Source organism: Harryflintia acetispora (assembly GCA_004340125.1).
Classification (GTDB): Bacteria; Bacillota; Clostridia; order Oscillospirales; family Ruminococcaceae; genus Harryflintia; species Harryflintia acetispora.
The window spans coordinates 1-56,228 of record SLUK01000005.1 but is presented as its reverse complement, the minus strand read 5'-3'; the positions used below and the strand labels follow the sequence as shown (position 1 = coordinate 56,228).

Below are 56,228 nucleotides of genomic sequence, written 5' to 3'. Positions count from 1 at the left end.
ATGGATGCCTGCGGGAAGCTGGCCAGGGCCTGCGCCGGCGCGGGGATATGCGTCGTGGGGATCCCCAAGACCATCGACAACGACCTTGCCGTGACCGACCATGCCCCCGGCTTCGGCAGCGCGGCGCGCTACCTGGCGGCGACGGTGCGGGAGGTGTCCGAGGACGTGCGTTCCCTGCCGATCCATGCCTGTGTGATCGAGGCGATGGGGAGAAACGCCGGCTGGCTGGCTGCCGCCTCCGCCCTGGCGCGAAGCGGGGAGGGGGACGGCCCCCACATGATCCTCTGCCCGGAGGCGCCATTCGAGGAGGAGGCGTTCTTAAGCGAAGTTGAAAGGCTGGCACGGCGGCACGGCGGAATTGTGATTGTGGCCAGCGAAGGGCTGTGTCATAAGGATAAAAAACCGGTCGTCGAGCCGGTATTCCGGTCGGGCCGCTCGGTCTACTATGGCGACGTCAGCGCACACCTCTGCTCTCTGATCATTCGGAACCTGGGGATCAAGGCGCGCGGCGAGAAGCCGGGGATCTGCGGGAGGGCATCGATCGCCTGGCAGTCCGGCGTCGACAGGCTTGAGGCCGAATTGGCCGGGCGGGAAGCGGCCAAGGCCGCGCTAAGCGGGCATACCGAGGTCATGGTGGGTTTTGAGAGGAGGCCGGGCGGCGCATACCGGATCGTCCCCAGCCTGATCCCGATCCGGGAGGTCATGCTCCACGAACGCACGCTGCCCAAAGAGTATCTCGCCCCCGGGCAAATGGACGTCACCACAGCATATCTGGACTGGTGCCGGCCTCTGGTGGGGGAGCTGCCGGATGACTTTTTCAGGATTCCGGCATGAGCGAAAACAGGTCCGCAGGAGTACCCTCCTGCGGACCTGTGGCCTATGCTTTCTCCGATTCATTTTTATTGTAGCGGTGCATGAGCTTCTTATGCACCATGATCCCAAGCAGGGAGACGGCTCCCATCACCGCGAAGATCAGCACGGTGCCCCAGAGGTTGCCGCTGATCAGGGTGGCGCCCGCCCAGGTGGAGCTCAAAATCGAGGGGATCCGCGCGAAACAGGCGATGAAGAGGAAGCGGGTCGGCTTGATCGGCGTGATCCCCGCCACGTAGGTCAAAATGTCCTTGGGGGTGCCGGGGATGAAAAACAGGATGAAGGTGATCGTCTCGAGCCGCTCGGTATTCTGCAAAAAGCGGTAGCCCCGCAGCTTTTCCTCTCCAAAGACCCATTTGATGAGCGCGCTGCCCAGCAGCCGCACCGCCCAGAAGACGATCAGCGAGCCGATCAGCACCCCCAGCATGCAGGTCAGCAGCCCGCCCCAGGTGCCGTAGAGCACCCCGGTCAGCACCTCGACCGGCTCGCCCGGAATGATGGCCACCACCACCTGCACCACCTGCAGCCCCAGCACCATCAGCCAGCCGAGCACCCCCAGCGAGGAGACCCATTCCTGGAAGCGCGCCTGCGCCTCAGGCTTGGAGAGGGCTGAAAAATAAGGCCATAGCCAGAGAGTGATTCCCGCCATCAGCAGGGCCAGAATCACGACTGCGATCAGCAGAAATGTTTTTTTCTTTTTATCCGGTTGTCCTTCCATCTCGGTCCCCCAAATTTACACATCATTCTGATACTAGACTATACCATAAATGGGACGGTATTCGCAACCGCGTGTGAACAATATGAAAACATCCGGCGCTTTTCTTTTGCAGGGAAATATACTATAATGGTATCCAGTACAGCACAGGAAAGGTTGGGGTGTTTTGCAGGGGAATATTTTCACCGCGGGGGTCGCGCCCGGCGCGCCCACCAATGATTTTGAGATAAAATTTTTGATCTGCCACCTGCTCGAGCAAGCGGGGGAGCCGGTCACCTTCGGGCAGCTGGCCACCACGTTTCAAAAGACGGGGTACGTCAACTATTTCGAGTTCTCCTCCCTGATGAGCGAGATGCTCGAGCAGGGGCATCTGCGCATGCTCGGGGAGGGCGGCATGGCCTACGAGCTCACCGAGCACGGGCGAAGCACGGCGAAGCAGTTTTACAAGGATGTGCCCCTCGCGGTGCGGGAGCGCTGCGAGCGGGAGCTTCAGCGCCAGCTCACCCTCGGGCGGCGCATGCGGGAAAACAGCGTCGTGATAAGACCCGAGGGGGACGGCTACGTCATCACCTTGGAGATACCGGACATCGGCGCATCGCTGATGAAGCTCTCTCTCTTCGTCCCCACCAAGGAGCTCTGTGAGCAGGTCAAACGGCGCTTCCTCAACGACCCGCAGCTCACCTATAAGGGGGTCATCGCTCTGGTGACCGGGGACCTTGGGACGGTGGGCAGCCTGATCCCCAGCGGGGAAGAGCTTTTCGACTAACAGATTCTGGCAAAATAGGCGGACAAACCTGTTAAACTTTGGTCAAATTTGCAAAATTTTTTGGTTTGTGCTATAATTCACCTTACGAATGAGGAAAGGGGTTGCGACACAGGTGAAATACACCATCTCCACCGGGTCCTCCATGGCGGTCATCGACAGCTTTGGGGCGCAGCTTCTGTCCCTGCAGGACGTGCTGGGCAACGAGTACCTATGGCAGCGCGATCCGCAGTTCTGGGCCAAGACCGCGCCGGTGCTGTTTCCGGCGGTCGGGGAGCAGAAGGGCGGCAAGGCCGTTTTTTCGGGCGTGGCATATGATATGCCCCGCCATGGCTTTGCGCGGGACAACGAATTCGAGGTCTGTGCGCAGGAGAAGGATGCGATCAGCTTCCTCCTTCGCGACAACGAGCAGACGCGCCGCATGTATCCGTTCGGCTTCGAGCTGGTGGTAGGCTTCAAGCTGGGCGGCGACGGGCTCGAGACGCGCTACACCGTCAAAAACACCGGGGAGGGGGAACTGCCGTTTTGTATCGGCGGCCATCCCGCTTTTAACTGTCCCGTTTACGAGGGCGATGTGTTTAGTGACTATGAGCTGCGCTTCGAGAAGCCGGAAACGGTGCGCTGCCCGGTGTTCGAGGGCGGGCTGATGAATTTTTCAAAGGCGTACGACCTGCTGAGCGGACGGGATGTCCTGCCGCTGAGCTATGATCTGTTCGACGGCGATGCACTGGTTTTCGACGGTATCATTAGCCGCCGGATCACCCTCATCAGCCGCCGCAGCCGCAGGGGGGTCCAGTTCGACTTTGGAGACTATTCCACCGTCGCGTTCTGGACGCCGCCGCACAAACAGGCGCCGTTTCTCTGCTTTGAGCCATGGTTTGGGATGGCGGGCAGGGACGATGACAAAGGCGAGGAGTTTAGAGATAAAAAAAATTGCGTAAAGCTGGCCCCTAACGGGGAGTGGAGCGCGGCTTACTCCGTCACCTTTATCTAAGGGCGTAAATTTGGTTTATGGTTTTGGAGGTTTTATGAAGAAGTTTATGTACTATCTCATGATGCTCAATACCTTCGTCGCTGCGATCGCACTGGCGGTGGTTTTCATCATGGGGAACAGTTCCCTGCCCAGTATTGTGCTGGCATTGCGCGGCGCGCTGGTGGTGACCGGCGTCGTGCTGGTCGTCAAGCGTTATGTATCGTGGGTGCGCCGCAGCGAGATCACCGGTTTTTACATCGCGGAGGCCGCGATCGCCGTGTTCAATCTGATTTTCCTGTCGGTTTTCTTTCCGGTGGACGTCTCCTTCTTTGAGTATGCGATCACCGGCACGCTGATCACCCCGATCCTCAATCTGGCGCTGGTTTTCCTGCTGCGCAAGACGAACAAGTACGTTACCTTCGAGAATGTGACCGAGCCCGCCGAGGCCGCCCAGAGGGTTCCCTCCCAGGTGCTGGTCTCCCAGGCTGCCAAGTAAGCATTTTAAAACGAGCGGCCCCACATATGTGGGGCCGCTTTTTCTATGATTGGTTCCTGGCAAAGCCCTGTCAGTGGTCAAACACCCGCAGCACCGGGTGTTTTAGGGACTCGTCCCACCGCCAGACCGAGTCAAAATCAAAGCCCGCATAGCTCGACTGCTGCTGCATCTGCGCATGGCTCAGCGCAGTGGCCCCGGCGTTGGTATTGGTGGTAAAGGCATAGGATGCCGAACCGGAGAGCCAATATGTGTTGAGAACGTTGAAAGAAGAGTAAGGAGCGCTCCACGCGACCCCGGATTTTACCTTGGAAGTCACAATTTGCACCGGTTTTGTAAAGCAGTTTTCTAAATAAAGATTGTCTATTGCATTCCCGATCATCCCGCCGACATTGGTATAACCTGTGACCGAGACATCATAAACGTAGCAGTTGGAGGCTTTGATCGACGAGCCCATTGCGCTCAGTGGTCCGAAATTGGTGGATTGACCACTGATTGTCCCGTTCTGCACGAAGCATTGCGAGAGGACGAGGTTGGAGTTGGACGAGCAGATGGGGGAGTTGGAAGTCGAAAAATCATTGATCCCGAAGTTTGAGAGGGAGAGGTTGGCGGCGTCTCCGAAGACGGAACCCCCGCCGGAGGGTTTAAATCCGGTCAGCAGGTGCCCATCCCCGTCGTAGCTAATGCTGCTGATGCTGCGCGCCGGCCAGGAGGTGCCGTCGTAGGCGATGTCGCATATCTGCCGAAAATAGGCTGGCTGCGTACTGGAAGCTCCGCTGTGCTGCGCGACGTGCTCGAGCTGGGCAGCGTTGGTCACCAGATAGGGCGAGGCGGCGCTGCCGTCCCCGGCCAGCAGCGCCCCCGCCGCCCCGGGATGCCCGCAGTTGGCGCTGGCGTCAAACGTAATTCTTTTTGTATAGGGCCGGTCCAGTCCTGCGCGAAGGGGATCCACATTGGCGGTCACCTCCAGCGTATAGGTCTTGACCTGGGCCGGATCGCAGGCGAAGGGGAGGAACACCGTCTGCGGGGATGGAATATCCAGCGTCTGGCTCAGCTGCAAAACATCCCCGTCGTAGACGGTGAAGGTGTAGCTGCTGGTGCGTGGGGAAGGGGTAAAGGGGATTTTGATTCCATATCCCTGCGCGTTGTCCGCCATAGCTGCGGTATCCGCAGCTTGCGCGGGCAGGCACAGAAAAAGGGCGGCACCGGTAAGGGCGAGCAGTCTGCCAATCCCTGTTTTCAAGGCTTTCGACCTCCTTGGAAAAGACCGCCAGATAGGGAAACCAGGGGTCAAAACGGGATAGGGAGGAGGAGAAAAAGAGGAATTTTGCTTGAAACTCCTTCCAGAATCGGATATAATTAGGATAAGAGTTCCAGCGTCTGGAAGAAATTCCACCGCCGCTCGAACAAAAACAGGATAGGATGACCGTTAGCTTCCCTAGCTAACGGTCATTTTTGCCACCGGAGCGAAAGGCCGGGAGCGCATAATTGCGCTCCCGGCCTTTCGCTTGAGAAAAATATAAGAAGGGTAAAAGAGGAGGTGTGGTTTGGGTGGCCGGGCCAATTGCCCTCGCCGGCATAGATAGAGGGAAGAAACTCCGTGCGTTTTCCGTTTTGCACCCACGGGAGAAGAATTGGAAACCCTGTTTTCAATTCTTTGTTAGGGCGCAACTACTGGTATGTATAAGCACAGACCCTGCGCGCCCTTTAGGCGGCTTCGTGCAGCATCATCGCAAAGACGGTGATGTCGTCGTCATGCACCTCGCTGCGGCGCAGCTTGGCCAAGGTGGCGATCCGCTCGCAGAGCGCCTGCATGTTTTCGCTCCCGAAGCGCTCGAGCTCGTCGAGCACCCATTCCTCGCCGGTCTGGGTCACCCCGTCCGAAACCAGCACGATGATGTCCCCGGCGCTCAGCTGGAGGGAGGTTTTTTCAAATTCAACCGAGTTGAGGATCCCGGCGGGCAATGAGCTTGACTCCACATATCCCACCTTGCCGCCCTTGCGCAGATAGCTGGGCGCCGCTCCCGCCTTATACAGGGTGACGCTGCCGCGGTACAGGTCGGTGCTGCAGATGTCCACCGTGGCCAGCGACTCGTCGCCGGATTTGATGAGCATGGCGGAGTTGACCAGCTTTAAGGTGGCTTCCAGCCCGACCCCGGCCTCGGCCAGGCGGCTGATCAGGGCGGTGGCCATCGAGGAGTCGATGGCCGCCAGGCTCCCATTGCCCATCCCGTCGCTGAGGATGGCATAGCTGGAGCCGCCGTGCTCCTCGAGGTATTTGAAGCTGTCACCGCAGAGCTTTTTCCCGCTCGCCGAGATTTGCGACACGCCGTAGCTGAGCTTATATCCCGGCCGTTCGTAGAAGGTGAGGACCAGCAGATCGTCCCGTTCGCTGACCTCGGGCAGATCGAAATCCCGGTCGCAGATTTCCCCGAAATCGAAGGTCAGCTCGGTTTTGTCCAGGTTTTTCGAGAGTGAGGGGAAGAGCCCGAGCTCGATGACGATATGCCCGCCCTCGTCCTCGTAGCAGCTCAGCGACCGGGTGCGGATCCCCCGGCGGCTGAGATATTCCCGCACCCGCAGGCAGGTCTGCTCGTCCTGCACGGCGATCCTGGTGATCTCACTCGAAATGTCCGAGATCAGCCGCTCGATCCCGCCCCATTGGTCGAGCACGATCGAGCGCAGCTGGGCGCTTTTCGAGTATTGCGCTTCCTGGCGCCGCTGCTCGTTGTAGCAGCTGGTGAGCGCGAAGAGCAGCTCCTGCGGGTCCCGGCATACGGTGCGCAGCGGCTCGGGCATGCACTCCAAGGTCAGCAGCTTGCCCTGGCGCAGGCGGGACTGCATATCGTTGAGGGCCGAGGAGGTGTCGTTGAAATTTTGCTGCCAGCAGTCGCCGCGCTGCGGGCAGCTGCGGCAGACCCGCTCGGCGGCGGCCGCGTTGATGTCGGTGATCGGCTTTAAGCATTCCTGTAGGCGGTTTGCCACCTGCTGGGTGATGACTGCTACGTCGCCAATCGCTTTTTTGGTGTGATAGAGCCGGCCGAGGATGATGTTCTTGACCGAATCGGCGGACATGGTTTGCAGTCCCGAGGCGCTGAGGGTCAGCTTCTGGAAGAGGGACTGGGGCAGCAGGACGAAGATCACGCTGGCGATAAACACCTCGACCACCGGCGCGAGGGTCACCGGCTGTACCAGGGCCGCCAGGGCGGTGGCAACGCCGTTGACCACAACCAGCGCCGCGGCACAGCCGAAGCGTCCGAAGGAGGAGAAGACCCCGGCCATCAGTCCGCCGAAGCCGAAAGAGCCCATCATGAAGGCATAGGCGGTGTCGCTGAGCGCACAGGCCACCCCGGCGGTGACTCCGCCGATGGACCCGCCCGCCTCGCCCGCCTTGAGCGCGCAGGTCAGCACCACCAGAACCGCCACGATCCGCCCGAGGGAGACCTCGCCCACCCCCAGCGGACAGAGGGCCACCACCAGCAGCCCGAAGGCGATTACCACGCAGCTCAAATCACTCTGCCGCAGCGGGACGGCGTCCTGCCGGTCCAGCACGCTCAGGGTGCGCGCGAAGAAGTAGGTGCTTCCGCCCGCGAGCAGTACCTCGGACAGGCAGAGGACCAGCTGATAGGTTTGCGGCACGCCGCCGACAAAGCTGACCGCCATCCCTGTGATCCCGATGGCGAGCCCGGAGAGCAGGGCGGAGATGACCCGGCTGCGCTGCAGGCGCCCCTTGCCGCTCAGCGCCCATTTGACGGCCCCGACGATCAGGATGGCCGCGATGTACTTCATTTTGAAGGGGAGGGCGGGGGCCGCCAGGGTGCCGAGCACCGCCCCGAGCACCGCCGCGAAGGTGTGGTCCCCCCGCACCGCCGCGCAGATGGCCACCCCGAACGGGGCGATTTGATAAAAGAGGACGCTGTCCGAGAGCAGGAAGGAGAGCACTCCCACCCCGAGATAGCTCAAAATGTCGCTGTAGCTGCGCAGCCGGCCGAGGAACCTGTCCGCAAATGAGAGACCGATGATGTCAGAACTGTTTTTCAAGACTTACTTCCCCCTAAGATGTTTTGTAAATCCGGTGGAGAATGCTGCGCCGACAAACTTTCCGGTATATTTTCGTGCGGCGGCGCATATACTTCTAAATTAGAGTATAAGCGGCGGGACTGGAAAAGTTTGTAAAATGAAGCGGTCGGCAAAGCGGGCATGCGCACCCATTTTGGGGAACGGTGGCGCAGCGCTTGACAAAAGGCGAGAAGAGGGCGTAAAATAAACAGGCGAATGGGCGGTATCGGCCCGAAAAAATGTGCCGTCATGGCGAAATCTTTGTATGGGCGCAAGTCTTGCAGGCGGCAAAATAATGATCAATTCGGAGGGTTTTCATAACCATGACATGTGAAAAAGTACGTACCCGGTTTGCCCCCAGCCCCACCGGCTATATGCATGTGGGAAATCTGCGCACCGCGCTGTACGCCTACCTGGTGGCCAAGAAGGATCACGGTACCTTTATCCTGCGGATCGAGGATACCGACCAGGAGCGGTACGTCGAGGGTGCGACCGACATCATCTATAACACCCTGCGCGAGACGGGGCTCATCTGGGACGAGGGGCCGGACATCGGCGGGCCGGTGGGTCCCTATGTGCAGAGCGAGCGCATGGGGATGTTCAAGGAATACGCCCTGCAGCTTGTCGAGCAGGGGAAGGCCTATTACTGCTTCTGCGACAAGGACCGCCTGGAGGAGGTCCGGGTGCTGCAGAAGGCCTCGGGCATGCCGCCCAAGTACGACGGCCACTGCCGGCATTTAAGCAGGGAAGAGATCGAGGAAAAGCTTGCCGCCGGGATACCCTACGTCATCCGGCAGAAGATGCCCGAGGGCGGTACCACCACCTTCCACGATGAAATTTTCGGAGACATCGTGGTGGAGAACGATTCGCTGGACGACCAGATCCTGATCAAGTCGGACGGCATGCCGACCTACAATTTTGCCAACGTCGTGGACGACCATCTCATGGGGATTACCCATGTGATCCGGGGCAACGAATACCTCTCCTCCGCGCCGAAATACAACCTGCTCTATGAGGCGTTCGGCTGGGATATTCCGGTCTATGTCCACTGCCCGCCGGTGATGAAGAACGCCACCGAAAAGCTCTCCAAGCGCAATGGCGACGCCTCTTATCAGGATCTGGTGGCGAAGGGCTATCTCACCCCGGCCATTTTAAACTACATCGCCCTGCTCGGGTGGAGCCCGAAGGGGGACCAGGAGATTTTCACCCTGGACGAGCTGACCCGCGAGTTCGACATCGCGGGGATTTCCAAGTCCCCGGCGATCTTTGACGTGCAGAAGTTGAATTACGTCAACGGCGAGTATATCCGCAAGCTCTCGCTCGACGCGTTCCATGAGAAGGCCCTGCCCTGGATTCGCCAGACGGTGAAGGGGGAGGTGGACACCAAAAAGATCGCGGCGCTGCTCCAGCCCCGCTGCGAGGTACTCTGCGACATCCCCGAGCAGGTCGATTTCTTTGACGCGCTTCCGGAGTATGAAAACGAACTCTACCTCAATAAGAAGATGAAGACCAACGAGGAGGTCTCCTTGCAGTCCTTAAAGGAGATTCTGCCGGTGCTCGAGGGGCTCTCGGATTTCAGCGAGGAAAGCCTGCACGACGCGCTCTTCGCGCTGATCGAGCGCCTGGGCGTCAAGAATGGGGTGGTGCTCTATCCGCTGCGGGTGGCGGTGAGCGGTAAGAAGTTCACCCCCGGCGGCGGGATCGAGCTGTGTGCGATCCTGGGGAAAGAGGAGTCCATTGCCCGGCTGAAGAAGGGCATTGAAAAGCTGAGCAAATAATAAAAAAAGACAGGGGGACCGCCTAAAAGGCGGTCCCCCTGGTTTATGGCGTCAGGTCCGGCAGGGCGGTGGCGGCTCCGTAGTCCTCGACCTTGTTGGGCAGGCCCGAACCGTCGCCGTAGACCTCGGTGAAGGCCTGCGGGACCTCGCCGACGATCACCGTCTCGGCGATCAAAAAGCGGGTGTCGATGTGCAGGGGGGTGCTGACCCCCGGCAGTACGGCGGTGACGTCCACCCCCACGGTGAGGTAGAGCTGGTGTCGGGTCTGGTTGATGCTCGACGAGGTGAATTCGCCCACGATGTCGGTGGCGACGGTGGAGGCGGGCACCACCTTTAGGTTGAGCTTCGGTCCGCGTCCGGAGAGCAGCGGGCTGTCGAGCAGGGTGCCGGCCGGGACGTAGAGGTTGTGAATTTCGTCTGCCTGCAGCGCCTCGATGATCCGGCCCGTAACCTGGGCCTTAAAGAGGTTGATCCGGCTGACGTCGGTTTCGATGGAGGTGACCTTGCCGTCCAAGTCGCGGCTGACGGCGACCAGGGATTCGTAGTCGATCCCGTCCTGGCGCAGCTCCCCTGTGACGGCGTTGTTGATCGCCTGGGTACAGACGTTCTGGGCGATGTAGCCGCTCATGGTGCGCACGATGGGGCGAACCTGCCTGTCGGCGTAGAAGAGCGAAGAAATCAGCAGCAAAGCGAGCAGGATCAGCCGGATCGAGCGCAGATGGCGCGCCTCGATTCTTGGTATGCGGTGCCAACGCCTGTGCCTCACGAAAATCACCTCCTAAGCCATTCTATTCTTTTGCCGCGCTTTGGGTGATTTTGGACGAAAAAGAGGCATAAAATGTTGCGTCCAGTTCATTTTTTGATTGCTTTGATTGATAGGATATTGTATAATAAATTTTAATGCGGACAAAAGGGGCGTCAAGCTATTGGGGATTCTGACTCTTTTCATGATTGCGGTAGGGCTGTCGATGGACGCGTTTGCGGTGTCGGTGACCAGCGGGATGTGCAATAAGTCGCTGAGCGTTTCAAAATCGGTTTACATAGCGGCAGTCTTCGGGATCTTTCAGGGGCTCATGCCCACCGCCGGGTTCCTGGCGGGCAGCGCGTTCGCCGGGCTGATCGGCACGCTGGATCATTGGATTGCGCTGATTCTGCTCGGGCTGATCGGGGGCAAGATGATCCACGATTCCTTTTCCCACGAGGAGGATGAAGTGCCCGAGCTCTTTTCCTATAAGCTGGTGCTGGCGCAGGGGGTTGCAACGAGCATAGACGCACTGGCGGTGGGGGTATCCTTTGCGGCTATGCGGGTGAATATCCTGCAGGCCGCGCCGTTTATCGCGGTGGTGACCTTTGTATGCAGCCTCGTTGGGGTGTATGTCGGCAAGTGCTGCGGCGGATTTCTTAAAAACAAGGCGGAGCTCTTTGGCGGCTGTGTGCTGGTGCTGATCGGGGTCAAGATTTTTGTGGAGCATATGTTCGGCTGATGGTGCAATTTGGCGAAAAAATCCTTGACATCCCGATGGCTGGATGTTATAATTGTGAGCGTTGAGTATGCGCCTTGGCCAATTGCAAGGAGGGCTCAAATCTCTATGCGGTAGTGCTGGAACTGGCAGACAGGCACGTTTGAGGGGCGTGTGTCTACGACGTACGGGTTCAAGTCCCGTCTACCGCACCAATGAGAAGGCCGTCGACTTTTGTCGGCGGTCTTTTGCTATGCCTGTGTTTATGCGAGTTTACGGGGTGTTGAAAATGGAAAAGTCCTATAATTCCACTCGAAAGCAAAATTGAGTGACAGGATTTCTAATAAATGCTATAATTCGATTATAATTAAGTACACTGCTCTAAAAAAGAGGGTGAATGAATATGGATGAAGAATTCGACATTCCATTACTGAATAATATTGCTGATGCCTTATCAATAACTAACGCTGAATTGCAAGCATACTTTGACGTGTTGTATGATGGCAATGTACACTATCCCTATCCAATCAAGCAGGTGATATTAAACTTATCATCATGTATGGAACTGCTCATCAAGTTTAGATTGCTGGAAGAACATTGGGCATTTCTTTTTGATGATATTAATAAGGCAAAGAAGCATAATCTTGATATTGGAAATTTTGTGAGTGTCAGTTTTGCCCACGGAATTGAAAGATTACAAAATTTATGCGGAATTGATACGCAAAAGTATTTTAATGCGTCACAGCAATTACAACGATATAGAAATAAAATTGTTCATTTTACCTTAAACGATAATTTTGGAGCTATACTAAACGCCATAGAGGGTAGTATAAGTGATATAAGTTTCTTCGCTTCTGACGAGATAGTCCCATATATTGAGAATTATGATGCAATTAAGGATATAGAGAATGAATTAAATGAACTCAAGACGTTTCAAAAAAACTTGCAAGCAGTTATTGCAGATAATAAATAGGTTATTCTAAAATGAACTGTAAATACAGCTTGCCGACTGCCTGTAAACCATTGATTTTACTGACTTTCTCTAAGTCCTGTAATTCCACTCCGACCAATTAAAATGGTATCCAAATGATAATATCATTTGGATACCATTTTGTTTTTCGTTTTACATTACGATGAAGAGTCCCCAGTGTTAACGGAGGTCCCTTCCAATATTTTCACAATGCAGGGGAGAATCTGCTTGCGAGATCACACCGGCAATTGTCCAGCCACCAATAAAAATTGCTTCCGCGTTCTTTCCGCTGGAATCTGTAAACGTCACCGGGCTATTCCCACAATGCCCTGAGATAGTAGGTGTCCGCCTCCAGGTTGAGGTACTCCCCGCAGTACCGCCAGGGGCTATGGTCCAACTCCTCCGGCATCTCCTCGTTGCCGAAGGCGTCGTAATCATAGATCTCGAGGGGGATTCCGTACCGGTCGGTGCGCTGCACCACATCCCCGTGGGCATTAAAGAGGTAGTACTCCTGCTGCTCGTCCAGCTTCCGCGCGATGATGGTCCCGTTCGCCTGGTACTCCGCCACCATTTCCGACCCATCCCAGATGTGGCTTCTTTTTGGCTTCCTTGAGCAGGTGGCTGCGCAGGTCATAGACTAGCTTTGCGCTAGCTGCTGCCAGCATTCTGGAGCGTGAAGTCCCAGCAGTTGCCGCTCCTGTTTTATAAAAAAGGACCGTTAGATTTGATCTAGCGGTCAACGTAATTATAATTATTTTTGAATTTAGCTTTTTCAACCATGTGCCTCCTTGCCTTGAATTTATAGCAGGATTATAATGACTATTAAAAAATTTGATGAAGTGCTAAAAAATGATGGATAACGGTTATTTTTTGCCTTGTGGTTCCTAGTGATGAAAGAGCAATGCGCTCTTATATTGATAATTAGGGGGAAACACAATGGCAAGCATGAACAAGACGGAACTGGGATTCAATCAATGGACCTTGACGGACAAACCCACCATGGACGACTTCAACGCCGACAATCTTTTGACCGACCAGCTGCTCAAGGAGCAGTATTCGGTGACGATGAAGGCCGCCGGCGAGGACAAGCTGAACGTGACCTGGAACGGCAGCACCACCCGGATCGGTGCGGAGGACCTCGACGTTGGGAGCTCGTTCTATGTAGGCAAGGACTACACGGTCTACAAAACGGACGGCGGATTCTTTATTTCTCTCGACGGTGACATCGCCCGCGCCCAAAGGATCGGCGGATTCCACTACGGTACCTGCCGCCGCGTCGATGAAAAGCTACGGCCGGTCAATCTGGCGGGCGAGGTTCGCGGTGAAGGGTGGGAAAGCAACGTCTACAACGGCATCCTGCCCCGCAGCGTATGGTACAAGGGGCACCGCCCGGCTTGCGACCCGAAGGGAATGGTGTACCTGGGAAACGGGACCTGGGTCGATATTTACCAATCCAGCGACGATGGAGATGGGGGCCTGCTATCGGCCTACAACCAACTGCCGTTGACCGGTACGGAGGGGCTCAACTGGTACGGATTCGTGGAGCGCGCCTTCGTGGAGGGGAAGCGGCTGCTGACCTATCAGGAGTTTTGCCAGATGGCGTTTGGCAGTCCCGGCGGGCTTGACGACAGCAACGAAAACGCTTGGTCGGCGAAGACGAATAGTGGGCGGCAGAAAACCGGGTACGTGGCGAACGCGGTCTCTTCCATCGGCTGCAGGGACGCGGTGGGGAATGTCTGGGAGTGGCTGGATGAGCATATCACCCGGTCAGAACATAACAAACTCAACGGAAATGGTACTTTTAGTTCGATAGATGGTGCACGCGCCGGAAAGGTTTATAACAATGGAAATGGCCACTATCATGCTACCAATGATGGCGTTTGGGGTTACGATACGGTATCGCCGTTTCCAGATGGATATGGAAACATCTACGAATATAATGACTATTCAATAGTTACTTTACGAGCTGGAGGAGGTCGGAATAGTGGAGAAAAATGTGGTGTAAATGCAGTTGGTCTTGATAGGGGGCCGTGGGTCATTGAAGCTGGTAGCGGCGCCCGCTGCGCCTGCAACAGCTTATAAATAAAAGCACCTAAATTCAAAAAGCACCTGGGCAGCCGCTTCCGGCTGTCCAGGTGCTTTTTATTTGCTCTTCTGATTTAAATAAATATAAAAATCCCTTTTCGGGGAAAATAAACCCCGAAAGGATGATAAGATGAAAGCGATTGTTTATAAGGGAATCCGCAATGTGGCGCTTCAGACGGTGGAGGACCCGAAGCTGGAGCGGGCGGACGACATCATCGTGCGGGTGACCTCCACGGCCATCTGCGGATCGGACCTGCATCTCATCCACGGGCGGGTCAGGGGGATGTACGACGGATATGTCCTCGGCCACGAGACGATGGGGATCGTGGAGGAGGCGGGCAAAGAGGTGACCCGCGTCAAGAAAGGGGACCGGGTGATCGTCCCCTTCCCGGTCTCCTGCGGGCACTGCGCCTTCTGCGAGGCGGGCGAATACAGCCAGTGCGACAACTCCAACCCAAACGGTGAGGCCGGCGGGCTGCTCGGCTACAGCGAATCCTTCGGGGATTATGCAGGCGGGCAGGCGCAGTACCTGCGCGTCCCCTACGCGAATGTGGGCCCGGTCAAGGTGCCGGAGGAGCTGGATGACGAACAGGTGCTCTTCCTGACTGATATCCTGCCGACCTCCCGCTGGGGAGCCGAGATCGGCGGGGTGAAAAAGGGCGACACGGTGGTGGTCCTCGGCTGCGGGCCGGTCGGGCTGCTGACCATCAAATGGGCCCTCTTTCTTGGAGCCGGCCGGGTGCTGGCGGTGGACAACGTGGGCTACCGCCTGGCGCACGCCGCCGGCTACGGGGCCGAGACGCTCAACTTCGAGGACTACGACAACACCGGCCTGGAGCTCAAGGAGCTCACCCATGGCGGCGCGGACGTGGTGATCGACTGCGTGGGGATGGACGGCAAGATGAGCGCCATGGAAAAGATGGAATCGGTGCTCAAGCTTCAGGCCGGCTCCAAGTCGGCCGTCGAGATCGCCTGTGAAGCGGTGCGAAAATGCGGAACCGTGGCGATGGTCGGCGTCTACGGCGGGCGGTATAACGCCTTTCCGCTGGGCAACTTCTTCTCCCGGAATGTTGCCCTGCGCATGGGGCAATGTCCGGCGCAGCGATATATTGAGCCAATTTTGGAGCTGATCCGACAGGGCCGCTTCGACGCCACCGACATCATTACGCACCGCCTTCGGCTCGAAGAGGGGGAGCACGGCTACCAGGTCTTTGACAAAAAGGAGGAAAACTGCATCAAGGTGGTGCTCAAGCCGTGACGGAATCAATCTGGAGCAAGACGGAACAATTGCCTCCGTTCCCGCCGCTGCAAGGCGCGCTGTCGGTGGACGCCGCCGTCATCGGGGGCGGCATGGCGGGCGTGCTCATCGCCCACTTCTTAAAGGCCGCGGGGCTGAATGTCGTCGTGCTGGAGGCGGGACGCTTGGGAAGCGGTCAGACGAAAAACACCACCGCCAAAATCACAGCCCAGCACGGACTCATCTACCACCGGCTGGTCGAGCAGTTCGGAGAGGAGAAATCCCGGCAGTACGCCGAAGCCAACCAGAGGGCAATCGCGGAGTATCGACGCCTCATTGAGGAAGGGAAGATCGACTGCGATTTCACCGAGGCGCCGGCCTATCTCTACTCCACCGGCGGGAGCGAGCAGCTGGAAAAAGAATACGAGGCGGCAAAAGCGGCGGGCATTGGGGCGGAGCTGCTTTTTGGCACCGAGCTGCCCTTTCCGGTATCGGCGGCACTGCGTTTTGATGACCAGGCGCATTTTCATCCGCTGAAGTTCCTGCGCGCCCTCGCCGGGGGGCTGAACATCTGCGAGCAGACCACGGTACGCTCGGTGGAGGGCAACGAAATCGTTGCCGACCGCGGGACGGTGACGGCTCAATTTATCATCTTTGCCTGCCACTATCCCTTTGTCAATGCGCCCGGATACTACTTTATGCGCATGCATCAGGAGCGCAGTTATGTGCTGGCGCTGGAGAACGCCGCCAAGCTGGAAGGCATGTATTATGGGGTCGATGCCGACGGGTTGTCCTTCCGCCCGCAGGGGGACTTGCTGCTGCTCGGCGGGGGCAACCACCGCACCGGTGAAAACTCGGCGGGCGGGCAGTACCAGAAGCTGCGTGAGGCGGCAATGCGCTATTGGCCCGAAAGCCGCGAGGTTGCCCATTGGAGCGCGCAGGACTGCATGACGCTTGACGGTGTACCCTATATCGGGCAGTTTTCGCTCCCAACCCCAAACTGGTTTGTGGCAACCGGCTTTGAAAAATGGGGAATGACCTCCTCGATGGTCGCGGCCTTAACGCTGCGCGACCTGATCACCAAGGAAGAATGCCCCTGGGCCGAGGTGTTTTCACCCCTGCGCTTTACGCCGTCCGCCAGTGCGAAAACGCTTATGCAGGAGACCGCCCAGGCGACAAAGGGTTTGGTGCGAAAATTTCTTGTTCCGCCCCGGGCGGACATCGAAGCGCTGCCAAACGGCCACGGGGGCGTGGTGGAATACGACGGCGAAAAGGTCGGCGTCTATAAGGACGAAAACGGGGAGGCGTTTATCGTCTCGGTGCGCTGTCCGCACCTGGGCTGCCAGTTGGAGTGGAATCCAGATGAGAAGAGCTGGGATTGCCCCTGCCACGGCTCCCGCTTTGATTACCGGGGCAACCTGATCGACAACCCCGCCCAGCAGGATTTGGAGCACGCCTAACTTGGGAAATATAAAAGCACCCCCGTCTGGGGGTGCTTTTTTTATACCCGCTCTTTGGAAGAATCTAAAAGGACGGGCTTACTTTTCTTCTTCCTCCCGCTGACAGCCGCCCGGACAACCTGAGCAGCCGGAGCAACAGGAGTTACCCCCACAGCCGGAGCATCCGCCTCTCTGCTTCCTGCGGCGCATGCTCAAAAAAATGATTGCCAGCACCGCCGCCAGCAGCAAGAGGATGACAAGGTCAGCCATTGACATTCGTATCCCTCCTATCGCGGTCAACCGATCAGCAGCCGGCCCACCTGGAAAATCACCATCGCCACCAGATAGGCGGCGCCCGTCTGGTAGAGTGCGGTCAGCAGCGCGCTGCGCCAGCTCCCGAGCTCCCGCTTGGTGGCGGCGAAAGCGGCGACGCAGGGCATGTAGAGCACCGTGAAAGCCAGAAAGGAAAAGGCGCTCAAGGGGGTGAAAATGCCGCTGAGGATGGCGCCGAGCTCCCCGTCGCTGGCGGCGCCGGTAAGCACGGTGAGGGTGCTGACCACCGACTCCTTGGCGGTGAGCCCGGTGATCAGCGCGGTCGAGGCGCGCCAGTCGTTGAAGCCCAGCGGAATGAAGGCCGGTGCGATGGCCGAACCGACAAAGGCCAAAATACTCTTGGTGGAGTCCTCGACCATGTTGAGCGTGAAGTCGAAGCTCTGCAAAAACCAGATCACGATGGCCGCCACGAAGATCACGGTGAAGGCCTTGCGGATGAAGTCCTTGGCCTTCTCCCACATGTGCAGCATAACGCTGCGCGGGGAGGGCATGCGGTAGGCGGGCAGCTCCATCACGAAGGGGACGGGGTTGCCCTTAAAGATGGTGTTCTTGAGCAGCAGTCCCGACAGGATCCCCACCACGATCCCCAGGGTGTAGACCGAGATCATCACCAGCGCGGCGCTGTGCGGGAAGAAGGCTGCGGTGATCATCGCGTAGATGGGCAGCTTGGCGCTGCAGGACATGAACGGGGTGAGCACGATGGTCATCTTGCGGTCCCGCTCGCTTGCGAGGGTGCGCGTGGCCATAATGGCGGGCACCGAGCAGCCGAAGCCGATGAGCATCGGCACGAACGAGCGCCCGGACAGCCCGATCTTGCGCAGCAGCTTATCCATCACGAAGGCGACGCGCGCCATGTAGCCGCTGTCCTCGAGCAGCGAGAGGAAGAAGAAGAGCAGCACGATGATCGGCAGAAAGGAGAGCACGCTGCCCACCCCCGCGCAGACCCCGTCGATGAGCAGCGAATGCAGCCAGGGGCTGACCCCCACCGAGAGCAGCAGGGAAGAGAAGGAGTCGGTGAAGAGGCTGATCCCATCCTCGAGCAACCCCTGCAGCGGCGCGCCGAAGACGCTGAAGGTCAGCCAGAAGATGACGAACATGATCCCCAAAAAGATGGGGATGCCGAAATACTTGTGGGTGAGCACCCGGTCGATCTTCTCGGAGCGGATCTGCTCGCGGGTCTCCTGGTGCTTGTGCACACAGTCGGCGCAAAGCGATTCGATGTAGCTGTAGCGCATGTCCGCGAGCGCCGCCTCCCGGTCGGTGCCCAGCGCCTCCTCCATCATCTCGACGATGTGCTCGATGACGTGCAAATCCCCCTCGTCCACCTGCAGCGCCTGGCGCATGGGCTCGTCCCCCTCGACGAGCTTGGTCGCCGCGAAGCGCACCGGATATCCGGCCGCCCCCGCATGGTCCTCGATGATATGGGCGATGGAGTGGATCGCCTTATGTACCTCGCCGGTGCAGAAGTCATACTTCTTGGGCGGGCTCTGCTCGCGCACCGTTTTGATCACCGCTTCCAGCAGGTCGCTGATCCCCTCGTTCTTCCCGGCCGAGATGGGCACCACCGGGATCCCCAGGTGCTCGGAGAGCTTTTTCACATTGATCGAGTTGCCGCTCGCGCGCACCTCGTCCATCATGTTCAGCGCGATCACCATCGGGATCTCAAGCTCCATGAGCTGCAGCGAGAGGTAGAGGTTGCGCTCGAGGTTGGTCGCGTCCACGATGTTGATGATCGCGCTGGGGCCTTCCTTTAAGAGGAAATCCCGCGTCACCACCTCCTCCGAGGTGTAAGGGGAGAGGGAATAAATCCCCGGCAGATCCACGAGGGTCATATCCTTGTGCTTCTGGATCGGGCCTTCCTTCTTTTCCACCGTCACGCCGGGGAAGTTCCCCACATGCTGGTTCGAGCCGGTCAGACAGTTGAAGAGGGTGGTCTTGCCGCAGTTCTGGTTTCCGGCCAGCGCCAACAGACAGCTCATACCGCCGCGCCCTCCTTAAGGGTGATCTTGGCCGCATCCTCCTGCCGGATGGTGAGCACATACCCGCGCAGGAACAGCTCGACCGGGTCCCCCATCGGCGCGACCTTTCGCACCTGCACCTTGGTCCCCGGGGTCAGCCCCATATCCAGCAGCCGGCGGCGCAGCGCCCCTTCTCCGCCGATGGCGGCGATCACGCCGCCGCTGCCCGGCTTGATGGCATCCAGCGTCATCAGTGATTCCTCCCCTTGCTTATCACAAACAAAATTGTTAGCCTACGCTTACATTTTAATCTGTCGGCCCCGGCTTGTCAAATGATTTATTTGAAGCGACAAAATTTTCGTGATATACTATAGAGAAGGGCGGGGCTCCCCCCCGCGTAATCGGTAATTTTGCCAAGCCGGGCGGAAGGCTTCACAGCCCGGTCCGGCGGGCCGCTTCGGAGCGCCAATCCCCGGGAAAGGAATGGTCGTATAACCATGGGCAAGCTGACCGTCTCCAAACAGGATTATCTGGAAACCATCCTCGACCTCTCCAGCCGGGGAGAATCGGTGCGCTCGGTGGACATTGCGCAGGCCTTCGGGTATTCGCGGGCGAGCGTGAGCCGGGCGATCAAGCAGCTGCGCGAGGACGGCTTTTTGCAGCAGGAGCCCTACGGCAGGATCACCCTGACCGAGGCGGGGCTGCGCGAGGCGCGCCTGGTGCGCCAGCGCCACGACCTGCTCAAATACTATCTTGTCGCGATCCTCGGGGTGGACGAAGAGACCGCCGAGCAGGATGCCTGCCGGATGGAGCACGTCGTCAGCCAGACGACCCTGCGCCGGATGGAAGAATACTCCGCGCGTACGCTGGACGGCGCGCGCACGGGGACAATTAAGGATAAAGAATAGGCCCCCTCCTGTGGGCAAGAGGGCGGAAAGGACGTGTATATGCTAGAGCTGCGAAATGTTTCAATCGACGTGGAGGACCACAAGGCCATCCTCAAAAACGTTGATCTGACCATCGAAGACGGAAAATTCGTGGTGATCACCGGGCCGAACGGGGGCGGGAAATCCACCCTGGCCAAGGTGATCGCCGGGATCATGACCCCCTCGAAGGGGCAGATTCTCCTCGACGGGGAGGACATCACCGCCCTGTCGGTGACCGAGCGGGCCAGGCGGGGAATCACCTTCGCCTTCCAGCAGCCGGTGCGCTTCAAGGGGCTGACGGTGCGCGACCTGCTGGTTTTGGCGGCGGGCGAGGGCACGGGGGAACCCGGGCTGCGCGCACTGCTGCGCGACGTGGGGCTCTGCCCGAAGGATTATATCGAGCGGGAGATCAACGCCAGCCTCTCGGGGGGCGAGATCAAGCGGATCGAGATCGCCATGGCCCTGGCGCGCAAAACGCGGATCACCCTCTTCGACGAGCCGGAGGCGGGGATCGATCTGTGGAGCTTCGGCAACCTCATCGAGGTGTTCGGCCGCCTGCGCGGACGGCGGGAGGGCACGGTGATCATCATCTCCCACCAGGAGCGGATTTTGGACATTGCGGACGAGCTGGTGGTGCTCGCCGGGGGCGAGCTCAGGGCGAAGGGGGCCAAGGAGGACATCCTGCCCGAGCTGCTGCAGGAGGGGGCATGCTCCTTCTGCCCCGAAGGGGCGCGAAAGGGGAGGGACTGCTGATGAACGCCATCACCGAAAAGCTGCTGGGGCTGATCTCGGATTTTACCGGCTCCTTCAAGGGCGCTTACAACATCCGGGAGGATGGGAGCTGCGCCGGGCGGCAGTCCAGCGAGAATATCGTCATCACCCCGAAAACCGATAAGCCGGGGATCGACATCCACGTCGCGCCGGGCACGGCGGAGGAGACGGTCTATATCCCTGCCTGCGTGACCCATTCGGATGTGGAGGACCTGGTCTATAACGATTTTTATATCGGCGAGGGGGCCGACGTCACCATCGTCGCCGGGTGCGGCGTGCACGCCGACGGCGAGGAGGCCGCCACCCACAACGGGATCCACAGCTTCATGATCGGGAAGGGAGCGAAGGTGCGCTATCTGGAGCGCCATATCGGGATCGGGGAAGGGACCGGCAAGCGGATCATCAACCCGGTGACCGAGGCGCATCTGGGGGAGGACAGCTATATGGAGATGGACACCACCCAGATCGAGGGGGTGGATTCCACCGACCGGCGCACCAGCGCGACGCTCGCGGCGCGGGCGCATCTCGTCATCCGCGAGAAGCTGATGACCCATGGGAGCCAGGCTGCCGCCACCGATTTTGTGGTAAACCTGAGCGGGGAGGACTGTTCGGCCGACGTGGTTTCGCGCTCGGTGGCGAAGGGCACCTCGCGCCAGGTCTTCCGTTCCCAGCTGAGCGGCAATACCCGCTGCAGCGGGCATTCGGAGTGCGATGCCATCATCATGGACCGCGCCTCGGTCAGCGCGATCCCCGAGCTGACCGCCAACCACCTGGACGCGGCGCTGATCCACGAGGCGGCCATCGGCAAGATCGCCGGGGAGCAGCTGATCAAGCTGATGACCCTGGGGCTGAGCGAGCAGGAGGCCGAGCGCAAGATCATCGAGGGCTTCTTAAAATAGGTTTTCCCGCGTCCTGGCGGGGGCGCGCGTATGGTGCAGGCCGCTGGATGGACCAGCGGCCTGCGCTTTTCTGTTGGGCGGCCCTTGCAGGGAGGGCGGCAATGCGGTATGATAGCGGTAACAGTTGGCAAACTAAGGGTATTGCCGATTTTGGAGCTATAGGAGACGAACTATGAGATATACCCATCGCATGGAGCAAATATCGATCCCCGAGACCGCGCACGCCCTGCGCGAGACGCCGCAGAAGGCGATGAATTTTGCGGAGGGGAAGTACCGCGAAAAAATCCTTTCGGTCTGCCGGGAGCTTGAGAGCAGGGAGGCCAAGGTGCTGCTGCTGACCGGCCCCTCCTCCTCGGGGAAGACCACCACCGCCAAGATGATCGCCGCCGAGCTCAAAAACCGGGGCAGCCGGGTCAACCGCATTTCCCTGGACAATTTCTATAAATCCCTGGATGAGCTGCCGCTCTGGGAGGATGGCTCGCGCAACTGCGAGAGCGTCGAGGGGCTGGATATCGCCTGCTTCGCCGAATGCATGGAGCAGCTGTTGCGCGAGGGACGCGCCGGCTTCCCGATCTATGACTTTTCGGTCAAACGGCGGCTGGATACCCGCAAGGAGCTGCTCTACGACGAGCACACCTATGTCGTCGTGGAGGGGATCCACGCGCTCAACCCGCTGATTTCGGGCGCGCTGCACGGGCGGCCCTGCCTGCAGGTCTACATCAGCGTGCACAGCGATTTTCTCGACGGGGCGGGCAACGTGCGCCTCGCCGCGCGGGATTTGCGCCTGATGCGCCGGATCGTGCGGGACTTCCACTTCAGGGCCACCCCGGTGATGGAGACGCTGCGCATGTGGGACTATGTGCTCAAAGGGGAGGAGCTGTACATCCATCCCTTCCGGGAGCGGGCCGACCTGCACATCAACTCCACCCATTTTTACGAACCCTTCCTTTACCGCGAAAAGCTGCTGGAGATTCTGGACGGCGCGCAGGGAGATTCCCCCTGGAACGCCACGGTGAGGCGGCTGATCAAGGACGAGGAAACCTTCTTTCCGATCGACAGCCGGCTGGTGCCGCGCTACTCCCTGATCCGGGAATTTATCGGACAGGAATAAAACGCAAAACCCGATCATCAAGAGGTTTGAAAGGAAATTTTAGCACTCTTAACACTAGAGTGCTAAAATTAAAGGTTTATTCATAAATAGTATGATTTTTCTTAAAAATCCTTTCGTACAATAAGGACGTAAACAGAAAAGAGAGCGGCTCCCCAAAAGAGGGCCCGCGCCGCGAATGTTTACGCAAACCATTCACCAACACAAACCAATTGATTGAAGGAGGTTTTTTGTATGTTCGATTTAATGCCTTTCGCCCGCAGAGAGAAAAACCTTTTTGATGCGCTTTCCACCGCCCTTAACGACGACTTTTGGGGGAGCGCGGGGCGCACGCTGAGCCAGTGCAAGACCGACGTGCTCGACAGGGGCGACCATTTCCTGGTCCAGGCCGAGCTGCCGGGCTTTAAGAAAGAGGACATCAGCATAGACATTAACGGCGATTACCTCACCCTGCGTGCGCAGCACAGCGAGGAGAAGAAGGAGGAGAAGGACAACTACGTCTGCCGCGAGCGCAGCTACGGCGGCTTCTCCCGGAGCTTCGACGTGTCGGGGGTCAAGGTCGACGAGATCACAGCGAGCTATGAAAACGGCGTGCTGGAGCTCAAGATGCCCAAGCGCGGCGAGGCGAAACCCGATACCCGCAAAATCGAAATCCGGTAATCAAAATGCGAGCCCCCGGTTTTTCCGGGGGCTTTTACATATTCCCCGTCCCTGGAGGAAAAATGAGGATAAAGGGCTTGACAAAAGCGGCACTCATCATAAAAATCCGATTGGACTGCCCTTGGGAGGAACCGTTTATGAAACATTTGATCTTGATCACCTCGCCCCCGGCCAGCGGAAAGACCTTCATCGCCAAAAAGCTGGCCGAGGCGCTGGGGGAATGCGTCTATCTGGATAAGGACAGCGTGATCGTGCTCTCCAGGCGGATTTTTGAGGTGGCGGGGGAGCCGTTCGACCGCAGCTCGGATTTTTTTGAGCGCAATGTGCGGGACTATGAATACGAGGCGATCATGGCGATCGCCCTCGAAGCGCTGGACTACAGCTCCCATGTGCTGGTCAACGCCCCCTTTAACCGCGAGCTGCGGGATGAGGAGTACCTGCGCCGGCTGCGCGAAACCTTGGCCGGGAAGAGGGCGAAGCTGACGGTGGTCTGGGTGCATACCGACATCGAGGTCTGCCACCAGCGCATGATAGCGCGGGGCTCCGAGCGGGACACCTGGAAGCTGCGGAACTGGGAGGAATACGTCGCCAGCCGCAGCTTCGAGCCGCCCGCGCTCGAGGGGCTGCGGATCATTGACAACTCCACCGACAACTCCTACCGCGCGGGGCTTCAAACGCTGCTGGAGGAGCTGGAATAACGGATGGAAAAACCTGCCCGGCCGCATGCAGCGGCCGGGCAGGGCCTTTATACGAAATCCAGAAAAGTCAGCGGATTGCCGTGTGCGCGCACCAGGCGGGCGAGGTCCCCCATTTTCAAAAACACCGTCGCGGTGTTCTGCAGCGGGTGGACTCCGATCAGGTCCTTATCCCCGTAGCTGCGGTCGAAGACGGCCCGCACCTGCCGTTCTTCGTCGTTGAGGATCCCCAGCGGGGTGACCGCGCCCTTGGAGAGGCCCAGGACCCGCGAGAGGGTCTCCTCGCCGGCGAAGCTCAGCTTGCGGCTCCCGAGGTCTTGCTGCAGCCGGCGCAGGTTGGCGCGCCGCTCGCCGCGCAGGGTCACGAGATAGAAGTTTTGTTTTTTATCGTCCTGCAGGAACAGGTTTTTGGCGATCGCTTCGCTGTGAGGCAGGCGCAGCGCCGCCATCTCCTCGATGGTGTACACCGCCGGGTGCGGCAGGCATTCGTATTCAATCCCTAGCGCCTCGAGCGCCGACAGGGCTTTGGCATGTACCGGGTCCCCGGGATCAGTCGTCGTCATCGTCATCACCGTCGTCGTCCCAATCGTCGTATTCGGCATGGTGGGTGCTGCTGTGCGAGCCGTGCCCGCTCAGGGCGGGCAGCGCAGCCAGCGCGCGCTCGGCCGCGTCCTGCCGCTCGCCGATGAAGTCGTCCTCCCGTTCGAGCAGGGCATATTCCTTTAAAAAGTCCTCGCGGCTGGTGGCGCCGCTGCGATAGCCGTCCTCCAGCGCATCCTTGCGGCCATCGAGTTCGTCGTCCTGCCGCTCGAGCTCATCGAGCAGCGAGAGCAGCCCCTCCCGGTCCTGCGGCAGGGTGAAGGAGAAATAGGGCGCAAAGGGGCCGATCTGCGCTTCCAGCGCATCCTTGCGCGCGTCGAGCGCGTCCTCCTGCCGCTCATATTCGGCCAGCTTCTGCTGGAATTCGCTGTCGCCGAGCTTACCGGTGCGCAGTGCCGCTTCGAGGTTTTCGATGTCGATCTCCAGCGCTTCCTCCTGCGCCTTGACGCTGTAGTACTGTGCAAGCAGCTCCTCGCCGCTCGCTTGGACAGAGGACGTGCCCTCCTGCTGGGAGGAGGAAACCTCCGCCTGTGAGGCGGCGCTCTCCTGCGGGATGACATCCTCCTGCGGGGCGGCATCCTCGCTGGGCAGCGAACTGCTGCTCACCTGGGCGCGCCTGGGCGCTATTTCATCCGAGATCGGCTGGCTCTTGACGGCGTTCTGCCTGGCGCAGGCAGAAAACAGCAGGCAGCAGGCCAGAAACAGGGCGGGGAAACGGTAACGGGAATACATGGTCATACTCCTTTAAAAATAGGTTTATTTATACTATAATACCACAGGCAGATGAAAATCAAATTAAATTTGTAAAACTTGGCGCTTACCTGTACAATAATGGTGTCTTCATCTTGCTTTAATCTGTTTGCGATAAAGTATTCATAACGTCAATCAAGGAGGGGAGAGCCATGCGGATATTGGCCGTGGAGGACGAGCGCGACCTGCTCGATGTGACCGCCAAGCGCCTCGAAGCGCAGGGCTACAGCGTGGACCGCTGCACCGACGGGCAGGAGGCGCTGGACTATGCCGAGAGCGCGCAGTACGATTTGATCCTGCTGGACATCATGCTGCCCAAGATGGACGGGCTGAGCGTCCTGCGCCGGCTGCGGGGGCAGGGGAACCGCACGCCGGTGCTGCTGCTCACGGCGCGGGACAGCATAGAGGACCGGGTGCAGGGCCTGGACGGCGGGGCGGACGATTACCTGACCAAGCCCTTTGCGTTCGAGGAGCTCCTGGCGCGGGTGCGGGTGCTGCTGCGCAGGGGCACGGGCGAGGCTGCAAACGAACTCGCGCTCGGGGACCTTTGCATGGACCTTGCCGCTCACCGGGTCACCCGCGCGGGGAAGGAGATCAAGCTCTCGGCCAAGGAATACGCGATCCTGGAATACATGCTGCTCAACCGCGGGGTGGTGCTCTCCCGCGAGCGGATCGAGGAGCATGTCTGGAACTACGACTTTGAGGGCGGCAGCAACGTGGTGGACGTCTACATGCGCTATCTGCGCCGCAAGCTCGACGACCCGTTTGAAAAGAAGCTGATCCATACGGTGCGCGGCAGCGGCTATGTTATCCGGGAGGAAGTATGAAGAAGCTGTCGATCAAGGCCAAGGTTACCCTGTGGTACACCGCGCTGGTCTTTCTGCTGATTGTGGTGCTCCTGGGGGATTTGTTCTATTTCTCCAGCCGGGTGCTCTACGAGCGCGCGGGGGAGTCCCTCTCCCGGGTGGTGGAGGCCGCCGCCGGGCAGGTTCATTTTGAGCGCGGCGAGCTCGATGAGCGCGAGATCGGGTTTTACGCCGACGGGGTCTCGGTCTTTCTCTATGACGACCAGGGCCGGCGGCTGGCGCCCCGTTCGGGCAGCGGGCCGAAGGTCAACGCCCTGCTCGAGGACGGGGTGCTCAAATCCTCCCAGGACGGCGGCGAGCGCTGGCTCGTTTATGATCGTTATACCCAGATTGACGGGGTCAGCCTCTGGATCCGCGGGGTCACGCCGGACACCGGCTTTTCAGGCCCTCTGGGCACCATGCTGCTTCTGGCGCTGATCGCCAGCCCCTTCCTGCTGCTGATCGCGGCGGGCGGCGGGTACCTGATCACCAAGCGCGCCTTCCTGCCCATCGAGCATATGATCGGCACGGTGCGCTCGATCAGCGGGGGGAACGACCTCAGCCGCCGGATCGGCGGCAGCGGCGCGAAGGACGAGATTGCAAGGCTCGGGGGAACCTTCGATGAGATGTTCGACCGCCTGCAGACCTCGTTCGAGGACGAGAAGCGCTTCACCTCGGACGCCTCGCATGAGCTGCGCACCCCGGCGGCGATCATCCTTTCCCAGTGCGAATACGCGCTGGAGGACGAAAAGAGCGCGTCCGAGCTGCGCGAGAGCGTGCGGGTGATCCTGCGCCAGGCCAAACGGATGAACTCGCTGATCGCGAGGCTCCTGCTGCTGGCGCGCGCGGACAACGGGCGGCTGCAGCCCGAGTTCGAGGAGGTGGACCTCGGCGAGCTGTGCGCCGTCGTCTGCGAGGAGTTGGAGCCCTCGGCCAAGCAGGAGGGATTGACCCTTCATCAGGAAATCGAGGGGCAGGTGGCGCTCACCGCCGACCAGACCCTGCTCATGCGGCTGGTCACCAACCTGCTGAGCAACGCCATCCGCTACAACCGCCCGGGCGGCAGCGTGACGCTCTGCCTTCGCACCGAGGGGGAGAATGCATTGCTGAGCGTCCGTGACACCGGGATCGGGATCGCGCCCGAGCACCTGCCCAAAATTTTCGGCCGCTTCTACCGCGCCGACGCGGCGCGCACCGCCGAGCGGGGCGGCACCGGGCTGGGACTGTCGATCGTGCGCTCGATCGCGCAGGTGCACGGCGGCTCCGTCGAGGCGCAGAGCACGCTTGGCGAAGGGAGCGACTTCACCGTCACCCTGCCGCTGCGCCGGGAGGAGAATCCCGGGGTGTGCGAGCCGGATTGAACGAGCCGTGTCTCAATATTTTTTACAAAATCAAGAAAATGATGAAAAAGTGAAAATTTTTAATTTTACTTTAATCATGGCCCTGTATTCTATAATCACAGAGAACGATACACCCTGAGGTGTCAAGCCTGAAAGCGAGGCTTTCAGGCCTGGAAAGGAGTATATATCATGATGAAGGGTAAAAAATTATTGACAAGCGCTGTGGCGTTGGCTCTCCTGCTCGGTACTTTTTCAGTCCACAGCTTTGCGGCGGGCTTCACCGCCGCCCAGGCGCGGGAGCTCGCCAAAAAACAGGTTCCGAGCGGCTGCACCTATCTGAAGACCGAGCTCGACGACGGCTATTACGAGGTGGAATACTACCTCGAGTCCAAGAGCGAGAAACACGAGGTGAAGATCAGCACGGCCTCCCAGAAGATCGTCTCCTACAAGACCGACCGCGACGGGAAGGGCAGCGCCCAGGTTTCACTGAGCAAGGCGCAGGCCAAGAAGCTGGTTACCGATGAAATTTCGGGAGCCGAGATCGTCGATACCCTGCTCGAGAGCGACGATGGGCTCAAGGAGTACAAGATCCGCTTTAAGACCGACTCCCTCTACGGCAGCTATGAAATCAACCCCAACAGCGGCGCGATCCTCGAGCGGGAGATCAAGATCGGCACGGCCCCGGCCAGCTGGACCGGCTCCGTCTCCAGCTCCTCGGGCAGCTCGTCGTCCTCCAGCGGGCCGATCAGCAGCGCCAAGGCGCGCGAGCTTGCTTTGAAGGTTGTCCCGGGCGCTACCATCACCGACTTTGACCTCGACGACGGCGTTTACGAGATCGAGCTGTACAAAGACGGGTACGAGTACGATGTCGAGTTCTCGGCCGCCACCGGCAAACAGCTTTCCTACAGCCGCGACCGGGACGACGACTATTGGGACGACCGGTATAATGACGATTGGGACGATGACTGGTACGATCACCATGATTGGGACGGCCACGATTACCACGGCGGCCACACCTGGGAGCAAAGCCATCACAACGGCCACTACTACGACGACTGATCATAACCTGGTTTGCCTGCGCCCGCCGCTTATGCGGCGGGCGCATTGACATTCCCGGGAGCACGGGCTAAAATAAACGGTGATGATAAGACGTTTTTGCAGTTCCCGGGAAAGGAAGAAAAAATATGAAGCTGATGATCGCTTCCGACATCCACGGCTCCCGCCCCTGCTGCGAGGCGCTGCTGGGACGCTATGAAAAGGAGCGCGCCGGGCGGCTTATGCTGCTGGGCGATTTGCTCTATCACGGGCCGCGCAACGACCTGCCCGAGGGGTACGACCCGAAGGGGGTCATCCGGCTGCTGAATGACCGCAGGCAGGAGCTGTTTTGCGTGCGGGGCAATTGCGACGCCGAGGTGGACCAGATGGTGCTGCAGTTCCCCATCCTGGCGGACTACGCGCTGCTCTGGCTCGAGGGGCGCACCGTGTTCGCCACCCACGGGCATATTTACAATGAGCAGAACCTCCCGCCCCTCAAGGAGGGGGACGTCCTGCTGCACGGGCACACCCACGTGCTCGCCGCGCGGGAGATGGGCGGTCATATCTACCTCAATCCGGGGTCGGTCTCCCTGCCCAAGGAGGGCAATCCCCGCAGCTATATGACTTATGAAGACGGCGTGTTCACCATCAAGGACCTGGAGGGTGGGGAGCTTTGCTCCCTGTCCATCCGCTAAAGGAGGCGCGCAGTATGCGGCTGGTCACCAGTGCACAGATGAAGCAGATCGAACGAAACGCCGTCCTTGCGGGGCTGTCCTATTCCGAAATGATGGAGAACGCGGGCCGCGTGGCCTTCGGGGCGCTCTCGGCGTACCACGACTTTGAAGGGGAGACGGCGCTGGTCTTCGCGGGAAAGGGGAATAACGGCGGCGACGGCCTGGTGCTCGCCCGGATGCTCTGGAGGGCGGGCGCGAAGGTCACGGTGCTGCTCTGCGACGGGGAGCCTCAGACCAAGGAGGCGACGGCCAATTTAAGCCTGCTCCCGAGGACGGTGGCGGTACTGAACCTGGCGTATGAGACGCAGGCGCTGGAGGGGCTGTCAAAGCCGGACTTTGTGGTGGACGCCCTCTACGGGACCGGGTTCCATCCGCCCTTTGAGATGCGCGACCGCCAGGCGGCGCAGTGGATGAACTGCTGCGGCGCGCCCGTCTATGCTTTGGACCTGCCCAGCGGCGTGGACGCCGACATGGCAAGAGCCGACTGCGATGCGGTGCGCGCCCGCTGCACCTTCGCCTTCGACAGCCTCAAATACGCCCATTGCCGCGAGCCCGCGAAGGGATACTGCGGCGAGGTGCACTGCCTGAATATCTGGATTCCGGAGGAGTGCCACCGGGGGCTCTATTGGGAAATAGAAGAACAGTAAAAGGCTTGCTCCTCCCACCCGGGAGGAGCAAGCCTTTTTTATTTTAATTATTTTTCGATTTCGATTAAGCTGCTCCCGGCGCGGCGCAGCCCGGCGGTCGCCTCCTGGAGCGCCTCGAGGGTCATCTCCTCGCCGCGCTTCATCACTTCCTCGGCCTTTGCCGCCGCCATGCTGAGAGCCTCGAAGCTCGCTTTCTCGAACGCCGCGGCGTCGAGGCCGCGAGCCACCTGCACCAGCTTATACAGGACGTCGTAGGCGCTCATCAGCACATGCTCGCGCTCGAGCTCCGAGAAGAGGTCGAGCAGCTTCCAGGAACGGTTGTGCTCGGTCACCACGGCCTTGCGCGCGATGGAGCCGACCTGCCGCTTTTGCAGGGAGGCCAGCAGGGCGTTCAGTCTCTCCTGGGAGAACCCCTTCATGATGATCGCCTCACCCTCGGGGGCCGGGCCGCTGTAAAGCGGCTCCTGCTTTTCATAGCCCGCCATCCCGGCGGCGAAGCCCAGCGTCTGGTTGAGGTGCTCGACGGGGATCTGCCGGTAGGGCGCGCCCAGCTCCCCGAGCGCCTCCAGGACCTTTTGGCCCTTTTCGGTGGTTTCACCCAGACCGTAGAGCAGGACCAGCTCGTCGTTTTGAATTCTCGCTTTCATATTGTGTGGCTTTTCGCCGCGCCTCCCGTCCGTCGTTTCTGATAGGGTGGCCCAAAGCGGCCGCCCCCAATCATCATGCTTTCAGTTTAGCGCATTTTCCTCCGGCTGTAAAGCCGCTCAGTCCCGGATAAAGACGTACCGTCCGCTGTCCGAGCGCGCGGGGGAGAATTCGTATCCGTCCCAGTCAAAATCCCATACCCCCTCGGGTTCGTTGATGGAGTGCCGCGCGATGAAGCGCACCATCTGCCCGCGGGCCATCTTGGCGGCGGTGGGCAGGCAGCAAAGCCTTCCCCGCTTCACCACCAAAAAGTCGCAGGTGATAAAGTGGTCCCGCGCCCCGAGAAAGGGGGAAACCGCCTTGGAATATTCGGCCGAGGCGAGGTTCAGCACCGGCTCGCCCGGCAAAAACAGGTCGCGGTAAAGCCTGTCCCCCCAGAAGCGGTAGAGGCTCTGCCCGTCCACCTTGATCTTGCATTGCAGCTCGAGGCGGTAGGGGGAGATCCCGTCCAGCGGGCGCAGCAGCCCGTAAAAGGCGCTGACGATCCGCAGGCGCGGCTGTAAAAATTGCAGCTCGCCGGGGGTGAGGCTTTGCGGGTCGATGTTTTGATATTGCAGCCCGTGGTAGCTCATGATCGCCGGGCTGCCCCCGGATTCAAGGTCCAGGCTCTGATAATACCCGAAGGCGCGCAGGGCAATGTCGGGATTTATTTTCATCAGCGACTCGAGCTGCCAGGGGGGATACTCCCGCAGCTGTTCGAGCAGCCGCGCGCTCTGCTGTAAGTAACCGGGGCGGGAGAGGGGGAGCCGAGGGTCCCCGGTGATCCGCATATTTTTGGCGGGGGAAATGATCAGTCGCAATGGAACTGCTCCTTTATCGCTTAGTCGCCGGAAATGCCGTATTTCTTCATCCGCCGCCAGAGGGTGGTGGTGCTGACCCCGAGCTCCCGCGCCACCTTCTGGCGGTTCCCGCGGTGCGTTTTGAGCAGCTCCTTAAGCTCCTGCGCGTCCGGGTCCTGGTAGACGATCACCCGCTCGCCGTCCGGTTCGTGCGCGGCGGGATAGCACTGCTCGAGCTGCTGGGCGATGAACACCTCGTCCACCGTCCTGCGGGGTGCCAGGGCGACCACCCTCTCGCAGAAGCTCTCGAGCTGGGGGAGGTTGCCCTCCCAGGCATAGGCGGCGAGCGCCCGGCGGGCGCCGGCGGTCAGGGAGAGGTAGCGGGACTGCTTTTGCTGTTGGGCTTCGAGGAAGCGCTCCGCCCAGCCCTCGATGTCCTCCCGCCGCCGGCGCAGCGGGAGCAGGGAGAGGGAGAGGACGTTGAGCGCATAGTAGAGGTCCCGGCGAAAGCGCCCCTCCCGCACGGCCGGCCCGAGCGGGAGGCCCGAAGCGGCGATGACCCGTACGCCGGTGGGCAGCGGGCGGGTGTCCCCGCTGCGGATGAGCACCCCGTCGCGCACCAGGCGAAAGAGCTTATATTGGGCGCTCATGTCCAGCGCGTCCACCTCGTCGAGAAAGAGGGTGCCGCCCTTGGCCATATCGGCCAGGCACTTATGCGCCGCCGTATCGCCCTCCCCACCGGCCCCGAAGATTTCCTCGGACATCTCTCCGGCTTGGAGGCTGTCGCAGCGCACTGACACGAACGGCGCCCCCTTTCTCACGCTGTCGTTGTGGATACACTCGGCCAGCAGCTCCTTCTCGGTGCCGAACTCCCCAGTGATCAGTACGGGGGAGTCGCTGCGCGCAAAGAACTTGGCCGTCTTGACCGCTTCCCTGGCGGGCGCGGACAGGGCGACAAGGTTGTCGAAGTGGTACTTCGCCACATGCCCGAGCTTATAGATTTCCCGGCGCATCTGCGCCTCCATCTCGGCCACCCGCTTCCCCTCGTGGAACGAGAGAAAGGCCCCCTGCACGACCGAGTCGATCAGGATGGGGGCGATGTTGGTGATCAGGGCGCTCTTTTGGATGGTGATGAGGGTGGAATAGACCTCGCGGCCGCCGCCCAGCGCCTCGTCGAGCAGGGCGGGGTCCAGCGAGGGGATGAGCGCCGTCACCGGCAGGCCCACCGACTCCTCCTCGCTTTTTCCGGTGAGCTTCTCGACGAAGTGGTTGAGGTGCTGCACCTCGCCCGCGGCGTTGGTCTGGATGATCCCGTTGAAGGAGTAGTCCAGCAGCGCCTTGATCTGCGCGGTGTTGCGTTTTTCGAGGTCGCTCGAATAGGCGACCTTCTCGGCGATCCGGAACGCCTCGGCGATGGATTCCGGCCCGGAGGCGAGAAAGAGGGCGGGAATCCCCGCGCTCTTCGCCCGTTCGCAGACGGCGTCCCCGCCGATGACGACCTGCGCGCCCTCGCGGATCGCCTCGTCGGCGGCCCCCAGCAGCTGGTCGGTCTCCCTGACGAAATAGGGATGGATTTCCACCCCGAAGAGGGAGTCGAACGCGCTCATGTCGCAGAACATATTTTGAAAGCCGATCACCGCGATTTTCGGGCAAATGGAGCTGGCCATCTCCTTGGCCCGGCTTACCAGCAGCCCCATCTCCTGCCCGGTCAGGCGGATTTCCACCACCGGCACGTCCACCTTCTGGCGGATGTGCATGGCGTGCAGCCCGCGCGCGATGATGATCTGCGCCCCGCCGGCCACCGCCTCCTGCGCGCGCAGCACGGCGGTGGAAGAGGAGGTGAGCGCATAGCCCACGATGTCCAGGCGGTACCCCGGCGCCAGCCTTTGCGCCTGATCGATCATTTCCTGGCGCGGCGCGAAAAAGACGACCTTAGCCAAACGGTTCATTCCTCCCTCTGCAAAAACGGCCGCCCGGCTTCATGCGGGCAGCCGTCAGTCTGTCGAAAATTTAAAATTAGTCCCGCAGGCGAGCTTTGCCCGCCGGAGGGACTCCGCGAGAGCAAAGCGGCGGTGAGCGGGCCAATCAGGCCTGCGGAGCCGATTTGCGAACGGAAGGGGACCACCGTCTTAAAAGGCGTTAGGGAAACCGGCGAAGCAATGCGATTGACGGTGTCCTTATGCAGCTTTTATCGTACCATACAGGGGCGCTTGGGGTCAAATGTCCAGCCGGGGATGTAAAACTGCATCCCCGCCGCGTCGTCTCGCGCGCCGAGGCCCTGCTCGAGATAGAGCCGGTGCGCTTTTTCAATCTGCGCGCGGTCCGCCTCGACCCCGAGGCCGGGCGTGTTTGGCACCCGGATTTTCCCATCCTCAATTTCGAGCGGCGCCTTGGTCAGCCGCTCGCACCCCTCCTGCCAGATCCAGTGGGTGTCGATGGCGGTGACGGGATCCGGCACCGCCGCCGCGGCTTGGGTGAACATGGCCAGCGAGATGTCGAAGTGGTTGTTCGAGTGGCTGCCCCAGCACAGCCCGAAGTCGCTGCAGAGCTGCCCCACCCGCACGCTGCCCGCCATGGTCCAGAAATGCGGGTCGGCCAGCGGGATGTCCACGCTTTGCGAGAGCAGCGCATGGCGCAGCTGCCGCCAGTCGGTGGCGACCATGTTGGTGGCCACCGGCAGGCCGGTCGCCTGCCGGAACTCCGCGAGGATTTCCCGGCTCGAAAAGCCGCCCTCGGCCCCGCAGGGGTCCTCGCAGTAGGAGAGGATGCCCTGCTTGCCTTGGCAGAGTTCGATGGCCTCGCATAAGCTCCAGGCACCGTTGGGGTCGAGGGTGATCCGCGCCGAGGGAAAGCTCTCCTTGAGCGCCAAGATGGCCTTCATTTCCTCCCGGCTCTCCATCACACCGCCCTTGAGCTTGAAATGCCGAAAGCCGTACCGCTCTTTGGCGGCCCCGGCCAGGGCGACGACGGCCTCGGGCGTCATCGCTTCTCGGCGGCGCAGGCCGTACCAGCCGTCCCCCGCCTCCCCGGGCAGGTAATCGAGGTTCGTGCGCGCGCCCTCGCCGATATAAAAGAGGTAGCCCAGCACCTCGACCTCGTCGCGCTGCCGCCCGTCCCCCAGCAGGGAGGAGACCGGCACCTCCAAATGTTTCCCAAGCAGGTCGAGCAGGGCGCTCTCCACCGCCGTGAGCGCATGCACCCCGGTGCGCAGATCGAAGGTCTGACTGCCCCGCACGTCCTCCCCGCCGCTTTGGGCCAGGAGCCGTCCGACCTTTAACAGGGTGTCCTTGTACCGGCCGATCTCACTGCCGAGGACCGCCGCGCGCACCCCTTCGAGCGCCGCCGTAATCTTGGGCCCGCCCGGTACCTCGCCAAGGCCAATGTTACCGCTGGAATCGGTGAGCAGGACGACGTTGCGGGTGAAATAGGGCCCGTGCGCCCCCGAAAGGTTTAAGAGCATGCTGTCGTGCCCTGCGACCGGGAAGACCTCCATCAGCTCTATCTTCGGCGTCATGAGGCAAGCCCCCCTTCGCGGCAGAGGCCCATCTCGCAGAGGATCGCGCGCAGCCGCTCGCGCTGGGAGGGCGGGAGCGGGGCGATCGGCTCGAGGCAGTTGCCCACCTCGAACCCCTGTAAAGAGAGCCCCTCCTTGATGACCTCGGGGAAGGTGCCCATCTCGCAGGCGATCCGCAGCGGGGCCAGGCGGAACTGGGCCTCCAGGCTCCCGCGCAGGTCCCCGGCGACGAACTTGTCGTAGATGTCGGCGGCGAGGCGCGGGGCGACGTTCGCGCAGCTGGCGATCGCCCCGGCGGCCCCATAGCAGAGCCCCGCGTGGATCAGGGTGTCCCGCCCGAGCAGGACGCTGAAGTTTTTGCACCCCCGGGTTAATCTCAGGTATTCCTCGGTGTTGGTGAAGTCGCCGGTGCTGTCCTTGATCCCGACGATGTTGTCGATCTCGGCCAGCCGTGCGGCAGTGGCCGGCTCGATGGTCACGTTGGTCTTGGGGCGGTTGTTGTAAAGGATGATGGGCAGGGAAGTGCTCTCGGCGACGGTGCGGTAGAACCCGTAGAGCTCCTCCTGCGTCTGGCTGATGAACATCGGGGTCAGCACCGAGACGGCGTCCGCCCCCGCCTGCTCGGCGAGATGGATCAGCCGGATGGTGCCCCTGGTGGTGATGTGGCTGGTCCCGGCGTAGACCGGGACCCGACCGGCGGTCTGGGAGACCACGGTCTCGATCACCCGCCGGTATTCCTCGTCGCTGACCGCGTAGAATTCCCCCGTCGTGCCCATCGGGAACAGCCCGTGCACCCCCTGGCCGATCAGATGGTCGGTCAGGGCGCGCAGGACCGGCTCGTTGACCCGGCCGCCGCCATCGAAGGGGGTGATGATCGGGGGAATGATCCCCCGGGGTGAAAAGTCCATGTCCGCTCCTCCCAACCTAGTCCCGGCCGATCGCGGTGCCGGTCAGCTTCTGATAGTACCGGGCCATCGCGCTGTGGTCCTCCTGGCCGCAGCCGTCGGCATGCAGGTTCTGTAAAATTTCCATGACCGAGGCGGTCATGGGCAGGGGAGCCCCCACGCTGTGCGCGGTGTCGATGGCATTTTGCAAATCCTTGATGTGCAGGTCGATCTTGAAGCCGGGCTTAAAGTTGCCGCTTATCATCATCGGCGCCTTGGCGTCCATCACGGTGCTGCCGGCCAGCCCCCCGCGGATGGCCTCGAAGACGAGCTGGGGATCCACCCCGGCCTTTTTGGCGAGCATCAGCGCCTCGGACACCGCCGCGATGTTCAGCGCGACCACCACCTGGTTGGCGAGCTTGGTGGTGTTCCCGGCCCCGACCTCGCCGCAGCGTACCACGCTGGCGCCCATCGTCTCGAGCAGGGGCTTGTAGGTGTCGAAGACCTCCTGGTCCCCCCCCACCATGAAGGAGAGGGTCCCGTCGATCGCCTTGGGCTCGCCGCCGCTGACCGGCGCGTCGAGCATCTTGACGCCGCGCTCGGCGAGCGCGGCGGCGATCTCCTGCGAGGCGATGGGGTTAATGCTGCTCATGTCGATGAGCACGGTCCCTGCGCGCACGGTCTCGATCACCCCGCCCTCGCCGAGCACCGCCGCCTTGACGTGCGGGCTGTTGGGCAGCATGGTCAAGATCACGTCGCACGTTTCGCCGATCTCGCGGGGGCTTTTCGCCCCCTTGGCCCCGGCGGCGACGATCTCCTCGACGGCCGCGGCGTTCAGGTCGTAAACGGTCAGGTCGTACCCCGCCTTCAGCATGTTCTTGGCCATGGGCTTGCCCATGATCCCCAGTCCGATCAGTCCTATTTTCATAGCGAATCCTCCTTAAAATTACGGTTTCAGATTCGGGGAAGGGTAGCTCGCGTCCCCCGCTTATCCATATTATAAGGAGAAAACGCCCGCCATTGCTATTGACAAAAGGAACGAAGTTGCATTCCCTTTTGCAACATCCTGCATGACAGTGCAAAAAATGAAAAATAATCGTTCATTTTTCTTTCAAATTCTTGCAGATCAGTAAACTGGCAGAAGGAGGGCGGAAGGCCCTGGAAGCGTATGCCTGATCATGTTGTAAGGTTTTGAAATGATATTTGAAAGTATTTGTTTCAAAATTTGAACGCTTCACCATTCTATTAAAAGTCCGGGCGCAAGTTCATGTTTTTTGTCAATTGTTTTTCAGCGCGGCCAGTCACTATAATGAAGGCAAGCTCGTATTGCGCACGGCCGGGGACCGGCCAAAAAATTTGAAAATAGCACCGCTATTTTTGCAAGAGGAGGAAGTACCTATGGCCCAGCCTGCAACCAAGGCAAAACAAAAGCGCAAGTTTGCGCTGCCGAATACCTTCGTTTTGATTTTCGGCTTCATCGTGCTTGCGGCGATCCTGACTTACGTCCTGCCCGCGGGCAGCTACCAGCCCGACCCGAACAATCCCGACCTGATCGACCCGAACTCCTTCACCTTCGTGGAGAGCTCGCCGGTCAGCCTGATGGATTTCGCGGGCTCGATCTACGGGGGGCTGGCGCGCGCCTCGTCCACCGCGTTTCTGATCCTGCTCGCCGGCGGCTTCGTGCAGGTCATCACCGACACCGGCACCTTCGACGCGGCCATCTTCGCCATCCTGCGCCGCAGCAAGGGCAAGGAGCTGATCGCCCCGGTGCTCTTCTTCATCCTGCTCTTCGTGCTGGGCGCGCTGCAGGTCATCGACAACGAGGTGGTCGTCTTCATCCCGCTGGTGATGATGCTCTGTAAACGCCTCAAGCTGGACGCGATCTGCGTTTTGATGCTCACCCTCGTGGCCAACATGGCGGGCTTCTCGCCGACCCCGGTGGGGTACTGGAGCGTCGGTATTTTCCAGATCATCGCCGGGCTGCCCATCTTCTCGGGCTTCACCCTGCGCTTCGTGGTCTGCATGCTCATCGGGATCGTGACCCTCGTCTTCATGGTGCGGTATATGCGCAAGATCCGGCGCGACCCCGCGGCCTCGGTCACCGGGATCCTCAAGGAGGACGTGGCGATAGACGGCGTGCCCGAGGAGAAGGAATTCACCCTGCGCCACGGGATCATCCTGGTGGGCTTCCTGGTGCCGTTCGGCTTCTACGTCTGGGCGGTCAACGCCTTCGACTGGGGGGTGGCTGAGCTGTCGGGGATCCTGTTCCTGCAGGCGATCTTCGCCGGACTCATCAGCCGCATGTCCCCCAACGAGATGGCCCAGTCCTTCACCCGGGGGGCCGAGGCCGTGGTCATCCCGACCATGATGGTCGGCTTCGCCAGCGCCATCTCGGTGGTGCTCGCCAAGGGGAACATCATCCATACCATCGTCTACTACCTGACCAAGCCTCTTATGGGGGTGCACGGCACCGTGTCCGCGGTCGGGATGTTCATCTTCAACTTCTTCTTTAACGCCCTCGCCCCCGCCTCCACCAGCCAGGGCTACGTCGTCATGCCGATCATGGCCCCGATGGGCGACGTGCTCGGCCTGACCCGCCAGACGGTCTGCTGGGCGGTCCAGCTCGGCGACGGCCTGTCCAACATCATCATCCCGACCGGCGGCACCACCATGGCCTGTATCGCAATGTCCGGCGTGCCCTACGGCAAGTGGGTCAAGTTCATTATCCCGCTGGTGGGAATCTGGGTGCTGATCGGAGCGGCTTCGCTGGTCTTCGCAGTGCTGACCGGCTGGGCATGATCGCGCACCTTTGGAAAGGAGGGGCTCTTTATGGAGCAAGACAGGGTATACGTAAGCCCCAGGCCGCTGCCGGGACCTCCCGGGCCGGCAGACGACATCTGGTTCGGCGGGACCATCTATACAATTGATCAGGAAAACCGCACGGCCGGAGCGCTGGCCGTCAAGGGCGGGCGGATCGCCGCGGTGGGCGGCGAGGAGGAGGTCTTTGCCCTGCGGGGCGAGGGCACCCGGCTGCACGACCTTTGCGGGCACACGGTCCTGCCCGGCATGATCGACACCCATACCCACGCCCCGGGCGTGCTGGAAAAGAAGATGTTTACCATCTTTATGGGGGACGCTGAAACGAAGGAGGAGGCCGTCGCGGCCGCCCGGGACTTCATTGAGGCCCACCCCGGGATGGACCGGTATTTCGGCTTCGGCTATTCCAATAAGATCGCCGGGGACTGGCGGGGTCCGAAAAAGGAGTGGCTCGACGAGGTCTGTAAGGATAAGCCCATCGTCATCCAGGCGATGGAGGGGCACAGCTGGTGGGTCAATTCCAAGGGCTTCTCCCTGTTCGGGGTGGAGAGGGACACCGTCCCCGCGTCCGGGGTGATCCACCATGATGAAGACGGGGAGCTCTGGGGAACGATCTGTGACATCCAGGGGGTGGAGATCCCACGCCCGCGTTTCAGCGAAGAACAGGACATGGTCGCGCTGCGCGCCTATCAGGAGCAGATGCACCGCTTCGGCTACACCGGGATGATGTCGATGTCCGGGCAGATCACCCCGAACCCGGTCGCGGCCATGCATGAGCTCGACGGGCGCGGGGAGCTCAAGATGCGGGTGAGCGCCTCGCTGACGGTCTACCCCGAGCGGGAGATCGGGGAGCAGCTCGATTACATCGCGAGAAAGCGGGAGGAGTACCGCTCCGAGCGGCTCGATCTGCGGGTGGCCAAGTTCTTTGGCGACGGCACCACCGGCGGCGGGACCGCCTACCTCTCCGAGCCCTACAGCAATGCGGCGCCCGGCGAAGAGGCGCAGTGCGGCTACTTTTTGTGGGAGCGCGAAAAGCTCGCCGCCGCCTTTCTCGGCGCGCTGCGCCGGGGGCTGCAAATCCATATCCACTCGATCGGGGACGAGAGCACCAGCGTGGCGCTCGACTGCATCGGGCAGGCGCAGCGTGAGGCGGGCGAGGGCGACTGGCGCACCGGGGTCGCGCACCTCGACGTGACAAAGCCCCGGGACATCCCCCGGCTGGCCGCGCTTCATTGCACCGCCGCGGTGCAGACCTTCTGGCATTTCAAGGAGCCGGGGGTCTGGGAGGAGGAGCTGCTGCCCATGCTCGGGCCCGAGCGGGCAGAGCGGGTCTACCCCCTGCGCAGCTTATTCGAGGCCGGGATCGTCGTGACCAACTCCTCCGACGAGCCCTCGACCGTGGACCCGAACCCCTTCCAGGCGATCGAGGCCGGGGTGACCCGCAACCTCTATTCGCCCGAAAAATACGGGGTGGAGCCGATCACCGACGCCGATGACCCCAAATGGCTGCTGGGGCCGGATGAGCGGGTCTCGGTGCTCGAGATGGTGCGCTCCTACACCATCAACGCGGCCTACGCGATGTTTAAAGAAGATATGCTCGGCAGCCTGGAGGTCGGAAAGTACGCCGATTTTCTGGAGCTCAGTCAGGACATCTTCCACTGCGACCCGTTGATGATCGAGCGCACCAGGGTGCTGCGCACCGTCTTCGACGGCGAGATCGTTTACGAATCCAAGTGACGCGGGAGGCGGACAAATGGAGAGAGGAACCCCCATCATCACCGGTATGCAGGTCATCCCGGTGGCGGGCTATGACAGCATGCTGCTGACCCTGAGCGGCGCCCACGCGCCCTTTTTCACCCGCAACATCGTTTTGCTCACCGACTCCTCGGGCAACACCGGCCTCGGGGAGGTGCACGGCGGGGACGCGATCACTGCGGCGCTCGAAGGGAGCCGGGAGCTGGTCGTGGGGCGCGCGGTCGGGGAGTATAAGGAGATTCTGCGCGACCTTGGCCGCCTGCACGAAGGGGGCGACGGCGAGGGGCTGCAGGGGCTGGACCTTAAAAAGCTGCAGTTCGTCGTCCACGCCGAAACGGCGGTGGAGAGCGCCCTGCTCGACCTGCTGGGAAAGTTTATGGGCCTGCCGGTCAGCGCCCTGCTGGGCGGGGGACGGCAGCGGGAGAAAATACAGACCCTCGGCTACCTCTTCTACGTGGCGGATAAGGGCCGCACGCCGCTGCCCTATCTGGACGAGCGCGGCAGCAATGAGCGCTGGTTTCGCCAGCGCTGCAGCAAAGCGCTCGAGCCGGAAGAAATCCTGGAGCAGGCGCATGCCGCCAAGGAGCGCTACGGCTTTGAATGCTTGAAGCTCAAGGGCGGGGTGCAAGACGGCGAGCGGGAGATGGAGACCGTGCGCCTGCTCAAAAGGGAATTCCCAGCCGCACGGATCAACATCGACCCGAACGGGGCCTGGAGCCTGCGGCGGGCAGTCGAACTCTGCCGCGGGATGCGGGGGATCCTCTCCTACTGCGAGGACCCCTGCTCGGGCGAGCAGGGCTTTTCCGGGCGGGAGATCATGGCCGAATTCAAGCGGCAGACCGGACTGCCGGTGGCCACCAACATGATCGCCACCGACTGGCGGCAGCTGCGGCACAGCGTCCTCTCCCACAGCGTGGACATTGTGCTGGCCGACCCGCATTTCTGGACGATGGAGGGGTCGGTGCGCGCCGGCCAGGTGCTCCGGGATTTCGGATTACAATGGGGCAGCCACTCGAACAACCACTTCGACATTTCGCTGGCCATCTTCGCCCAGACGGCGGCGGCCGTCCCCGGCGAAATCACCGCGATGGACACCCACTGGATCTGGCAGGACGGGCAGTACCTGACCAGGGAGCCGATGGAGATTAAAAACGGGTATATCGAACTCCCGGACCGTCCGGGGCTCGGGGTAGAGGCCGACATGGACCGGATTCTGGCGGCCCATGCGCTTTACTGTAAGCTCGGGCGGCACGACCGCGACGATGCGGCGGCAATGCAGTATCTGATCCCGGGCTGGACCTTCGACCCCAAGCGGCCCTGCCTGATCCGCTGAAAAAAGTAAAGAGCCTCGCGCCCGGCCAAAAATTTTTTGGCCGGGCGTTTTTTTTCGTCTTTTTCAGACGGAAATATAAATAATTTTCCATATAATTATGGACAAACTGTGACGGCATAAATTGAATTTACAAAATAAAATAAATTCAGTATAATAGATGGCATGCTGGTGCGGGGGAGGGCATATAATGAAAATACAAAGATAAAGTATTTCGTACAAATTTAACAGTATTTTGTAAATAGAAATAGTTGATTCGCACAAAAAGCGGCGTTGCTTTTGGAATCTTTGCCACTAGCAATTCCAGAAAACCGATGATATGATGAAAGCGAAAAATACAAAATTTCGTATATTGAGCTTTCAAGCGGATGTCACAGGGAGGAAGTTCAGTGGAGAAAGGAAAACTCATTCAAAAGGTGGGGATCATCACCCAGAAGGTTGCCGCCGAGCTCATCGCGCTCGATGAAGGGGACCGCGTGCCCACGGTGGTCGAGCTCTCCGAGCGCTACGGCGTCTCGCGGGGTACGGTTCAGACCGCCTTTTCCCTGCTGCGCGAGGAGGGGGCGATCACGCTCCAGCCCAGGGGGCATATGGGGACCTTTCTCACCTTTTTGGACCGGATCAAGCTGATCGAGTTCGCCGGGGTCCAGACCCTGGTGGGGGTCATGCCGCTGCCCTATTCCAAGAAGTACGAGGGGCTGGCGACCGGGATTTATGAAACATTGCAAAACAGCGGGCTCAGTGCCGTTCTCGCCTTCATGCACGGCTCCGACCACCGCCTGGAGGGCCTGGCGGAAAGAAGGTACGACTTTGCCGTCATGTCGCAGCTGACCGCGCAATATTATATCGACCGGGGCGAGCCGGTGAGGATCGTGGAAAACTTCGGCCACTACAGTTATGTCGGCAGGCATGTGCTGCTGGTGCGGGAGGACTACGACAAGACCGGGATCCACCGGGTGGGGGTAGACAACACCTCGGTGGACCAGAAAACCCTGACCCGCGCCTACTTTGGCGGCAGCGACGTGGAATACGTGCCGCTGATCTACAACCAGATCATCCATTACCTCAATACGCTCAAGATCGACGCGGCGGTCTGGAATCTGGACGACATCGACCTGGTGGGCAACCATCTGAAATACAAGCTGCTGGATGACCGGATGTTCAGCGTGGTGGACACCGAGGCGGTGGTCATCTGCCGCAGGGACAACGAGCTGGTCTACCATCTTTTGCGGCGGCTGCTCGAGCGGGAGAGCGTATTGCGCTATCAAAAAGAGGTGCTCGAGGGGAAGATCACCCCGCACTATTAAAAGGAGGAACTGTTTTGGATATCATGGAGCGGATCGACATCATGAAGGAGTGCGGTCTTTCCAGCGAACAGGAGCACAAGGACCTGTGCGCGGTGGTGCGGCTCTTCAAAGATGAATTCGGGATCGCCCTCACCGAAGAAAACGCCGGGGTGATGATCACCCATATCGGCGCCGCGCTGCGGCGGGTGCGCACCGGCGAGGCGGTCGAGCCGCTCGACCCCGAGGTGTACGCCCAGGCGGCCGAGGAACCGGAGTATGAGCGCGCGCAAAAGATCGTTGCCCGGCTGCTCGAGACCCTGACGGCGGCGCTTCCCGAGGAGGAGCGGCAGTTCTTCCTCGTACATGTTGTACAGGTGCTCAGCCAGCTTGAAAGTTAAACGGGACGCAGGGAATTACCATCTGATAAAGGAGGAATCCATATGAAAATCGCGATCGGCGGGATGAAGAAAAACGAGATGGAAGCCGCGATCAAGAAAGCGTCGGACGGGAAGATCGAGACGGTGATCACCACCGACATCGGCGCGGTCCCCATGCTCAAGAAGGGCGAGGTGGATTACTACATAGGCGGCTGTGAGAGCGGGGGAGGCGCGGCGATTTCGATCCTCATCGGAATGATCGGCTACTCCAAATGCTGCACGGTGGCCAAAAACGGCCATGTGGCGAAAAAAGAAGAGGTGGAAAAGTTCATCAGCGATGGCAAAATCGCTTTTGGCCTGGCAGTGGATTCGATTGATGGGACCATCCCCGTCCTGGTGGAAGCGCTGCTGGAACATCAGAAATAACAGAAACTTTGGGAGGGTTAGGCAATGACAGTTGAATTTTCGGCACTGAATCTCATCGTCGTCACGCTGCTGTGCGCGGCAACCGCCCTGATGGCACATCTGGGCGTCGCGGTATTCCATGACGGAATCCGTCCGGTACTGCCGGAGTTTATCGAGGGGCGCATGAAGCGTCCGGAGATGGCTTCGGTCGCCTTCGGCCTGAGCGTCGGCTTTATCGCGTCGGTCGGTATCGCCCACACCGTGGCCACCGGCATACTCAACCCCTGGCTGCTCTTCTTGACCACCGACGTGCTGGGGATCATCGCCAACCGCAAGTGGCTCGCGGCGCTGCTCGGCGGCGCGTGGGGGGCGCTGACCGTCTCCGCGCTGGGGCTGATCAACACCGCGCTCACCTCGCTGCCGGTTGACTTCATCGGCGCAATGGGCGCCCTGAGCGACCCGGTGGTTTCCGGCTTCGCGCTCTTCCCGCTGGTCGCCATCTTCATGCAGTTCGGCGCCAAGAAGGGTGTCACCGCCACCGCGATCACCTTTATCGTGCGTATCCTGATCGTGCGCTTCACCACCATCTACGTCGAGTCCATCCAGATCTTCGTCGGCGTGCTGCTGCTCATCATCTTCGCCATCGCGAAGGACACCCAGAGCAAGCTCCCGAAGAATGAGGAGGAGGACAACGTCTTTACCGAGCGTATCGCGCGTATCCGCAAGAACGTCGTGTTCCTGATGATCGGCGGCGCCTTTATCGCGGTTGCCTGTAACATCGGCGTCTTCGCGGGCAGCGAGGTCTCGATCTATACCCTGGCCGAGGCCTACAAGACCGGCAACAACGCGCTGGTCAGCCAGGCGGCCCTGGCCGAGTTCATGCGCGGCCTCGGGTTCATCCCGCTGATCGCCACCACCGCCATCACCACCGGCGTTTACGGCGTGGCCGGCCTCACCTTCGTCTACCCGATCGGCTACCTCATGCCCAACCCGATCTTCGCGGCCATCGGCGGCGCTCTGATGATCCTCGTCGAGGTCATGCTGCTCGGCCTGATCGGCAAGTTCTTAGGGAAGTTCCCGTCCATCCGCGAGGCTTCGGACAGCATCCGCTCCTCGATGACCACCGTGATGGAGTTCGCCCTGCTCATCGGCGCGATCAACGCCGTCGTCAAGATGGGCGGCTACACCGGCTTCTTCATCGGCGCGATGATCTACTTCATCAACGAGATGACCGGCAGACGGATCATGAAGATGGCCATCGGCCCGGTCGCCGCCATTGCAACGGGTATCATTCTCAACATTCTGTGCGTGCTGGGGCTCTTCGTCCCAATCGCCTAGTATAAACGCTTCGCGTAAGGAGTATCGGTTTTCCATGATTCATACCGTAACCGGAGATATCAAGAAAGAGCAGCTCGGGGTCACCATGGCGCATGAGCATTTCGCGGTCGATCTGCGCGTGGTGCGCCACGACGACTACTCGGTGCTCGAGGACATGGGGCAGGTGGAGAGGGAGCTTTTAAAGGCCCGCGCGCTCGGCTGCCGCAGCGCCGTCGAGGTCACCACCAACGACATGGGCCGGGATGTGCTGGCTCTGCGCCGCCTCTCGGAAAAAACCGGCGTGCAGATCGTCTGCTCCACCGGCTTCTACCTCAAGGAGTACCACAGCGAGTGGGTAAAGACCGCCCCGGCACAGGAGCTTTGCGCCCTCTTTCTGCGCGAGGTCAAAGAGGGGATCGGGGAGACCGGCATTCGCGCCGGGCTGATCGCCGAGGTGGCCACCTCGGAGGAGAAAATCTATCCCTCTGAGGAAAAGGTCCTCGTGGCAGCCGGGATGGCCTCGGCCGAATGCGGCTGCGCGGTGAGCACCCATTGCCAGATGGGCAGGCTCGGTCACGAGCAGATCGAGCTGTTCCTCTCGCAAGGGATGCAGACGGATAAGATCATCCTCGGTCACACCGACCTCAGCCACGACGCCGGCTATCAAAAGAGCCTGCTTGAGCGCGGGGTAAACCTCGCCATCGACACGGTGGGCAAGGGCGCCTACCTCAGCGACGAGGCGCGCGCCGACGACCTGCTAAAGCTGCTCGAAGCGGGGTATGAGGACCATCTGCTGCTCAGCGAGGACGTCTCGCGGCGCTCCTACCTCATCGAGGAGGGCGGCCTCGGCTACACCGCGGTGCTGGGCTACTTCCTGCCCATGCTGCGTGAGCGCGGGGTGGACGAGAGGACGCTCGACAAATTACTGTGCAAAAATCCCGCCAGGATTTTGGATATCCGGCAGGGAGAGTGACGAATCGGGCGCCGGGCGGTTCCTTTCGGGAGCGCTTGGCGCCCCTTCACGAAGCCCGCGCTCATGCGGGAGGATTGGGGGATCATTCCAGATGAAGACTTACCCGCTGCACTCCGTCAGTCTCGAGGAGGCCAAACAGCTCCAGTTCCGGGTCGTGGACGCCGTCACCCGCCACTTCGACGGGCGGGCGGTCCTTTCCCTCGGCGATCTCGGCGTGTCGGAGGGGCTCAACCGCCCCGTCGCCACCCACAAGGCCGAACAGGTCATCGCAGAGGTGTTCGGAGCCGAGGATGCAACCCTGGTGCGCGGGGCCGGGACCGGGGCCATCCGTTGGGGGCTGACGAGCTTTATGCATAACGGCGGAAAGCTGCTGGTGCACAAGGCGCCCATCTATCCCACCACCAAGGTCACCATCGAGACGATGAACCTGCGGCCGGTGGAGGCGGACTATAACACCCCCGGCGAGATCGCGCGGGTGCTGCGCGGGAACCCGGATATTGGGGGGGCGCTCGTGCAGGTCACCCGCCAGAAGCCGGACGACCGGTACGACCTCGGGGCGGTGATCGGGGAGATCCACGCCGCATGTCCCGCGCTGCCGGTGCTCACCGACGACAACTACGCCGTCATGAAGATCCCGCAGATCGGGGTGCAGTGCGGGGCGAGCCTGTCGAGCTTTTCGAGCTTCAAGCTCCTCGGCCCCGAGGGGGTCGGGGTGCTGGCCGGCTCGCATGAGCTCATCGAGCGGGTGCGCGCCTGGAATTATTCGGGCGGCAGCCAGGTGCAGGGGCACGAGGCCATGGCGGTGCTGCGCGGACTGATCTACGCCCCGGTCGCGCTGGCGGTCGAGAGCGACGTGGCCGACGAGCTGGTGCGCCGCCTGTGTGCCGGCGAGGTGGCGGGCGTGAAGGAGGCCTTTTTGGCCAACGCCCAGAGCAAGGTGCTCCTGGTCGAGTTCGACGAGGAGATCGCCCCGCAGGTGCTGAAGGCCGCCGTCGGCTGCGGCGGGGCGCCACACCCGGTGGGCTCGGAGTCAAAATACGAGTTCGTGCCGATGTTCTACCGCCTCTCGGGCACCTTCCGCCAGCAGGACCCCGCGCTCGAGCGGCGGATGATCCGGATCAATCCCATGCGGGGCGGGGCGGATACTGTGATCCGCATCCTTTCTCAGGCAATCAAAGAAGCGAAAGAGGGTTGAAGCGGCGTGTTTTTAACACAAACCATCCGGCGCAATCCCGGCCTTGTTGAGGCGGCAATCCGCCTGCACGGGGAGGGGCTGCTGCCCGACACCTATCTCATCGACATGGATGCGCTGCTCGAGAACGCCAGAAAGATCAAGCAGTGCGCGGACGCCTGCGACGTCAAGCTCTATTATATGCTCAAGCAGCTCGGGCGCAATCCCGAGATCGCCCGCCGCCTGGCGGCGCTGGGCTACGAAGGGGCGGTGACGGTGGACTTCGAGGAGGCGCAAAGCTTTATCAGGGCGGGAATCCACATCGGGCATGTGGGGCACCTGGTCCAGGTACCGAAGAGCGCGCTCGAAGAAATCCTCGCCGCCCGCCCGGACTACATGACCGTCTACTCCATCGAGAAGGCCAGGGAGGCCGACGCGGCCTGCGGGCGGCTGGGGCTGCGGCAAAGGCTGCTGCTGCGGGTGCTCGACCCCGAGGATACTCTCTATTCCGGGCAGTACGGCGGGTTCTATCTGAAAGATTTGCCCGAGGCGCTGGAGGCGCTGCGCCAGCTCCAGCACGTCACAGTGGCGGGGCTGACCACCTTCCCCTGCTTCCTCTACGATGAGGAGCTGCGAAAGATCGCCCCGACCCACAACCTGCAGACCATCCACGCGGCCAAGGGGATGCTCGAGCGCGCGGGCTTTACCGTCGAGCAGATGAACATGCCCAGCGCCACCTGCTGCCAGAGCCTGCCCTCCATCGCCGCGGCCGGGGGGACCCACGGCGAGCCGGGGCACGGCCTGAGTGGTACCACCCCGCTGCATGCGGCGGCGGACCAGGAGGAAATCCCGGCCATCGTATATCTCAGCGAGGTTTCGCACAATCTTGACGGGAAGGCTTACTGCTACGGCGGCGGGCATTACCGGCGCTCGCATGTGTCCCAGGCGCTCATCGGGGGACTGCAGAGCGGCAGGATCGTCGGGGTGATCCCTCCGACCGACGAGAGCATAGACTACCACTTCGGACTGAGTGGGGAGTGCCCGGTGTCCGAAAGCGTGGTCATGGCTTTCCGCACCCAGATTTTCGTTACCCGCAGCCGGGTGGCGCTGGTGGAGGGGATTTCACGGGGGGAACCGGCGATCAGCGGAATATACACCGCGCAGGGCCAGCCCATCGGGGGCTGACCGATAGGAAAGGGGCCAGAATTTGGGCAAATTTATTATCATCGTGCTGGACGGGTTCGGCGTCGGCCAGATGGACGACGTGCCGCAGGTGCGCCCGGCCGACACCGGCGCCAATACCTGCATGCATATCCTGGAACGTAAGCCAAAGCTCCATCTGCCCACCCTCGAGCAGTTGGGGCTGATGAACACCGCGGGCGGGGAGACGCCGGCGATGAAGCCGGTCGAGGGGGCCACCTGGGGCAAGGCGAAGCTGACCCACTACGGGGCGGACACCTTCTTCGGCCACCAGGAGATCATGGGCACCCGCCCGAAGAAGCCCTTCGGCGAGCCGATCAAAGAAAAGATCGACGTGATCGAACGCACCCTCAAGGAGGCGGGCTACCGCGTCGAGGTCTACCGGGGCAGCGGGGAGCGGCGGCTGCTCATCGTGGAAGAAGCCCTCACCGTGGCGGACAACATCGAGTGCGACCCCGGGCAGGCCTTCAACGTCACCGCCGCGCTCGACGTGCTGGACTTCGACGAGGTTTTAAAAATCGGAAAGCTGGTGCGCGCGGTCTCGGTGGTGCCGCGGGTGATCACCTTCGGCGGGCGGGGGGTGACGATAGACAATATCCTCGCCGCCATCGAGGAGAAGGAGGACGGCTACATCGGGGTAAACGCCCCCCGCTCGGGGGTGTACGACAACGACTACCACTGTATCCACCTCGGCTACGGGGTGGACCCCGAGGTGCAGGTGCCCACCATACTGGGCCGGGAGGGGATACCGGTCAAGCTGCTGGGCAAGGCGGCGGACGTGATCCAGAACCCCTTTGGGGAGAGCATCTCAATCGTGGAGACCGCCCGGGTGCTGGGCAGGACCATCGAGATCGCGAAGGGGCTTCGGCACGGCTTCATCTGCTGCAACGTGCAGGAGACCGACCTGAGCGGACACCAGGAAAATGTGGAGAAGTACGCGCGCATCCTCACCATTGCAGACTCCCTGCTCCCGCGGCTGATGGAGGCCATGGGGGAGGACGACATCCTGGTGGTGATGGCCGACCACGGGAACGACCCGACCATCGGGCACCCGCACCACACCCGCGAGTGCGTGCCGCTGATGATCTGGGGGCCGCGCGTGCGCGCGGGGAATATCGGCACGCGCGGCACCCTCTCGGACGTGGGGGCGACGGCGGCGGACTATTTCGGCGTTTCGGCGCCGGAAAACGGGATCAGTTTTCTGCGGGAGATTACTGGCTAAAAGGCGTGGGACACTTAAGTGTCCCACGCCTTTTCAGGATATCATCAGCTGTGCGCAGCAGAGCAGAATCAAAAGAAACACGAGGTTTACTCCCGTAAAGACCAGCAGGTATTTCCCCGGGCGGGCGCCCGGCGTTTTGCAGTAGAATTTGAAGGAGATCAAACTCGCAAGGGAGGCGATCAGCGTGCCCAGCCCGCCGATGTTGGTGCCGGCGAGAAGGGCACGGGCGTCGCCGGTAAAGGAGGAGAGCATGACCGCCGCCGGGACGTTGCTGATCACCTGGCTGATCAGCGCGCTGGCGGGGAGCTCTCGTCCCTGCAGCAGGGACGAGACGAGCGCGCGCACCGCCCCGAGCTGCCCGAGGTTTCCCACGAAGATAAAGAAGCAGACGAAGGTGCAAAGCAATCCATAGTCCACCGCCCGAAAGCGCGGGCGGTCCCACAGGAGCATGCACCCCAGGACGGCCGCCAGCGCTGCCTGGTAGGGCAGCAGACGAAAGACGCCCAGCAGACAGACGAGCGCCAGCACGCCATAGAGGAGCGCCCGCCTGCGGTCTGTCACGTTCGCTTTGGCGGCAAAGGAGATTGTTAAATGCCGCTCTTTTCCCAGCAGACAGCAGGGGACCAGCAGCAGGAGGCTCAGCCCGGTCAGCGGAAGGGTCAGCGAAAAGAAATCCCCAGGCGCCATCTCATAAAAGGAGTAGAGATAGAGGTTTTGCGGGTTGCCCACCGGAGTGAGCATGCTGCCGAGATTGGCCGCCACCGTCTGCAGCACCACCACCGGGATGAGCAGCTCCTGCTGCCCCGTCAGCCCGAGCACCCCGATGGCGAAGGGCACGAAGGTGATCAGCGCCACGTCGTTTGTAATCAGCATGGAGGAGAAAAAGCAGAGCAGCACCAAAATGAGGCTCAGCGCCCGCACGCCGTTTGCGCGCAGGCAGAGCCGCTGGGAGAGCACTTCAAATACCCCGGCCGACTGCAGTCCCGCCACCACCGCCATCAGGCAGAAGAGCAGGGAGAGCACCCGAAAGTCGAGATAGCCCCAATAGGCGGGGGAGGGCGGCACAAGCAGCATGGAAAGCAAAGCCGCCGCGGCCGAAACGCAGAGCACCGGCTCGGTTTTCAGAAAACGGACGATCCTATTCATAGAGGAAGCGCACCGCGTTGTCAAACCACTGGGAGACGGTGTGCCCATGGGGGGAGAAGGGCTCGTCGGCGCTCAGATAGTTCCCCAGCGACAGCCCATGCCCGCCGCGGGGGTAGAGATGCAGCTCGCAGGCGACCCCATGCCGAAGCAGCGCCTGCGCGAAGAGAAGGGAGCCCATTGGCGGGACGCACTCGTCCTCGGCGGTGTGCCAGAGGAAGGTTTCGGGCGTCCGTTCATCGACCTGCTCGTAGAGGTCCATCTGCCGCGGCAGCGCCTGGGATGGGCTTTCCCCCAGCAGGTTTTCCATCGAGGCGCGGTGAGTATACCGCGTCCCGCCCAGCACCGGGTAGCATAAAATCAGCCGGTCCGGACGCAGGGAGGGCCCCGTCCGGCCGAGGATCTCCTTGACAAAATCCCGGTCCCAGAAGACCCCGGCGCTCGCGGCGAGATGGCCGCCCGCCGAGAAGCCGCAGACCGCGACCCGCTCAGGATCGATGTTCCAGAGCACGGCGTTTTGGCGGATCAGCCGCAGGGCCGTCAGCACCTCGCACAGCGCCTGGGGAAAGCGGGCGGGCGCCACCGAATACCACAGCAAAAAGGCGCAGGCCCCGGCAGCCGCGAATTTGAGGGCCACCGGCTCCCCCTCGGTTTCACTGGTCATGGCGTAGGCCCCGCCGGGCAGCACCAGCACCGCCGGGCGCAGGCGGCCGGGGTCGATCTCCTGCGACACGTCGGGGAGATACCCTTCGAGCACCGCCGCCTGTTTTGGGTCCCGGCCGGGGGTATGGGGGATGATTTCCTGTCTGATGTATTCCATGCCGTTCACTCCTTGCCGCGGCCTTCCAGCTTGTCCGAAACGCTGAACTGCACGCCGTCTTTAAAGCCCACGCGGTAGATGGACTTCACAATCTCGTCTTCTCCGGCTACCCGCTCGGTGCGCAGGTCCCGCACGCTCTCATCCACTTCGCTGCGGGGGGAGGCGATCAGCCCCCATTCCTGTTGATCCTTTTGTTGCTTGCGCAGGGAGGTGTATACCCCTGCGATGTAGCCCTTGGCATAGCTGTTTGACAAAGCGCTGAGCTCCTGTGCCGAATAGAGGGACTTGTTGCGCCGGGTGGTGTTGGCGATCCAGCCCTTGACGCAGTCCAGCGCGTAGCGAAAGACCCTTTCGCACAGCTCGATGTCGGCGGGAAAGCCGGCGAAGCAGACCTTCCGCGTCTGCATGCCGCTGCGACGCCGGGAGAAGGCGCGGCAGCAGTAATTTTCCGCGATCACTCCGGCCAGCGCCAGGGTCCAGGAATCCCGCCGTTTGCTGAACGTGACGTCGGTTTCCCGGTGGATCACCCGGCTCTGCGGGGTGAGGTCCTCCACCGAAAGCCGGTGCTGGGTCATCAGCTCCTTGGCCTTTTGCAGCGCCAGCTGGGCCTCATGTTCGTTTGGGCTTTCGGAGAGGGCGAGCAGTTTACTGATTTTATCTTTGATATCCATTGCTAAATTCCTTTACGTTGCATAGTCCCAAATCCTATTTATTCTATCACTTTTTGCTTCTTTTTTCCAGTGTACAGTCGATGGAATCAAAAGAAATTATCCTGATAAAAAGAGCCAGCGCTTTTTAAGCACTGGCTCTTTGAAAGGGTTAATTAAATTCAGGCTCCGGTGTAGGGGGTACCCTTCCTCGGCTGCGGCCGGCGCACGTCGAAGGAGGGGTTGAAGGCGTAGAAGTTGTTGCTGTCCAGATTCTCCTGGGCGATACGCAGGAGCTCGCCGAAGCGCTGATAGTGCACGACCTCGCGCTCGCGCAGGAACTTGAGAACATCCCGCACGTCCGGGTCGTCGACCAGGCGCAGGAGATTTTCATAGGTGGTCCGGGCCTTCTGCTCGGCAGCCAGGTCCTCGTTGAGGTCGGTGACCGTGTCGCCGGTCGACTGAAGGGTCGAAGCGCTGAAGGGGACGCCATTGGCGTCCACCGGATAAAGCCCGGTGGTATGGTCGGTGTAATAGGCAGCAAAGCTGCTGTTTTTGATCTGTTCGGGGGTGAGGTTGCGGGTGAGCTGATGGATGATCGCGCAGATCATTTCAGCGTGGCCCATCTCCTCGGTACCAATATCGGTCAGGGTACCCTTGACCTGCGCCCAGGGGGCGGAGTAGCGCTGGCTGAGATAGCGTGTCGCGGCGCCCATTTCACCATCGGGGCCGCCGAGCTGGCTGATAATCAGCTTCGCCATGTTGGGGTTGGCAGTTTTGATCTTTACCGGATACTCCAGTTTCTTTTCATAAGTCCACATACGTCACGCCTCCCAGTTGTTTTCCCAGGGCCACGGATCTTTGATCCATTCCCAGGAGTCGCCCTTGTTGTTCTCCGCCATCAGCGGGCCGTACTTGGCCTCGAATTCATCCTTGGCGGCCTTGGCCATCTCGAGATGCTTGTTATAATAATCCAGGGCCTCCTTGCAGGTGGGGTGGGTATCCAGGAAGAGCCGCGCCTCATACAGGGCGAAATCGTACACCTGTACGCGCTTGAGCATTGCGTCGCGATTATCCACGGGGCACCGCCTCCTCTCCTAAAAAGGGCTTGTCGAGCTGTCTGAAGATGGTTCCGCGGTCAAGCCCGACCTCGTTTTCGTAAAGCATGCCCCAGGTCTGCATGGGGACATAGGCCATCGCCAGCGGCACTTCGCCGTGGAAGATGTTATCCATTTTGCTTTCGTTCAAATTGATTTCTCCTTTCGCGGATTTTGTCAGCGCCTGGCCCGGGCTGCGGCTGGATCTCACGCCCGGACGGGAAGCGCATGGACCACCGCCGTACCGTGAAGGCGCGGCGGCGCTATGTTTGTCATTGCAGCGCGCCTGCTACTAGTAGTCTATGACTCCGCCGCGGGGCGGGTTCTCTTGGCGCGTGCCTGTCCGGATGGAAAGAATTTTGAAAATGGAAAGAAAGCGCGCGCTTCGTACGCTTTGAGCCTGCTCTTTGTCCGGCGCGTGGCGCAGAAAGTTTTTCCCGCCGCAGGGGAGGGCTCAAGATTTTGCAAATTTGTAAACATTTCGCTAGGCGCTTGACTTTTTATGGGACAGGCGCTATGATTAATTTAGCACTCTGAATATATGAGTGCTAAATATCATCAATCAAGAGGTGCAGCATATATGGCCGTCAAACAATTCAAGGCGGAGTCCAAACGCCTGCTGGATCTGATGATCCACTCCATCTATACCCATCGTGAAATCTTTCTGCGGGAGCTGATCTCCAACGCGAGCGATGCGATCGACAAGCTGTATTACCAGTCGCTGGGCGAGGGGAACACCGGCCTTAACCGGGACGATTTCAGGATCGATATCAAACTGGACAAGGAGGCCCGCGTTCTGACCCTGTCGGACAACGGCTGCGGCATGAGCCGGGAGGACCTGGAAAAGGACCTGGGCACCATCGCCAAAAGCGGATCGCTCGCCTTTAAAAAGGAGAACGAGCCCAAGGAGGAGATCGACATCATCGGCCAGTTCGGCGTGGGGTTCTACTCCGCCTTCATGGTCAGCGAGCTCGTCACGGTGCGCAGCCGGGTCTTCGGCGCCGACGAGGCGTGGGAATGGAAATCGAAGGGAGCCGAGGGGTACACCATCGAGCCCTGCGAGAAGGAAACAAACGGCACCGACATCGTCCTCAAGATCAAGGAGAACACCGACGAGGACAACTACGACGAGTTCCTCGAGCCCTACCGGATCCAGGAGCTGGTGCAGCGCTACAGCGACTATATCCGCTACCCGATCAAAATGGATATGGAGCGCAGCCGCCTCATCGAGAAGCCCGAGGAGGAGACCAAAAAAGAGGATTACAAGCCGGAATACGAGACCTATGTCGAGAACGTCACCCTCAACAGCATGGTCCCGATCTGGAAGAAGAACAAAAACGAGCTCAAGAAGGAGGACTACAACTCCTTTTATAAGGATAAGTTCCACGACTACGAGGACCCGGCGCGGGTGATCCATTCCTCCACCGAGGGCAGCGCCACCTACAACGCTCTGCTCTTCATCCCGTCGCGCGCGCCCTACAACTACTATTCCCGCGACTACGAAAAGGGGCTGCAGCTCTACGCGAGCGGCGTGCTGATCATGGACAAGTGCGCCGACCTGCTGCCCGACTGCTTCAGCTTTGTGCGGGGCCTGGTCGATTCGCAGGATCTGAGCCTCAACATCTCGCGCGAGATGCTCCAGCATGACCGGCAGCTCAAGATCATTGCTTCGAGATTGGAAAAGAAGATCAAGTCCGAGCTGCTGTCCATGCTCCAAAACGAGCGGGAGGAATACGAGAAGTTCTGGAAGAACTTCGGTCTTCAGATCAAATACGGGGTCTACGGCGACTACGGCGCGCACAAGGAGCTGCTGCAGGACCTCTTGATGTTCTATTCCTCCGCCGAAGGGAAGCTCTCCACCATCCCCGAGTACATCGGCCGGATGAAGGAGGAGCAGAAGTACATCTACTACGCCTGCGGCGAGACCGTCGAGCGGATCGCCGCCCTGCCGCAGATCGAGCTGCTCAAGGAAAAGGGCTACGAGATCCTCTATTTGACCGACGACGTGGACGAGTTCGCGCTCACCATGCTGCACGAGTATGACGGCAAGGAGTTTAAGTCCGCCTCCTCGGGCGATCTGGACCTGCAAAGCGAGGAGGAGAAGGAGCAGGCGAAGGAGCAGAGCGAGGAAAACAAGGACCTGCTCACTGCCGTCAAGGAGGCGCTGGGCGGCAAGGTCAGCGAGGTGCGCCTGTCCTCCCGGCTCAAAACCCATCCGGTCTGCCTGAGCAGCGAGGGGATGCTCTCGCTGGAGATGGAAAAGGTGCTGAGCTCGATGCCGGGCGGCGGCGAGGGGATGAAGGCCCAGCGGGTGCTGGAGCTCAACCCCTCCCACCCGGTGTTTGCGGCCCTCAAGGAGCTGTATGCCGCCGATCGGGAGAAGCTGGGCAGCTACGCGAGGCTGCTCTACGGCCAGGCGCTGCTCATCGAGGGGCTGTCCCTCGAGGACCCGGTCGCCTTCTCTAACGAAATCTGCAAGCTGATGGAAAAATAGCGGTAAATATAACGGGGGGCCCGGCAGCTGATACTGCCGGGCCCCCTTGTTGTTTTATCTTCGGCACCCGCCGGTGCCGGGGTTTTGCTTCTCCTTGCCGCCGTCCCCGGCGGCCTCCTTGGCATCGCCGCCGTACCGCTCCTGCAGGC

General features: G+C 60.8%; 55 protein-coding genes and 1 tRNA gene (1 of these 56 running past the window's edge). 34 read left to right on the top strand and 22 right to left on the bottom strand.

What is annotated here, in order from left to right:
• A protein-coding gene (locus EDD78_RS06905; RefSeq protein ID WP_132084436.1) for a diphosphate--fructose-6-phosphate 1-phosphotransferase crosses the window boundary here: on the top strand, nt 1–834 show its 3' portion. 327 nt of this gene lie to the left of the window's left edge; only the last 834 of its 1,161 coding nucleotides appear in the window; the start codon falls outside the window, past its left edge; its stop codon occupies nt 832–834.
• Nucleotides 835–877: 43 nt separating this feature from the next.
• On the opposite strand, the gene EDD78_RS06900 is transcribed toward EDD78_RS06905, so the two are convergent.
• Nucleotides 878–1,588: a TVP38/TMEM64 family protein gene (locus tag EDD78_RS06900; RefSeq protein WP_079699635.1), complete on the bottom strand. Its 711-nt coding sequence runs from the start codon at nt 1,586–1,588 to the stop codon at nt 878–880.
• A gap of 163 nt (nt 1,589–1,751) precedes the next feature.
• Here EDD78_RS06900 and EDD78_RS06895 point away from each other — a divergent pair, with 163 nt between their 5' ends.
• The 3 genes from EDD78_RS06895 (at nt 1,752) to EDD78_RS06885 (ending at nt 3,817) form a co-directional block, all read left to right on the top strand.
• A complete protein-coding gene (locus tag EDD78_RS06895) occupies nt 1,752–2,351 on the top strand; it encodes a DUF4364 family protein (RefSeq protein WP_079699634.1) in 600 nt (199 codons plus the stop codon).
• Nucleotides 2,352–2,463: 112 nt separating this feature from the next.
• Nucleotides 2,464–3,342 (top strand): aldose 1-epimerase family protein, encoded by an 879-nt coding sequence (locus EDD78_RS06890; protein WP_165873137.1) that lies wholly within the window; start codon nt 2,464–2,466, stop codon nt 3,340–3,342.
• A 34-nt stretch (nt 3,343–3,376) separates the two neighbouring features.
• Nucleotides 3,377–3,817: a hypothetical protein gene (locus EDD78_RS06885; protein WP_132084434.1), complete on the top strand. Its 441-nt coding sequence runs from the start codon at nt 3,377–3,379 to the stop codon at nt 3,815–3,817.
• Between the two features lie 70 nt (nt 3,818–3,887).
• On the opposite strand, the gene EDD78_RS06880 is transcribed toward EDD78_RS06885, so the two are convergent.
• On the bottom strand, nt 3,888–5,057 hold the full coding sequence (locus tag EDD78_RS06880) for a hypothetical protein (protein ID WP_132084433.1): 1,170 nt from the start codon (nt 5,055–5,057) through the stop codon (nt 3,888–3,890).
• Nucleotides 5,058–5,521: 464 nt separating this feature from the next.
• Complete coding sequence (locus tag EDD78_RS06875; RefSeq protein WP_132084432.1) at nt 5,522–7,855, bottom strand: SpoIIE family protein phosphatase; 2,334 nt, start codon at nt 7,853–7,855, stop codon at nt 5,522–5,524.
• A 341-nt stretch (nt 7,856–8,196) separates the two neighbouring features.
• Between EDD78_RS06875 and gltX the strand changes: the two genes are divergently transcribed.
• The gene (gene gltX, locus EDD78_RS06870) at nt 8,197–9,651 is read left to right on the top strand and encodes a glutamate--tRNA ligase (RefSeq protein ID WP_079699629.1); all 1,455 of its coding nucleotides are present in this window, start codon (nt 8,197–8,199) and stop codon (nt 9,649–9,651) included.
• A gap of 43 nt (nt 9,652–9,694) precedes the next feature.
• Here gltX and yunB read toward each other — a convergent pair whose 3' ends face one another.
• A complete protein-coding gene (gene yunB, locus EDD78_RS06865) occupies nt 9,695–10,417 on the bottom strand; it encodes a sporulation protein YunB (RefSeq protein ID WP_165873136.1) in 723 nt (240 codons plus the stop codon).
• Nucleotides 10,418–10,577: 160 nt separating this feature from the next.
• On the opposite strand from yunB, the gene EDD78_RS06860 reads away from it, so the two are divergent.
• The 3 genes from EDD78_RS06860 (at nt 10,578) to EDD78_RS06850 (ending at nt 12,084) form a co-directional block, all read left to right on the top strand.
• A complete protein-coding gene (locus EDD78_RS06860; RefSeq protein ID WP_079699627.1) occupies nt 10,578–11,135 on the top strand; it encodes a manganese efflux pump MntP in 558 nt (185 codons plus the stop codon).
• 107 nt (nt 11,136–11,242) lie between these two features.
• Nucleotides 11,243–11,326 (top strand) — tRNA-Leu (locus tag EDD78_RS06855).
• A 188-nt stretch (nt 11,327–11,514) separates the two neighbouring features.
• A complete protein-coding gene (locus EDD78_RS06850) occupies nt 11,515–12,084 on the top strand; it encodes a hypothetical protein (protein WP_132084430.1) in 570 nt (189 codons plus the stop codon).
• A 310-nt stretch (nt 12,085–12,394) separates the two neighbouring features.
• Here EDD78_RS06850 and EDD78_RS06845 read toward each other — a convergent pair whose 3' ends face one another.
• A complete protein-coding gene (locus EDD78_RS06845; RefSeq protein ID WP_132084429.1) occupies nt 12,395–12,652 on the bottom strand; it encodes a hypothetical protein in 258 nt (85 codons plus the stop codon).
• Nucleotides 12,653–13,017: 365 nt separating this feature from the next.
• Here EDD78_RS06845 and EDD78_RS06840 point away from each other — a divergent pair, with 365 nt between their 5' ends.
• The 3 genes from EDD78_RS06840 (at nt 13,018) to EDD78_RS06830 (ending at nt 16,863) form a co-directional block, all read left to right on the top strand.
• A complete protein-coding gene (locus EDD78_RS06840; RefSeq protein WP_132084428.1) occupies nt 13,018–14,163 on the top strand; it encodes a phage major tropism determinant in 1,146 nt (381 codons plus the stop codon).
• Between the two features lie 133 nt (nt 14,164–14,296).
• Nucleotides 14,297–15,424 (top strand): zinc-dependent alcohol dehydrogenase, encoded by a 1,128-nt coding sequence (locus EDD78_RS06835; protein ID WP_079699625.1) that lies wholly within the window; start codon nt 14,297–14,299, stop codon nt 15,422–15,424.
• Nucleotides 15,421–16,863: an FAD-dependent oxidoreductase gene (locus EDD78_RS06830; RefSeq protein ID WP_286170778.1), complete on the top strand. Its 1,443-nt coding sequence runs from the start codon at nt 15,421–15,423 to the stop codon at nt 16,861–16,863. The genes EDD78_RS06835 and EDD78_RS06830 overlap by 4 nt, the downstream gene beginning before the upstream one ends.
• A 78-nt stretch (nt 16,864–16,941) precedes the next feature.
• Here the strand turns inward: EDD78_RS06830 and EDD78_RS06825 are convergent, their stop codons facing one another.
• Genes EDD78_RS06825 through EDD78_RS06815 form a run of 3 tightly spaced genes read right to left on the bottom strand, consistent with a single transcriptional unit; the run spans nt 16,942 to nt 19,387 of the window.
• Nucleotides 16,942–17,118 carry a FeoB-associated Cys-rich membrane protein gene (locus tag EDD78_RS06825; RefSeq protein WP_132084427.1) on the bottom strand — a complete coding sequence of 59 codons (177 nt, stop codon included), beginning with the start codon at nt 17,116–17,118 and terminating at the stop codon, nt 16,942–16,944.
• A gap of 20 nt (nt 17,119–17,138) precedes the next feature.
• The gene (gene feoB / locus EDD78_RS06820) at nt 17,139–19,154 is read right to left on the bottom strand and encodes a ferrous iron transport protein B (protein WP_132084426.1); all 2,016 of its coding nucleotides are present in this window, start codon (nt 19,152–19,154) and stop codon (nt 17,139–17,141) included.
• Nucleotides 19,151–19,387, bottom strand: coding sequence for a FeoA family protein (locus EDD78_RS06815; RefSeq protein ID WP_200806054.1), 237 nt, complete (start codon nt 19,385–19,387; stop codon nt 19,151–19,153). The genes feoB and EDD78_RS06815 overlap by 4 nt, the downstream gene beginning before the upstream one ends.
• A gap of 243 nt (nt 19,388–19,630) precedes the next feature.
• Between EDD78_RS06815 and EDD78_RS06810 the strand changes: the two genes are divergently transcribed.
• The 6 genes from EDD78_RS06810 to EDD78_RS06785 all read left to right on the top strand — a co-directional run bounded on the left by EDD78_RS06810 (nt 19,631) and on the right by EDD78_RS06785 (nt 24,195).
• Nucleotides 19,631–20,041, top strand: a complete 411-nt coding sequence (locus EDD78_RS06810; protein WP_079699621.1) for a metal-dependent transcriptional regulator — start codon at nt 19,631–19,633, stop codon at nt 20,039–20,041.
• Nucleotides 20,042–20,080: 39 nt separating this feature from the next.
• Nucleotides 20,081–20,812, top strand: coding sequence for an ABC transporter ATP-binding protein (locus EDD78_RS06805; RefSeq protein WP_132084425.1), 732 nt, complete (start codon nt 20,081–20,083; stop codon nt 20,810–20,812).
• The gene (locus EDD78_RS06800; protein WP_132084424.1) at nt 20,812–21,729 is read left to right on the top strand and encodes a SufB/SufD family protein; all 918 of its coding nucleotides are present in this window, start codon (nt 20,812–20,814) and stop codon (nt 21,727–21,729) included. The genes EDD78_RS06805 and EDD78_RS06800 overlap by 1 nt, the downstream gene beginning before the upstream one ends.
• A gap of 172 nt (nt 21,730–21,901) precedes the next feature.
• A complete protein-coding gene (locus tag EDD78_RS06795; protein ID WP_132084423.1) occupies nt 21,902–22,840 on the top strand; it encodes a uridine kinase family protein in 939 nt (312 codons plus the stop codon).
• 231 nt (nt 22,841–23,071) lie between these two features.
• The gene (locus EDD78_RS06790) at nt 23,072–23,497 is read left to right on the top strand and encodes an Hsp20/alpha crystallin family protein (protein ID WP_079699617.1); all 426 of its coding nucleotides are present in this window, start codon (nt 23,072–23,074) and stop codon (nt 23,495–23,497) included.
• A gap of 137 nt (nt 23,498–23,634) precedes the next feature.
• Complete coding sequence (locus EDD78_RS06785) at nt 23,635–24,195, top strand: P-loop nucleotide/nucleoside kinase family protein (RefSeq protein ID WP_132084422.1); 561 nt, start codon at nt 23,635–23,637, stop codon at nt 24,193–24,195.
• A gap of 47 nt (nt 24,196–24,242) precedes the next feature.
• On the opposite strand, the gene EDD78_RS06780 is transcribed toward EDD78_RS06785, so the two are convergent.
• Together EDD78_RS06780 and EDD78_RS06775 are read right to left on the bottom strand one after the other, a co-directional pair.
• Complete coding sequence (locus EDD78_RS06780; RefSeq protein ID WP_286170777.1) at nt 24,243–24,761, bottom strand: prolyl-tRNA synthetase associated domain-containing protein; 519 nt, start codon at nt 24,759–24,761, stop codon at nt 24,243–24,245.
• On the bottom strand, nt 24,742–25,524 hold the full coding sequence (locus EDD78_RS06775; protein WP_165873135.1) for a hypothetical protein: 783 nt from the start codon (nt 25,522–25,524) through the stop codon (nt 24,742–24,744). Before EDD78_RS06775 ends, EDD78_RS06780 begins: the two co-directional genes overlap by 20 nt.
• Before the next feature lie 170 nt (nt 25,525–25,694).
• Here EDD78_RS06775 and EDD78_RS06770 point away from each other — a divergent pair, with 170 nt between their 5' ends.
• From EDD78_RS06770 to EDD78_RS06750, 5 genes are all read left to right on the top strand, one after another.
• On the top strand, nt 25,695–26,369 hold the full coding sequence (locus EDD78_RS06770; RefSeq protein ID WP_132084420.1) for a response regulator transcription factor: 675 nt from the start codon (nt 25,695–25,697) through the stop codon (nt 26,367–26,369).
• Nucleotides 26,366–27,748 carry a sensor histidine kinase gene (locus tag EDD78_RS06765; RefSeq protein ID WP_132084419.1) on the top strand — a complete coding sequence of 461 codons (1,383 nt, stop codon included), beginning with the start codon at nt 26,366–26,368 and terminating at the stop codon, nt 27,746–27,748. The genes EDD78_RS06770 and EDD78_RS06765 overlap by 4 nt, the downstream gene beginning before the upstream one ends.
• Before the next feature lie 168 nt (nt 27,749–27,916).
• Nucleotides 27,917–28,786, top strand: coding sequence for a PepSY domain-containing protein (locus EDD78_RS06760; protein WP_132084418.1), 870 nt, complete (start codon nt 27,917–27,919; stop codon nt 28,784–28,786).
• A 125-nt stretch (nt 28,787–28,911) separates the two neighbouring features.
• Nucleotides 28,912–29,457 carry a phosphodiesterase gene (gene yfcE / locus EDD78_RS06755; RefSeq protein ID WP_132084417.1) on the top strand — a complete coding sequence of 182 codons (546 nt, stop codon included), beginning with the start codon at nt 28,912–28,914 and terminating at the stop codon, nt 29,455–29,457.
• Between the two features lie 14 nt (nt 29,458–29,471).
• Entirely contained in the window at nt 29,472–30,143 is a 672-nt protein-coding gene (locus EDD78_RS06750; protein ID WP_132084416.1) for an NAD(P)H-hydrate epimerase, read from the top strand.
• 47 nt (nt 30,144–30,190) lie between these two features.
• Here the strand turns inward: EDD78_RS06750 and EDD78_RS06745 are convergent, their stop codons facing one another.
• From EDD78_RS06745 to garR, 6 genes are all read right to left on the bottom strand, one after another.
• The gene (locus tag EDD78_RS06745) at nt 30,191–30,790 is read right to left on the bottom strand and encodes a DUF3783 domain-containing protein (protein ID WP_132084415.1); all 600 of its coding nucleotides are present in this window, start codon (nt 30,788–30,790) and stop codon (nt 30,191–30,193) included.
• A gap of 117 nt (nt 30,791–30,907) precedes the next feature.
• A complete protein-coding gene (gene yaaA, locus EDD78_RS06740) occupies nt 30,908–31,648 on the bottom strand; it encodes a peroxide stress protein YaaA (protein WP_132084414.1) in 741 nt (246 codons plus the stop codon).
• 20 nt (nt 31,649–31,668) lie between these two features.
• Nucleotides 31,669–33,567, bottom strand: a complete 1,899-nt coding sequence (locus tag EDD78_RS06735) for a sigma 54-interacting transcriptional regulator (RefSeq protein ID WP_165873134.1) — start codon at nt 33,565–33,567, stop codon at nt 31,669–31,671.
• A 248-nt stretch (nt 33,568–33,815) separates the two neighbouring features.
• A complete protein-coding gene (locus EDD78_RS06730) occupies nt 33,816–35,141 on the bottom strand; it encodes an enolase C-terminal domain-like protein (RefSeq protein ID WP_132084412.1) in 1,326 nt (441 codons plus the stop codon).
• Entirely contained in the window at nt 35,138–36,049 is a 912-nt protein-coding gene (locus EDD78_RS06725) for a dihydrodipicolinate synthase family protein (RefSeq protein ID WP_132084411.1), read from the bottom strand. Before EDD78_RS06725 ends, EDD78_RS06730 begins: the two co-directional genes overlap by 4 nt.
• Before the next feature lie 16 nt (nt 36,050–36,065).
• Nucleotides 36,066–36,953 (bottom strand): 2-hydroxy-3-oxopropionate reductase, encoded by an 888-nt coding sequence (gene garR / locus EDD78_RS06720; protein ID WP_132084410.1) that lies wholly within the window; start codon nt 36,951–36,953, stop codon nt 36,066–36,068.
• Between the two features lie 470 nt (nt 36,954–37,423).
• Here garR and EDD78_RS06715 point away from each other — a divergent pair, with 470 nt between their 5' ends.
• From EDD78_RS06715 to EDD78_RS06665, 11 genes are all read left to right on the top strand, one after another.
• Complete coding sequence (locus EDD78_RS06715; RefSeq protein ID WP_132084409.1) at nt 37,424–38,824, top strand: YfcC family protein; 1,401 nt, start codon at nt 37,424–37,426, stop codon at nt 38,822–38,824.
• A gap of 30 nt (nt 38,825–38,854) precedes the next feature.
• Nucleotides 38,855–40,579 carry an amidohydrolase gene (locus tag EDD78_RS06710; protein ID WP_132084408.1) on the top strand — a complete coding sequence of 575 codons (1,725 nt, stop codon included), beginning with the start codon at nt 38,855–38,857 and terminating at the stop codon, nt 40,577–40,579.
• Between the two features lie 16 nt (nt 40,580–40,595).
• A complete protein-coding gene (locus EDD78_RS06705) occupies nt 40,596–41,930 on the top strand; it encodes an enolase C-terminal domain-like protein (protein WP_132084407.1) in 1,335 nt (444 codons plus the stop codon).
• Nucleotides 41,931–42,316: 386 nt separating this feature from the next.
• Nucleotides 42,317–43,234, top strand: a complete 918-nt coding sequence (gene yhfZ, locus EDD78_RS06700; RefSeq protein WP_165873133.1) for a GntR family transcriptional regulator YhfZ — start codon at nt 42,317–42,319, stop codon at nt 43,232–43,234.
• 23 nt (nt 43,235–43,257) lie between these two features.
• Complete coding sequence (locus tag EDD78_RS06695) at nt 43,258–43,611, top strand: PRD domain-containing protein (RefSeq protein ID WP_242942223.1); 354 nt, start codon at nt 43,258–43,260, stop codon at nt 43,609–43,611.
• 42 nt (nt 43,612–43,653) lie between these two features.
• Nucleotides 43,654–44,016 (top strand): DUF2620 family protein, encoded by a 363-nt coding sequence (locus EDD78_RS06690; protein ID WP_079699597.1) that lies wholly within the window; start codon nt 43,654–43,656, stop codon nt 44,014–44,016.
• Nucleotides 44,017–44,040: 24 nt separating this feature from the next.
• Nucleotides 44,041–45,333, top strand: coding sequence for a YhfT family protein (locus tag EDD78_RS06685; RefSeq protein WP_132084405.1), 1,293 nt, complete (start codon nt 44,041–44,043; stop codon nt 45,331–45,333).
• A 34-nt stretch (nt 45,334–45,367) separates the two neighbouring features.
• Nucleotides 45,368–46,285, top strand: a complete 918-nt coding sequence (locus EDD78_RS06680; RefSeq protein ID WP_132084404.1) for a phosphotriesterase family protein — start codon at nt 45,368–45,370, stop codon at nt 46,283–46,285.
• Nucleotides 46,286–46,376: 91 nt separating this feature from the next.
• Nucleotides 46,377–47,480, top strand: coding sequence for an aminotransferase class V-fold PLP-dependent enzyme (locus EDD78_RS06675; protein WP_132084403.1), 1,104 nt, complete (start codon nt 46,377–46,379; stop codon nt 47,478–47,480).
• Nucleotides 47,481–47,486: 6 nt separating this feature from the next.
• Complete coding sequence (locus EDD78_RS06670) at nt 47,487–48,641, top strand: alanine racemase (RefSeq protein WP_132084402.1); 1,155 nt, start codon at nt 47,487–47,489, stop codon at nt 48,639–48,641.
• Between the two features lie 22 nt (nt 48,642–48,663).
• Nucleotides 48,664–49,878, top strand: coding sequence for a phosphopentomutase (locus tag EDD78_RS06665; protein ID WP_132084401.1), 1,215 nt, complete (start codon nt 48,664–48,666; stop codon nt 49,876–49,878).
• A gap of 33 nt (nt 49,879–49,911) precedes the next feature.
• Here the strand turns inward: EDD78_RS06665 and EDD78_RS06660 are convergent, their stop codons facing one another.
• The 6 genes from EDD78_RS06660 to EDD78_RS06635 form a co-directional block, all read right to left on the bottom strand.
• Nucleotides 49,912–51,024: an SLC13 family permease gene (locus EDD78_RS06660; RefSeq protein WP_132084400.1), complete on the bottom strand. Its 1,113-nt coding sequence runs from the start codon at nt 51,022–51,024 to the stop codon at nt 49,912–49,914.
• Entirely contained in the window at nt 51,017–51,841 is an 825-nt protein-coding gene (locus EDD78_RS06655) for an alpha/beta hydrolase (protein WP_132084399.1), read from the bottom strand. The genes EDD78_RS06660 and EDD78_RS06655 overlap by 8 nt, the downstream gene beginning before the upstream one ends.
• Nucleotides 51,842–51,846: 5 nt before the next feature.
• Nucleotides 51,847–52,512, bottom strand: a complete 666-nt coding sequence (locus EDD78_RS06650; RefSeq protein WP_079699589.1) for a DUF2786 domain-containing protein — start codon at nt 52,510–52,512, stop codon at nt 51,847–51,849.
• A gap of 158 nt (nt 52,513–52,670) precedes the next feature.
• The gene (locus EDD78_RS06645) at nt 52,671–53,309 is read right to left on the bottom strand and encodes a manganese catalase family protein (protein ID WP_079699588.1); all 639 of its coding nucleotides are present in this window, start codon (nt 53,307–53,309) and stop codon (nt 52,671–52,673) included.
• Nucleotides 53,310–53,312: 3 nt separating this feature from the next.
• Nucleotides 53,313–53,567, bottom strand: coding sequence for a spore coat protein CotJB (locus EDD78_RS06640; RefSeq protein WP_132084398.1), 255 nt, complete (start codon nt 53,565–53,567; stop codon nt 53,313–53,315).
• A complete protein-coding gene (locus EDD78_RS06635; RefSeq protein WP_242942183.1) occupies nt 53,560–53,736 on the bottom strand; it encodes a spore coat associated protein CotJA in 177 nt (58 codons plus the stop codon). The genes EDD78_RS06640 and EDD78_RS06635 overlap by 8 nt, the downstream gene beginning before the upstream one ends.
• Before the next feature lie 429 nt (nt 53,737–54,165).
• Here EDD78_RS06635 and htpG point away from each other — a divergent pair, with 429 nt between their 5' ends.
• The gene (gene htpG / locus EDD78_RS06630; protein ID WP_079699585.1) at nt 54,166–56,079 is read left to right on the top strand and encodes a molecular chaperone HtpG; all 1,914 of its coding nucleotides are present in this window, start codon (nt 54,166–54,168) and stop codon (nt 56,077–56,079) included.
• The last annotated feature ends 149 nt before the right edge of the window (nt 56,080–56,228 follow it).

What these genes read in the sequence shown, in the direction of transcription:
- EDD78_RS06795 (WP_132084423.1), top strand. Translation starts at nt 21,902, where the DNA reads ATGAGATATACCCATCGCATGGAGCAAATATCGATCCCCGAGACCGCG.
- htpG (WP_079699585.1), top strand. Translation starts at nt 54,166, where the DNA reads ATGGCCGTCAAACAATTCAAGGCGGAGTCCAAACGCCTGCTGGATCTG.
- EDD78_RS06745 (WP_132084415.1), bottom strand. Translation starts at nt 30,790, where the DNA reads ATGAAAGCGAGAATTCAAAACGACGAGCTGGTCCTGCTCTACGGTCTG.
- EDD78_RS06825 (WP_132084427.1), bottom strand. Translation starts at nt 17,118, where the DNA reads ATGTCAATGGCTGACCTTGTCATCCTCTTGCTGCTGGCGGCGGTGCTG.
- EDD78_RS06760 (WP_132084418.1), top strand. Translation starts at nt 27,917, where the DNA reads ATGATGAAGGGTAAAAAATTATTGACAAGCGCTGTGGCGTTGGCTCTC.
- EDD78_RS06840 (WP_132084428.1), top strand. Translation starts at nt 13,018, where the DNA reads ATGGCAAGCATGAACAAGACGGAACTGGGATTCAATCAATGGACCTTG.
- EDD78_RS06885 (WP_132084434.1), top strand. Translation starts at nt 3,377, where the DNA reads ATGAAGAAGTTTATGTACTATCTCATGATGCTCAATACCTTCGTCGCT.
- EDD78_RS06660 (WP_132084400.1), bottom strand. Translation starts at nt 51,024, where the DNA reads ATGAATAGGATCGTCCGTTTTCTGAAAACCGAGCCGGTGCTCTGCGTT.
- EDD78_RS06900 (WP_079699635.1), bottom strand. Translation starts at nt 1,588, where the DNA reads ATGGAAGGACAACCGGATAAAAAGAAAAAAACATTTCTGCTGATCGCA.
- EDD78_RS06785 (WP_132084422.1), top strand. Translation starts at nt 23,635, where the DNA reads ATGAAACATTTGATCTTGATCACCTCGCCCCCGGCCAGCGGAAAGACC.
- EDD78_RS06710 (WP_132084408.1), top strand. Translation starts at nt 38,855, where the DNA reads ATGGAGCAAGACAGGGTATACGTAAGCCCCAGGCCGCTGCCGGGACCT.
- EDD78_RS06810 (WP_079699621.1), top strand. Translation starts at nt 19,631, where the DNA reads ATGGGCAAGCTGACCGTCTCCAAACAGGATTATCTGGAAACCATCCTC.
- EDD78_RS06715 (WP_132084409.1), top strand. Translation starts at nt 37,424, where the DNA reads ATGGCCCAGCCTGCAACCAAGGCAAAACAAAAGCGCAAGTTTGCGCTG.
- EDD78_RS06835 (WP_079699625.1), top strand. Translation starts at nt 14,297, where the DNA reads ATGAAAGCGATTGTTTATAAGGGAATCCGCAATGTGGCGCTTCAGACG.
- EDD78_RS06680 (WP_132084404.1), top strand. Translation starts at nt 45,368, where the DNA reads ATGATTCATACCGTAACCGGAGATATCAAGAAAGAGCAGCTCGGGGTC.
- EDD78_RS06845 (WP_132084429.1), bottom strand. Translation starts at nt 12,652, where the DNA reads ATGGTGGCGGAGTACCAGGCGAACGGGACCATCATCGCGCGGAAGCTG.
- EDD78_RS06705 (WP_132084407.1), top strand. Translation starts at nt 40,596, where the DNA reads ATGGAGAGAGGAACCCCCATCATCACCGGTATGCAGGTCATCCCGGTG.
- EDD78_RS06690 (WP_079699597.1), top strand. Translation starts at nt 43,654, where the DNA reads ATGAAAATCGCGATCGGCGGGATGAAGAAAAACGAGATGGAAGCCGCG.
- EDD78_RS06850 (WP_132084430.1), top strand. Translation starts at nt 11,515, where the DNA reads ATGGATGAAGAATTCGACATTCCATTACTGAATAATATTGCTGATGCC.
- feoB (WP_132084426.1), bottom strand. Translation starts at nt 19,154, where the DNA reads ATGAGCTGTCTGTTGGCGCTGGCCGGAAACCAGAACTGCGGCAAGACC.
- EDD78_RS06775 (WP_165873135.1), bottom strand. Translation starts at nt 25,524, where the DNA reads ATGTATTCCCGTTACCGTTTCCCCGCCCTGTTTCTGGCCTGCTGCCTG.
- EDD78_RS06730 (WP_132084412.1), bottom strand. Translation starts at nt 35,141, where the DNA reads ATGACGCCGAAGATAGAGCTGATGGAGGTCTTCCCGGTCGCAGGGCAC.
- EDD78_RS06800 (WP_132084424.1), top strand. Translation starts at nt 20,812, where the DNA reads ATGAACGCCATCACCGAAAAGCTGCTGGGGCTGATCTCGGATTTTACC.
- EDD78_RS06770 (WP_132084420.1), top strand. Translation starts at nt 25,695, where the DNA reads ATGCGGATATTGGCCGTGGAGGACGAGCGCGACCTGCTCGATGTGACC.
- EDD78_RS06780 (WP_286170777.1), bottom strand. Translation starts at nt 24,761, where the DNA reads ATGACGATGACGACGACTGATCCCGGGGACCCGGTACATGCCAAAGCC.
- garR (WP_132084410.1), bottom strand. Translation starts at nt 36,953, where the DNA reads ATGAAAATAGGACTGATCGGACTGGGGATCATGGGCAAGCCCATGGCC.
- gltX (WP_079699629.1), top strand. Translation starts at nt 8,197, where the DNA reads ATGACATGTGAAAAAGTACGTACCCGGTTTGCCCCCAGCCCCACCGGC.
- EDD78_RS06750 (WP_132084416.1), top strand. Translation starts at nt 29,472, where the DNA reads ATGCGGCTGGTCACCAGTGCACAGATGAAGCAGATCGAACGAAACGCC.
- EDD78_RS06765 (WP_132084419.1), top strand. Translation starts at nt 26,366, where the DNA reads ATGAAGAAGCTGTCGATCAAGGCCAAGGTTACCCTGTGGTACACCGCG.
- EDD78_RS06685 (WP_132084405.1), top strand. Translation starts at nt 44,041, where the DNA reads ATGACAGTTGAATTTTCGGCACTGAATCTCATCGTCGTCACGCTGCTG.
- EDD78_RS06695 (WP_242942223.1), top strand. Translation starts at nt 43,258, where the DNA reads ATGGAGCGGATCGACATCATGAAGGAGTGCGGTCTTTCCAGCGAACAG.
- EDD78_RS06725 (WP_132084411.1), bottom strand. Translation starts at nt 36,049, where the DNA reads ATGGACTTTTCACCCCGGGGGATCATTCCCCCGATCATCACCCCCTTC.
- EDD78_RS06790 (WP_079699617.1), top strand. Translation starts at nt 23,072, where the DNA reads ATGTTCGATTTAATGCCTTTCGCCCGCAGAGAGAAAAACCTTTTTGAT.
- EDD78_RS06645 (WP_079699588.1), bottom strand. Translation starts at nt 53,309, where the DNA reads ATGTGGACTTATGAAAAGAAACTGGAGTATCCGGTAAAGATCAAAACT.
- EDD78_RS06675 (WP_132084403.1), top strand. Translation starts at nt 46,377, where the DNA reads ATGAAGACTTACCCGCTGCACTCCGTCAGTCTCGAGGAGGCCAAACAG.
- yfcE (WP_132084417.1), top strand. Translation starts at nt 28,912, where the DNA reads ATGAAGCTGATGATCGCTTCCGACATCCACGGCTCCCGCCCCTGCTGC.
- EDD78_RS06650 (WP_079699589.1), bottom strand. Translation starts at nt 52,512, where the DNA reads ATGGATATCAAAGATAAAATCAGTAAACTGCTCGCCCTCTCCGAAAGC.
- EDD78_RS06655 (WP_132084399.1), bottom strand. Translation starts at nt 51,841, where the DNA reads ATGGAATACATCAGACAGGAAATCATCCCCCATACCCCCGGCCGGGAC.
- EDD78_RS06805 (WP_132084425.1), top strand. Translation starts at nt 20,081, where the DNA reads ATGCTAGAGCTGCGAAATGTTTCAATCGACGTGGAGGACCACAAGGCC.